Source organism: Stenotrophomonas terrae, from assembly GCF_001431465.1.
Lineage (GTDB): Bacteria > Pseudomonadota > Gammaproteobacteria > Xanthomonadales > Xanthomonadaceae > Stenotrophomonas > Stenotrophomonas terrae.
Window position 1 is genome coordinate 1 of sequence record NZ_LDJJ01000068.1, and the last position, 51,078, is coordinate 51,078.

General features: G+C 64.5%; 50 protein-coding genes and 1 riboswitch. Of the genes, 20 read left to right on the forward strand and 30 right to left on the reverse strand.

The annotated features are described in order from the left end of the window. Window positions 1-215: 215 nt before the first annotated feature. Window positions 216-3,080: an aminomethyl-transferring glycine dehydrogenase gene (gcvP, locus tag ABB27_RS16845; protein WP_057630075.1), complete on the reverse strand. Its 2,865-nt coding sequence runs from the start codon at window positions 3,078-3,080 to the stop codon at window positions 216-218. Between the two features lie 110 nt (window positions 3,081-3,190). After that, window positions 3,191-3,299, reverse strand: a riboswitch (glycine riboswitch). Between the two features lie 336 nt (window positions 3,300-3,635). Here gcvP and ABB27_RS16850 point away from each other — a divergent pair. Together ABB27_RS16850 and ABB27_RS16855 are read left to right on the forward strand one after the other, a co-directional pair. Next, entirely contained in the window at window positions 3,636-4,856 is a 1,221-nt protein-coding gene (locus ABB27_RS16850; RefSeq protein WP_057630077.1) for a multidrug effflux MFS transporter, read from the forward strand. Window positions 4,857-4,930: 74 nt separating this feature from the next. Next, entirely contained in the window at window positions 4,931-5,347 is a 417-nt protein-coding gene (locus ABB27_RS16855; protein ID WP_057630080.1) for a hypothetical protein, read from the forward strand. Window positions 5,348-6,046: 699 nt separating this feature from the next. Here ABB27_RS16855 and ABB27_RS16860 read toward each other — a convergent pair. Continuing rightward, window positions 6,047-6,460: a hypothetical protein gene (locus tag ABB27_RS16860; protein ID WP_057630082.1), complete on the reverse strand. Its 414-nt coding sequence runs from the start codon at window positions 6,458-6,460 to the stop codon at window positions 6,047-6,049. Window positions 6,461-6,714: 254 nt separating this feature from the next. Between ABB27_RS16860 and ABB27_RS16865 the strand changes: the two genes are divergently transcribed. From ABB27_RS16865 to ABB27_RS16880, 4 genes are read left to right on the forward strand one after another with little or no spacing between them, the layout of a single operon-like run. Beyond that, window positions 6,715-7,395 carry a vWA domain-containing protein gene (locus tag ABB27_RS16865; protein WP_057630171.1) on the forward strand — a complete coding sequence of 227 codons (681 nt, stop codon included), beginning with the start codon at window positions 6,715-6,717 and terminating at the stop codon, window positions 7,393-7,395. Window positions 7,396-7,412: 17 nt separating this feature from the next. Continuing rightward, entirely contained in the window at window positions 7,413-8,153 is a 741-nt protein-coding gene (locus ABB27_RS16870) for a PP2C family serine/threonine-protein phosphatase (RefSeq protein WP_244479264.1), read from the forward strand. 4 nt (window positions 8,154-8,157) lie between these two features. Beyond that, window positions 8,158-9,561, forward strand: coding sequence for a hypothetical protein (locus ABB27_RS16875; RefSeq protein ID WP_057630086.1), 1,404 nt, complete (start codon window positions 8,158-8,160; stop codon window positions 9,559-9,561). Beyond that, window positions 9,558-11,480: an energy transducer TonB family protein gene (locus ABB27_RS16880; protein WP_057630088.1), complete on the forward strand. Its 1,923-nt coding sequence runs from the start codon at window positions 9,558-9,560 to the stop codon at window positions 11,478-11,480. The genes ABB27_RS16875 and ABB27_RS16880 overlap by 4 nt, the downstream gene beginning before the upstream one ends. Before the next feature lie 82 nt (window positions 11,481-11,562). Here the strand turns inward: ABB27_RS16880 and ABB27_RS16885 are convergent, their stop codons facing one another. From ABB27_RS16885 to ABB27_RS16910, 6 genes are all read right to left on the reverse strand, one after another. Continuing rightward, complete coding sequence (locus tag ABB27_RS16885; RefSeq protein ID WP_057630090.1) at window positions 11,563-12,165, reverse strand: hypothetical protein; 603 nt, start codon at window positions 12,163-12,165, stop codon at window positions 11,563-11,565. A gap of 217 nt (window positions 12,166-12,382) precedes the next feature. After that, the gene (locus ABB27_RS16890; protein ID WP_057630092.1) at window positions 12,383-14,404 is read right to left on the reverse strand and encodes a M2 family metallopeptidase; all 2,022 of its coding nucleotides are present in this window, start codon (window positions 14,402-14,404) and stop codon (window positions 12,383-12,385) included. A 69-nt stretch (window positions 14,405-14,473) separates the two neighbouring features. Next, window positions 14,474-14,908: an EamA family transporter gene (locus tag ABB27_RS16895; RefSeq protein WP_057630094.1), complete on the reverse strand. Its 435-nt coding sequence runs from the start codon at window positions 14,906-14,908 to the stop codon at window positions 14,474-14,476. Between the two features lie 633 nt (window positions 14,909-15,541). Beyond that, window positions 15,542-17,206 (reverse strand): phosphoethanolamine transferase, encoded by a 1,665-nt coding sequence (locus ABB27_RS16900; RefSeq protein ID WP_057630096.1) that lies wholly within the window; start codon window positions 17,204-17,206, stop codon window positions 15,542-15,544. After that, window positions 17,203-17,976, reverse strand: coding sequence for a phosphatase PAP2 family protein (locus ABB27_RS16905; protein WP_057630097.1), 774 nt, complete (start codon window positions 17,974-17,976; stop codon window positions 17,203-17,205). Before ABB27_RS16905 ends, ABB27_RS16900 begins: the two co-directional genes overlap by 4 nt. Window positions 17,977-18,133: 157 nt before the next feature. Then, window positions 18,134-19,864, reverse strand: coding sequence for an ArnT family glycosyltransferase (locus ABB27_RS16910; protein ID WP_057630099.1), 1,731 nt, complete (start codon window positions 19,862-19,864; stop codon window positions 18,134-18,136). Between the two features lie 167 nt (window positions 19,865-20,031). Here ABB27_RS16910 and ABB27_RS16915 point away from each other — a divergent pair, with 167 nt between their 5' ends. After that, window positions 20,032-20,724 (forward strand): response regulator transcription factor, encoded by a 693-nt coding sequence (locus ABB27_RS16915; RefSeq protein ID WP_057630101.1) that lies wholly within the window; start codon window positions 20,032-20,034, stop codon window positions 20,722-20,724. Continuing rightward, window positions 20,721-22,001, forward strand: coding sequence for a sensor histidine kinase (locus ABB27_RS16920; protein ID WP_057630103.1), 1,281 nt, complete (start codon window positions 20,721-20,723; stop codon window positions 21,999-22,001). The genes ABB27_RS16915 and ABB27_RS16920 overlap by 4 nt, the downstream gene beginning before the upstream one ends. 128 nt (window positions 22,002-22,129) lie before the next feature. Here the strand turns inward: ABB27_RS16920 and ABB27_RS16925 are convergent, their stop codons facing one another. Genes ABB27_RS16925 through ABB27_RS16945 form a run of 5 tightly spaced genes read right to left on the reverse strand, consistent with a single transcriptional unit; the run spans window position 22,130 to window position 25,148 of the window. After that, window positions 22,130-22,618 (reverse strand): hypothetical protein, encoded by a 489-nt coding sequence (locus tag ABB27_RS16925; RefSeq protein ID WP_057630105.1) that lies wholly within the window; start codon window positions 22,616-22,618, stop codon window positions 22,130-22,132. Between the two features lie 41 nt (window positions 22,619-22,659). Then, complete coding sequence (minE, locus tag ABB27_RS16930) at window positions 22,660-22,911, reverse strand: cell division topological specificity factor MinE (RefSeq protein ID WP_057630107.1); 252 nt, start codon at window positions 22,909-22,911, stop codon at window positions 22,660-22,662. A 2-nt stretch (window positions 22,912-22,913) separates the two neighbouring features. Next, entirely contained in the window at window positions 22,914-23,723 is an 810-nt protein-coding gene (gene minD, locus ABB27_RS16935) for a septum site-determining protein MinD (protein ID WP_057630109.1), read from the reverse strand. Window positions 23,724-23,755: 32 nt separating this feature from the next. Further along, window positions 23,756-24,556 carry a septum site-determining protein MinC gene (gene minC, locus ABB27_RS16940; RefSeq protein ID WP_057630111.1) on the reverse strand — a complete coding sequence of 267 codons (801 nt, stop codon included), beginning with the start codon at window positions 24,554-24,556 and terminating at the stop codon, window positions 23,756-23,758. Window position 24,557: 1 nt separating this feature from the next. Further along, window positions 24,558-25,148, reverse strand: coding sequence for a GNAT family N-acetyltransferase (locus ABB27_RS16945; protein ID WP_057630113.1), 591 nt, complete (start codon window positions 25,146-25,148; stop codon window positions 24,558-24,560). A gap of 148 nt (window positions 25,149-25,296) precedes the next feature. On the opposite strand from ABB27_RS16945, the gene ABB27_RS16950 reads away from it, so the two are divergent. The 5 genes from ABB27_RS16950 to ABB27_RS16970 all read left to right on the forward strand — a co-directional run bounded on the left by ABB27_RS16950 (window position 25,297) and on the right by ABB27_RS16970 (window position 29,746). Beyond that, complete coding sequence (locus tag ABB27_RS16950; protein ID WP_057630115.1) at window positions 25,297-26,496, forward strand: sensor histidine kinase; 1,200 nt, start codon at window positions 25,297-25,299, stop codon at window positions 26,494-26,496. Beyond that, entirely contained in the window at window positions 26,496-27,137 is a 642-nt protein-coding gene (locus ABB27_RS16955; protein WP_057630117.1) for a response regulator, read from the forward strand. The genes ABB27_RS16950 and ABB27_RS16955 overlap by 1 nt, the downstream gene beginning before the upstream one ends. 323 nt (window positions 27,138-27,460) lie before the next feature. After that, window positions 27,461-28,597, forward strand: a complete 1,137-nt coding sequence (locus ABB27_RS16960; RefSeq protein ID WP_057630119.1) for a polyketide cyclase — start codon at window positions 27,461-27,463, stop codon at window positions 28,595-28,597. A gap of 99 nt (window positions 28,598-28,696) precedes the next feature. Beyond that, a complete protein-coding gene (locus tag ABB27_RS16965) occupies window positions 28,697-29,068 on the forward strand; it encodes a DUF423 domain-containing protein (protein WP_057630121.1) in 372 nt (123 codons plus the stop codon). 3 nt (window positions 29,069-29,071) lie between these two features. Then, entirely contained in the window at window positions 29,072-29,746 is a 675-nt protein-coding gene (locus ABB27_RS16970) for a DNA-3-methyladenine glycosylase family protein (RefSeq protein WP_057630122.1), read from the forward strand. A gap of 225 nt (window positions 29,747-29,971) precedes the next feature. Here ABB27_RS16970 and ABB27_RS16975 read toward each other — a convergent pair whose 3' ends face one another. Genes ABB27_RS16975 through ABB27_RS17005 form a run of 7 tightly spaced genes read right to left on the reverse strand, consistent with a single transcriptional unit; the run spans window position 29,972 to window position 34,213 of the window. Next, window positions 29,972-30,787 carry a M15 family metallopeptidase gene (locus ABB27_RS16975; protein ID WP_057630124.1) on the reverse strand — a complete coding sequence of 272 codons (816 nt, stop codon included), beginning with the start codon at window positions 30,785-30,787 and terminating at the stop codon, window positions 29,972-29,974. Between the two features lie 9 nt (window positions 30,788-30,796). Beyond that, entirely contained in the window at window positions 30,797-31,372 is a 576-nt protein-coding gene (locus ABB27_RS16980; RefSeq protein WP_057630126.1) for a PH domain-containing protein, read from the reverse strand. Continuing rightward, window positions 31,369-32,670, reverse strand: coding sequence for an alpha/beta hydrolase (locus ABB27_RS16985; RefSeq protein ID WP_057630128.1), 1,302 nt, complete (start codon window positions 32,668-32,670; stop codon window positions 31,369-31,371). The genes ABB27_RS16980 and ABB27_RS16985 overlap by 4 nt, the downstream gene beginning before the upstream one ends. After that, window positions 32,670-32,852 carry a DUF4177 domain-containing protein gene (locus ABB27_RS16990; RefSeq protein WP_057630131.1) on the reverse strand — a complete coding sequence of 61 codons (183 nt, stop codon included), beginning with the start codon at window positions 32,850-32,852 and terminating at the stop codon, window positions 32,670-32,672. The genes ABB27_RS16985 and ABB27_RS16990 overlap by 1 nt, the downstream gene beginning before the upstream one ends. Continuing rightward, the gene (locus tag ABB27_RS16995; protein WP_057630133.1) at window positions 32,849-33,028 is read right to left on the reverse strand and encodes a type II toxin-antitoxin system antitoxin; all 180 of its coding nucleotides are present in this window, start codon (window positions 33,026-33,028) and stop codon (window positions 32,849-32,851) included. Before ABB27_RS16995 ends, ABB27_RS16990 begins: the two co-directional genes overlap by 4 nt. Continuing rightward, window positions 33,025-33,309: a hypothetical protein gene (locus tag ABB27_RS17000; RefSeq protein WP_057630135.1), complete on the reverse strand. Its 285-nt coding sequence runs from the start codon at window positions 33,307-33,309 to the stop codon at window positions 33,025-33,027. Before ABB27_RS17000 ends, ABB27_RS16995 begins: the two co-directional genes overlap by 4 nt. 22 nt (window positions 33,310-33,331) lie before the next feature. Next, window positions 33,332-34,213, reverse strand: coding sequence for an SPFH domain-containing protein (locus tag ABB27_RS17005; RefSeq protein WP_057630137.1), 882 nt, complete (start codon window positions 34,211-34,213; stop codon window positions 33,332-33,334). A gap of 276 nt (window positions 34,214-34,489) precedes the next feature. Between ABB27_RS17005 and purT the strand changes: the two genes are divergently transcribed. Then, window positions 34,490-35,674 (forward strand): formate-dependent phosphoribosylglycinamide formyltransferase, encoded by a 1,185-nt coding sequence (gene purT / locus ABB27_RS17010; protein ID WP_057630139.1) that lies wholly within the window; start codon window positions 34,490-34,492, stop codon window positions 35,672-35,674. 239 nt (window positions 35,675-35,913) lie between these two features. Here purT and ABB27_RS17015 read toward each other — a convergent pair whose 3' ends face one another. From ABB27_RS17015 to ABB27_RS17025, 3 genes are all read right to left on the reverse strand, one after another. Continuing rightward, entirely contained in the window at window positions 35,914-37,080 is a 1,167-nt protein-coding gene (locus ABB27_RS17015; protein WP_244479265.1) for an endonuclease/exonuclease/phosphatase family protein, read from the reverse strand. Window positions 37,081-37,196: 116 nt separating this feature from the next. Beyond that, window positions 37,197-37,577: a hypothetical protein gene (locus tag ABB27_RS20075; protein ID WP_057630143.1), complete on the reverse strand. Its 381-nt coding sequence runs from the start codon at window positions 37,575-37,577 to the stop codon at window positions 37,197-37,199. A gap of 118 nt (window positions 37,578-37,695) precedes the next feature. Continuing rightward, on the reverse strand, window positions 37,696-38,457 hold the full coding sequence (locus ABB27_RS17025) for an arginyltransferase (RefSeq protein WP_057630144.1): 762 nt from the start codon (window positions 38,455-38,457) through the stop codon (window positions 37,696-37,698). Between the two features lie 150 nt (window positions 38,458-38,607). Here ABB27_RS17025 and ABB27_RS17030 point away from each other — a divergent pair, with 150 nt between their 5' ends. Then, on the forward strand, window positions 38,608-39,189 hold the full coding sequence (locus ABB27_RS17030; protein ID WP_057630146.1) for an EF-hand domain-containing protein: 582 nt from the start codon (window positions 38,608-38,610) through the stop codon (window positions 39,187-39,189). Window positions 39,190-39,252: 63 nt separating this feature from the next. Here ABB27_RS17030 and ABB27_RS17035 read toward each other — a convergent pair whose 3' ends face one another. The 4 genes from ABB27_RS17035 to ABB27_RS17050 all read right to left on the reverse strand — a co-directional run bounded on the left by ABB27_RS17035 (window position 39,253) and on the right by ABB27_RS17050 (window position 42,919). Further along, window positions 39,253-40,467, reverse strand: a complete 1,215-nt coding sequence (locus tag ABB27_RS17035; RefSeq protein WP_057630148.1) for an RNA polymerase sigma factor — start codon at window positions 40,465-40,467, stop codon at window positions 39,253-39,255. 61 nt (window positions 40,468-40,528) lie between these two features. After that, on the reverse strand, window positions 40,529-41,071 hold the full coding sequence (locus ABB27_RS17040) for a hypothetical protein (RefSeq protein WP_057630151.1): 543 nt from the start codon (window positions 41,069-41,071) through the stop codon (window positions 40,529-40,531). Between the two features lie 3 nt (window positions 41,072-41,074). Next, a complete protein-coding gene (gene tesB, locus ABB27_RS17045) occupies window positions 41,075-41,986 on the reverse strand; it encodes an acyl-CoA thioesterase II (RefSeq protein WP_057630154.1) in 912 nt (303 codons plus the stop codon). Window positions 41,987-42,139: 153 nt separating this feature from the next. After that, window positions 42,140-42,919: an enoyl-CoA hydratase/isomerase family protein gene (locus ABB27_RS17050; protein ID WP_057630156.1), complete on the reverse strand. Its 780-nt coding sequence runs from the start codon at window positions 42,917-42,919 to the stop codon at window positions 42,140-42,142. 36 nt (window positions 42,920-42,955) lie between these two features. Here ABB27_RS17050 and ABB27_RS17055 point away from each other — a divergent pair, with 36 nt between their 5' ends. Continuing rightward, complete coding sequence (locus tag ABB27_RS17055) at window positions 42,956-43,399, forward strand: copper chaperone PCu(A)C (protein ID WP_057630158.1); 444 nt, start codon at window positions 42,956-42,958, stop codon at window positions 43,397-43,399. A gap of 33 nt (window positions 43,400-43,432) precedes the next feature. On the opposite strand, the gene ABB27_RS17060 is transcribed toward ABB27_RS17055, so the two are convergent. Beyond that, a complete protein-coding gene (locus ABB27_RS17060; protein ID WP_057630160.1) occupies window positions 43,433-44,296 on the reverse strand; it encodes an AraC family transcriptional regulator in 864 nt (287 codons plus the stop codon). A 117-nt stretch (window positions 44,297-44,413) separates the two neighbouring features. On the opposite strand from ABB27_RS17060, the gene ABB27_RS17065 reads away from it, so the two are divergent. After that, window positions 44,414-44,947, forward strand: a complete 534-nt coding sequence (locus ABB27_RS17065) for a carboxymuconolactone decarboxylase family protein (protein WP_057630174.1) — start codon at window positions 44,414-44,416, stop codon at window positions 44,945-44,947. 187 nt (window positions 44,948-45,134) lie between these two features. Here ABB27_RS17065 and ABB27_RS17070 read toward each other — a convergent pair whose 3' ends face one another. Beyond that, window positions 45,135-45,542 carry an acyl-CoA thioesterase gene (locus ABB27_RS17070; protein ID WP_057630162.1) on the reverse strand — a complete coding sequence of 136 codons (408 nt, stop codon included), beginning with the start codon at window positions 45,540-45,542 and terminating at the stop codon, window positions 45,135-45,137. Beyond that, entirely contained in the window at window positions 45,539-48,502 is a 2,964-nt protein-coding gene (gene uvrA, locus ABB27_RS17075) for an excinuclease ABC subunit UvrA (protein WP_057630163.1), read from the reverse strand. Before uvrA ends, ABB27_RS17070 begins: the two co-directional genes overlap by 4 nt. Window positions 48,503-48,801: 299 nt before the next feature. On the opposite strand from uvrA, the gene rplU reads away from it, so the two are divergent. From rplU to obgE, 3 genes are all read left to right on the forward strand, one after another. Continuing rightward, the gene (gene rplU, locus ABB27_RS17080; RefSeq protein ID WP_057630165.1) at window positions 48,802-49,110 is read left to right on the forward strand and encodes a 50S ribosomal protein L21; all 309 of its coding nucleotides are present in this window, start codon (window positions 48,802-48,804) and stop codon (window positions 49,108-49,110) included. A 19-nt stretch (window positions 49,111-49,129) separates the two neighbouring features. After that, complete coding sequence (gene rpmA / locus ABB27_RS17085; protein WP_057630167.1) at window positions 49,130-49,390, forward strand: 50S ribosomal protein L27; 261 nt, start codon at window positions 49,130-49,132, stop codon at window positions 49,388-49,390. 168 nt (window positions 49,391-49,558) lie between these two features. Continuing rightward, complete coding sequence (obgE, locus tag ABB27_RS17090) at window positions 49,559-50,617, forward strand: GTPase ObgE (RefSeq protein ID WP_057630169.1); 1,059 nt, start codon at window positions 49,559-49,561, stop codon at window positions 50,615-50,617. The last annotated feature ends 461 nt before the right edge of the window (window positions 50,618-51,078 follow it).

Genomic DNA, 51,078 nt, shown 5'->3' on the forward strand with positions numbered 1-51,078 from the left:
CCAAAGCAAAAGCAAAAGCAGAAGCAAAAGCAGAAGCAAAAGCAGAAGCAGAAGCAAAAGCAGAAACCGAAGTCGAAGCCGAAGCCCAAAACCTTGTCATCTGTGGTTTTCGCCGCTCCAGAAACATCCGGCGCTCCAGCTCCCCAATCAACACAAAAAAACAGCCGGCTTTCGCCGGCTGTTTTCATTCACGCCATCAGGCAATCAAGCCCCGATCACGCCTCGACATCTTCCTTGTACGCATCCACCGGAATGCAGGCGCACATGATGTTCTTGTCGCCGTACACATTGTCCACGCGTGCAACCGGCGGCCAGTACTTCTGCAGCTTCAGCGAGGGCAGCGGGAAGGCGGCCAGTTCACGCGGGTAGGCATGCGTCCACTCGCTGGCCGACACCGCACCGGCAGTGTGCGGAGCGTGCTTGAGCGGGTTGTCCTCGCGGTCCAGCTTGCCGTCTTCGATGGCCTGGATTTCCTCGCGGATCTGGATCATCGCGTCGATGAAACGGTCCAGCTCGTGCTGCGATTCGCTCTCGGTCGGTTCCACCATCAGCGTGCCGGCGACCGGGAAGCTCAGGGTCGGGGCGTGGAAGCCGAAGTCGATCAGACGCTTGGCCACGTCCTCGGCGCCGATGCCGGAGGTCTTCTCCAGCGGACGCACGTCGAGGATGCACTCATGCGCCACCAGACCATTCCGGCCGGTATACAGGGTGGCGTAATGCGGGGCCAGGCGCTTGGCGATGTAGTTGGCGTTGAGCAGGGCAACCTGGGTGGCCTTGCGCAGGCCGGCCGTGCCCATCATCGCGATGTACATCCAGCTGATCGGCAGGATCGAGGCGCTGCCGAAGCTGGCGGCGCTCACCATGCCGACCGGGCCGTTGTCACCGAGCTTGCCCGGCAGGAACGGGGCAAGGTGCGACTTGACCGCACACGGGCCAACGCCCGGGCCGCCGCCGCCGTGCGGAATGCAGAAGGTCTTGTGCAGGTTCAGGTGCGACACGTCCGAGCCCCACTTGCCGGGCTTGGCCACGCCGACCAGGGCGTTCATGTTGGCACCGTCGGTATACACCTGGCCGCCGTGCTTGTGGATGATCTCGCAGATCTCGACCACTTCTTCCTCGAACACGCCATGCGTGGACGGGTAGGTCATCATGATAGCGGCCAGGCGGTCGCTGTACTTCTCGGCGTTGCGGCGGATGTCCTCGATATCGACATTGCCGTTGCCGTCGGTCTTGGTCACGACCACGGTCATGCCGCACATCTGTGCCGAAGCCGGGTTGGTGCCGTGCGCCGAATCCGGGATCAGGCAGACATCGCGATGGCCCTCGTTGCGTGAGCGGTGATAGGCACGGATCGCCAGCAGGCCGGCGTATTCGCCCTGCGCGCCGGAGTTCGGCTGCAGGCTTACCGCGTCATAGCCGGTGCATTCGACCAGCATCGCTTCCAGGCCGTCGATCAATTCCTTGTAGCCCAGCGCCTGATCAGCCGGTGCCAGCGGATGGATGTTGGCGAATTCCGGCCAGGTCACCGGGATCATCTCGGCGGTGGCGTTGAGCTTCATGGTGCAGCTGCCCAGCGGGATCATGGTGCGATCCATCGCCAGGTCCTTGTCGGCCAGTGAACGCAGGTAGCGCAGCATCTCGTGCTCGCTGTGGTGTGTGTTGAACACCGGGTGCGACAGGAACTCGCTGGTACGGACCAGACCTTGCGGCAGTGCGTCGGCGGTGCTGGCATCCAGTGCGTCAACATCGACGCTGGCGCCGAACAACTGGCCCAGCGCAACCACGTCGGCGCGGGTGGCGGTTTCGTCCAGGCTGATGCCGACCGAGCCGGCATCGATGATGCGCAGGTTGATGCCGGCGGCTTCCGCCTTGGCCTTCAGTGCAGCCGAATCAACGCCGGTGATGTGCAGGGTGTCGAAGAAATCGTTGCCGACCGCAACGCCCTTGCCACGCAGTGCGGCGGCCAGGATGGCGGCCAGACGGTGGGTGCGGCGGGCGATGCGCTGCAGGCCCTGCGGGCCGTGGTAGACGGCGTACATCGAGGCCATCACGGCAAGCAGCACCTGCGCGGTACAGATGTTGGAGGTGGCCTTCTCGCGGCGGATGTGCTGCTCGCGGGTCTGCAGGGTCAGGCGGTAAGCAGCCCGGCCTTCGGCATCGACCGAGACGCCGATCAGGCGGCCCGGCATCGAGCGCTTGTAGGCATCACGGCAGGCCATGAAGGCAGCGTGCGGGCCACCGAAACCGAACGGCACGCCGAAACGCTGGCTGTTGCCGACCACGATGTCCGCACCCCATTCGCCGGGGGCGGCGATCAGGGTCAGTGCCAGCAGGTCGGTAGCCACGGCGACCAGGCCCTGACGGGCGTGCACGGCCTCGACCAGCGCCTTGTAGTCGCCGATCTGGCCCAGGCTGTCCGGGTACTGCAGCAGCACGCCGAAGCTGTCGGCGGTCAGTGCCTCGGCCGGCTTGCCGATCTGCAACTCGATGCCCATCGGCTCGGCGCGGGTGCGCAGCAGCTCCAGCGTCTGCGGGTGCACGCTGTCCTGCACGAAGAACACCTTGGACTTGGACTTGGCCGAACGCTTGGCCAGGGTCATCGCTTCGGCAGCGGCGGTGGCTTCGTCCAACAGCGAGGCGTTGGCGATTTCCATGCCGGTCAGGTCGGCGACCATGGTCTGGAAGTTGATCAGCGCTTCCATCCGGCCCTGCGAGATTTCCGCCTGGTACGGCGTATACGCCGTGTACCACGCCGGGTTTTCGAGGATGTTGCGCAGGATCACGTTCGGCGTGTGGGTGCCGTAATAGCCCTGGCCGATGAAGCTGCGCAGCACCTTGTTCTTGTCGGCGATGGCGCGGATCTTGGCCAGCGCGTCGACTTCGGTCAGCGACTCGGGCAGCGCCAGCGGTGCCGGCGACTTGATCGAGCCCGGCACGATGGCATCGGTAAGCGCTTCCAGCGAATCATGGCCAACGCTGCGCAGCATCTGCGCGATTTCAGCGTCGTTGGGGCCGATGTGGCGGTCGACAAACGCGGAGTTGTGTTCGAGCTCGCGCAGCGAAGAGGTGTTCTGGGTCATGGCTGACGTCCGGAGAAGGCATGCAGGGCAGGGGCGGTGGGCCAGGTCTGCCGCGCAGCCGCCCGGGTGCCGCATACGCGACACCACAGCCGGCAAGCTGGTGGCTTACCTCGCGCCCCTCTGTCCTTTTGCCTGAGAGTTTGGAAGCGACGCGACGAGGATCGTGCGCTTCGTGCACCTTCGGCGCCGGATTGAACCGGTCTCTCCAGAGTTTTGATACGGGTGGTATCGGGCCTGAGCGATTACGGGCGTTTGCGCCTTCGGCAGCGGGGTGAACCGCTTCTCCCACCTTGTTCGTACAGCGGGCCGATTATAGCCCGGTATGGCCCGGGGCAGACCCGCGCGGCGGCTTGGATTACCATCTACGTCCCGGTTTCAAACGCGCGCCTTGCACGCGCACGGCCGGGCAGCCCGGAACCGCTACCTGAAGCGGATGAATGTCCGGACAAATTACCGCATCATGGCCGTGTGGCGCCGCCGGCGCCCAGCCCTGTTCATCTGGTCTCTCACCCCGCACCGGCCCCGCGCTGGTGCCGTTGCTGGTTACTGAACACCATGGAAGCAAGCAAGCAGGTTTCATTGCGCCGTATCGCCTTGTTGGTGGCGGGGCTGTCGATGTTCGGCCCGTTCGCGATCGATGCGGTGTTCCCCGCGTTCCCGCAGATGGGTGCCGATCTGGGCGCCGACAAACTGGCCATGCAGCAGGTGATCAGCGTCTACCTGCTGGCCTACGCGCTGATGAGCCTGGTGCATGGCGCGCTGTCCGACGCGCTGGGTCGCAAGGTGGTGATCATCGGCGGGCTGGTGGTGTTCATTGCCGCCTCGGTCGGCTGCGCACTTTCCACTGACATGGGCACGCTGCTGCTGTTCCGCTTCCTGCAGGGCCTGTCCGCTGGCGTGGGCTACATCATCGGCCGCGCGGTGATCCGCGATCTGTACGACGGCGATGACGCGCAGCGGCTGATGAGCCAGGTGTCGATGATTTTCTCCATTGCCCCGGCCATCGCCCCGATCATCGGCGGCTGGCTGCTGGGCTGGACGCACTGGCAGGGCATCTTCTGGTTCCTGGTCGGGTTCTCGGCACTGTTGCTGCTGATCACCTGCATCTGGCTGCCGGAAACCCATCCGCCGCATGCGCGGCTGAGCCTGCACCCCAAGCGTCTGCTGCAGGACTACGTGAGCATCGGCGTGAATCCGCGCTTCCTGCGGTTGGCCCTGGCCGGCTCGCTGGGCTTCGGCGGGCTGTTCCTGTACATCGCCTCGGCGCCGGCCTTCGTGCTCGATCTGCTGCATATGAACGAGCGCCAGTTCGCCTGGTTGTTCATCCCCACCATCGGCGGCATGGCCTTGGGCGCCTATGCCTCCGGGCGTGCGGCAGGGCGGGTGGATGGCGCCCGCGCGGTGCGTATCGGCTACGGCTTCATGGCGGTGGCGGCGGTCTACAACATCAGCTACAACGCCTTCGCCACTGAAATGACGGTGCCGTGGGCGGTATTGCCGCTGACCCTGACCTCGTTCGGCGTGGCCTTGATCTTCCCGATCCTGACCCTGGCCATCCTCGACATGTACCCGCGCCAGCGTGGCACGGCCTCGTCGATGCAGGCCTTCAGCACCCTGGTCACCAATGCCATCATCGCCGGCGTGCTTTCGCCGCTGCTCAGCCGCAGTGGCCTGACCCTGGCGATTGGCGCGGCCTTGTTCGCCTTTGGCAGCTGGGCAATGTGGAAGTGGGAGCGCATCAGCCTGCGCGCCCAGCGCGCCGAGAACGCGTCCTGACATGAATTTCTCCCCGTATCGGGGACAATAACCGCGCCGCCATCACCGGCGGCCGTTCAAAGAGTGAACAACTGATGTCGATCCAATCCAAAGGCCGCCGCGAGGCGAAGAAGAAGCTGGCCGAGCGCGAGCGCAACCAGGCCGAAGCCAATCCGCCGGCAAAGGCCAAGGTGGAGCCGCATGCCGAATTGCGCGACCAGCATCGCGCCTTGCTGGCCGGTATCGTCCGCCGTGATGGCGAATGGGTGCTGGGCATGGATGGCAAGATTGCCGGTGAGACCACCAGCGCTGCACGCGTGCTGGCCTTGATCATGCAGGCCGCCGAGTGGCACGAGAACAACGAAACCCCGGTACGCCTGATGTATTCGGACGCGCTCAAGGACGCCGCGCATGCCGAAGCCGCCGAGCAGGGGGTCGATTTCGATACCTACCGCCGCAACCTTGCCGGCGAGCTGGGCGCGAAAGGCAAGGCTGCTGCCGGTACGCACTGAGCTTGCGCACAGGTTTGAAACCGACAAGGGCGCCATTGGCGCCCTTGTCGTCTGTAACCGCTGGTGATGGCCCGATGGGCTGCGCCGCCTCTTGTAGAAGCGGCGTAAGCCGCGAAGCACGAACACGTTTGGTTGTGCTGCTTCTGGTCTACCGGTGAGGCCTCTGCCGAGCATGGCTCGGCACTACACGTTGGCGTGCGACGGGTGCAGCCCGGGTAAGCGCAGCGCACCCGGGAGCCGGAACTCCCGCTGGATTTCAACGCTTCCCTGATTTGTCGCACCAATGCGAGATGGCGATTTCGTTCTGTCTTTCCCGGGCAAGTGTGGAGCTGCATGGCCTGTTGTAGGAGCGGCGTAAGCCGCGAAGCACGTGCAGGTTTGGTGTGCTGCTTCTGGCCTACCGGTGAGGCCTCTGCCGAGCATGGCTCGACACTACAGGTTGGCGTGCGGCAGGCGTAGCCCGGGTAAGCGACGCGCACCCGGGAGCCGGAGTTCCTGCTGGATTTCAACGCACCGCTGATTTGTCGCACCAATGCGCGATGGCGATTTCGTTTTGTCTTTCCCGGGCAAGCGCGCAGTTTTCCTTGATGGCCGCGTCCTCTGCTTCGGATGGACCCCGGGCAGGCGCGGAGCTGCATGCCACCAGCATCAGCAATATCGATAGCACGACAGACATGCGGGTGAGTAATCTCATCGACGTCAATGCGCTTTGCTGATGGGAGCCGTCTGGAAATTCCACAAGGGCCGCAGGCCTGCGCGATACAGCCACGCCAGCAAGCCCAGGTAGCACAGGTGAAATGTTCCCCACGGCCAATCGTGGTTGAGGAACAGGTGGAAGATGAAGATGCCAACCACCAGCGGCGCGAGCACGACGATGCCCAGCGGAGCGGTGCGCCGGAACAGCAACAGTAGGCCGCCGGCAAGGCAGGCCGATGCGATCAGCGGATCAACGATGCCGCTGTCGGTCAGCGCGGTGGTAAGCGCCTTGGCGGCAGGCGCTTCCTTGTGGTCCGGCCACGCGGTGCCGAACAATTTATAGGAGAACCAACTGGCGCCGACATAGATGTAGAAAAGCGCAAACAGCCAACGAGCAACCGCGATGATCCAGGTCATGCCAGGTACTCCTGTTGTGCTGCCGGGCCAGCCCGGTCGCGGGTGAGGGGGCCATGGTTCGCAGCGCCCCGTTGTGGCGGATGGTAGCGCAGCCATGGCGACCTGACGCAGGGGCGATAGGCCGGTTTCGGCAGTTGCGAGCGGCTGCGTGGACGTGGCGGGTACGGGCAGGGCCTGGGGGGTCGTCAAAAGCCGCAGACGCAGTTATGGCTATAATCCGGCCACGACGTCCCCTGAGCATGGAGGCACACCTGATGTCTGTTGCAGCTATTCCTGATGTATCGCTGGTTGATAACAGCGAGCAGCGCACGCCCTTGATTCTGGTGCTGGATTGTTCCGGCAGCATGAGCGGGGAACCCATTGCGCAATTGAATGCCGGGCTGAAGCTGCTGGAGCAGGAGCTGAAAGGCGATGTGATCGCCGCCAAGCGCGTTCGCGTGCTGCTGATCGAATACGGCGACATGGACAATGCGGCGATCACCGGTGACTGGTGTGACGCGATGGATTTCAGCGCGCCCGAGCTTTCTGCCAACGGCACCACGCCGACCGGCGCGGCGGTGGAGCTGGCCTTGCAGGAAATCGAAGACGAGAAGGCGCGCTTCCGCCAGGCCGGGGTGGCCTATACGCGGCCTTGGCTGTTCCTGATGTCCGATGGCAACCCCACCGATGCCTGGGAAGCCGTGGCCGAGCGCTGCCGCGATGCCGAGCAGCAGAACAAGGTGGCGGTGTTCCCGATTGGTGTGGGCAACGCCGATATGGCTGTGCTTGGCCAGTTCAGCCGCAATGGCGAGCGCGGCGTGAAGCGCCTGCAGGGCTTGCAGTTCAAGGAACTGTTCATGTGGCTCAGTGCCAGCATGCGGGTGGTGTCCAACTCCACGCCCGGTGGCCAGGTACAGCTGCCGTCGACCGATAGCTGGTCGCACGTGACGGTTTGAACATGGGCTGGCGGGTGATGGCCGCATCGGCCACGGGGCGCTCCCATCTTGATCGCGGGCAGCCATGCCAGGACGCGTTCGCATCGGCTTACGCAGGGCGCGTGCTGGTTGCGGCGGTCTGTGATGGCGCAGGCTCGGCCACGCATAGTGATACGGGCGCGAAGACGGTGTCCACGGCAGTGGTGGCGGCGATTGCCGCGCATCGCCAGCTGGGCGGCAATCCTGCTGCGCTGTCGGTGGATGCGCTGCGCACAATCATCGAGGCGGCGATCATCGATGCCCGCGAGCAACTGGCCAGTATGGCTGCGGGCAAACAGCTGACACTGGCCGATCACGCCTGCACCCTGGTCGGGGTTGTGGCCGACGCCGGCGGCGGCTGGTTCTTCCATGTGGGCGACGGTGTTGCGGCATGCGAGTTTGCGCCGCCGCAGGCGCCGGCGGTATCGCTGCCGGCCAATGGCGAATACGCCAACGAGACCTGGTTCGTCACCGGTGGCAATTGGCGTGAGCAGCTGCGGCTGACCCGCTTTGAGGGGCGCGTGCAGGCCGTGGTGCTGATGTCCGATGGCGTGCAGCCGTTTGCGATGACACGCGATGGCAGTGGCCTGTTCCAGCCCTTCATCGCACCGGTACTGCGCTATCTGGGCGGTGTGGATGCCGCCCATGGCAGCCAGGCCTTGCAGGCGACGCTGTCCGATCCGCGCACCGATCACATCACCGGCGACGACAAGACGTTGCTGGTGGCGCTGCCGGTCTAGGCGCATGGCCGCACAAGCCGGCGACACCATCTACGACGAGCAGCGTACGCCGCTGACGCTGGGCCGGCTGCTCAAGAGCGGTGGTGCGGGCAGCGTGTTCCTGATCAAGGAACGCCCGCTCGAAGTCGCCAAGCTCTATCACTCCGACAAGGGTGGCCAGGTCTACGAGCGCAAGGTACGGGCGATGCTGGAGCTGCGCCCGGACCTGCCCGATGTTGAGGACAAGGGCGTGCGTCAGGTGCAGATTGCCTGGCCCACCGGCCTGCTGCGCGACAAGGCGCGGGGGTTTCTGGGTTTCACCATGCCGGTGTTGGATGTCGCCGCAACCAGTGATCTGGAACACGTACTGCAGGAGCGGCAGGCGCGTGAGGAGGGCTTGCCGACCGCGTTGGGCCCGAAGATGACGCTGGCCGCCAATCTGGCGGTGATGCTGGCTGCGTTGCATGAGCGCCAGCATTACGTGGTAGATCTGAAGCCGCTCAATGTGCGCTTCTATCGCAAGTCCCTGTTCATCGCGATGCTGGATTGCGATGGCTTCAGCATCCAGGGCAAGGGCGAACGTTTTCTGTCCGAGCAAGTCACCACCGACTACCTGGCTGCCGAATTCCAGCAGCGCGGCGTCGCCGCCGGCGAGGAAGAGGCGCAGGACAGGTTTGCATTGGCGGTGATGGTGTTCCAGCTGCTCAACTCGGGCCTGCATCCCTATAGCGGCAGGCCCAATGGCGCGACGCTACCCAGTGATCTGCCGGGGCGGATTGCCGCCCATCTCTATCCTTATGCGCAGGGCAGTGGCGATACGCGGATCCTGCCATCGCCGGTCAGTGGCCATGCGGCATTTCCAGCCGAGCTGCGTGACATGTTCGACCGCGCGTTCGCCAGCCAGGCCCGGCGGCGACCGGCCGCGGCCGAATGGTCGTCGCTGCTGCTGCGCTATGCGCGGCGCAGCAACGGCTTGTTGGTGAAGTGCGTAAGGGACGGCTCGCATCAGCATTTCGATGGCATGCCGTGCGCGGGCTGTGCGCGTGCCGAGTTGCTGGCGAGCAGCGCACGTGCCGCGCAGACCCGGGCAAGGCAGACGACGCCGGCCGGCAGAAAAACGACGCGCACGACACGCCGGACCCGCGCAGCCACGCCCAATGTCGCTGCCGCCTTGACCGCAGCTGCGCCTGCGGCACCGGCGACACAGCCGGTTGGGCTGGGCATGCGGGTGTTCTTTGCGGTGATCGGGCCGGTGCTGTTGGGCTGGGCCACCACCTGGGGAATGACGGCCTATCGTGACTACTTGGCGGACAAGGATCCGGGCTGGTGGTTGACCCTGGGGCTGGGCTTCCAGAGCGGCCTGCTGCTGGCTGCGGTGTTGTTGTTCCTCGTCTGCGTGCCGGTGTTGATTTTGAGCAAGCGGCCATGAAGATCGCCATCGGTATCTTCGTCGCGCTGCTGATGCTGCTGTTCGTGGTGGTGTTTGCCGGCTGGTTGGGTGTTTACATCTATGGCGGAGTCGAATGGATCGGGCATCGGTTCGCCACCGGTGTATTGCCGGATGGCAGGGCAGCGTTCCGCGCTGGCGTGCTGGTGGGCAGCCTGGTTTCGGTAGGTGCGCTGCTGCGTGTGGCAGTCAAGGACCACTCCCACAAGTACGCGGGCGCGGCGCTGGTTGTGGGGGTTGGGTTTGCCTTTCTGCTGTTTGCCACCCGTTTGTCTCCGTATGTCGTAATACCGGAAGAGGGAACGCTGAGCGCCGACGTTGCTGGCGGTTCGCCTGCGGCCAAGCGCACCGAGATTCCCGAATGGTATTCACGCAGCAGCTACGAGCGAGACGCTGCCGGAAAAGTGCATGCGCTTGCCCGGGCTGCGGCGCGTCAGGATCAGCAGCGGGTAGATGCCGGGCTGGACGAACTGCAGCTATGGGCGCGCAGGGGCGTGCGTGTTGGCGGTGACCGCGAGGCGTTTAATGCTGCGCGTGACAGGTTCAATGCCACTTTCGACATGCCGGCGGGCAGGGAAACAAAACAAATGCTGAGCCGGCAGCGCCATGCCGCGCTGAAATCAATGTGGCAGGCCGTCCCTGATGTGGATATCGCCGGGCGGCGGGTGCTGCTGCAGGACATGGCTATGCTTGCGTTTGCGTTGCGGCTGAAGGCCGAGCGCGGTTCCGCTGAGGATGCGGCGTCGGACGACGATGGCTTGCTGGAGGAAAAACTCATTGACCTGATTCGGCTGCAGGAGGCCATCCTCGGCTATGCACCCAAGTCCGCCGAATTCTGGTCCAGCTATGCCGCCACCATCGTGGACGCCGACGAAGAAGTGGCGCTGGGGGCTTTGCTGCTTGCCGACCAGTTGCGGCGCTCGGCTGGATCCGGTAGTTCCGCGATGACGATGTCGATCAGCGATGAGATGTTGTTTCAATCGGATATGCGGATCAGCACCCGCTTGCTGCCCGATGGCTCGCGCCTGCGTTTGGATTTGCTGAAGGCGCGTGCTGCAACGATCATCGGCAACACCGCGTCCGCTTCGGGCGAGAGCAGCGCTGCGGCCGAAGAGGGAAAGACGTCGCCGGAGCAGGTCCTGCCCGCGCCGCAGTTCGTGAGCACCGGCAAGGGCTTGTTGCCGTTGCCGCGGCCGACACCGCCCTCGGTAGTGACGGTGCAGCCTGCCGATGAATTGGTCCGGGTTGATCTGCCGTCTGCGGGGTTCGAACAGCAACAGCGTCCTGTGCGGCTTCCGCCATCTGGCCTCAGCAGTGGTGGCAGCGTACTGGTGGCGGTGGACGTGCTGGCCGATGGCAGCATCAGCTCGGTCCTGATCGAGCGCAGCAGCGGCGACCCCGCGCTGGATGATGCCGTGCGGGGGGGCGCACGCAATTGGAAAGCGCTGAGGCCAATTGCCGGGGATGGCGAGCGGCGGCGCGTGCAGGTGCGATTCGAAGCGCCGCAGCCAGTGGAGGAAATTCCCGACTGGCCGCCCCCGCCCATGGTGCCGGGCAGGGAGCCTGTGGCAGCAGCGGCCAAAGCGCCGGCGCCACGCCCGGTTTCGCCGCGCACCGTGCAGCATCTGCAGGAGCTGGTAGCGCGCCAGGCGCGTTTCAACCCGCCACGCTATCCCACCGCTGCCTGGAACGAAAAAGCGGGCGGTACGGTGATGTTGGCAATCAGGCTGGCCGGATCAGGCGAGGTCCGTGGGGTCAGCGTCGCCAGGAGCAGTGGTAACGCCTTGCTGGATAAGGCCGCCCGCGAAGCGGCCTTGGGCTGGAGTGTGTCGCCCGGGGAAACGGCGGCCGGTGTGGACGAGGTGACGCTGAATATGCCGGTGATGTTCAGGGCGGAGTAGGGCCGCTTGGTTCCTCGCATGCTGCTTTTTCCATTGCCTTGCGTTTGCTCCACGGAGGTGGAACAGCAAGGCGCAGTGGAGATCAGTTGCCGTCAATGATCAGGCTTTTCAGCACTGCATCGGCTTTCGCTTCCAGCCGGTCATCGCGGTGGGCATCGGTGTAGCGATGGTAGTAACGCAATTCATAGCCGATGCCTTTGGACTGCAGTGAGCCGCATGACAAGGCGTACTGTTCGCTCCATTGCCGTTGGCCATCCGCTGAGGGCTGGCGCGCCTCAAGCAGGAGATGGACTTTTGCGCAGCGTGGATCCGCAGGGTATTCGTCCACTTGAAGTGAGCTGATCTTGAAGCGGGGGCTGCTGGCGTAGCCTTGTTCAAGATTGTCTCTGACAGTCCTGATGTAGCCCGAAATGGGCGATATCGGTGCGTCGAGACGGGTCATATAGGCTTCGATCTTGCGGTTGTCCGAAGCCGAATCCGCGTTCCAGCTAAGCGTCGTGCTCGTTCCGGAACCATTCCTTGCCCAACCTTCTTCGGCGGGAGGCGTGAATGCAAGGCCAAACGTGCTGCTCGCATCAGCGATGCCGATATGTATCTGCCCGGTACCGGTGCCATCGACGGCAAGCGCCGAGCTGGGCGGGATCGCAAGGACAGCGAATGCAGCAAGACCTGCTACGAACTTCATTCGTATCTCCCGAAGTTACCGGGTAACGATGCCACGGCATGCGGATGTGTCAAGGCGGGCGAATGGCAGATCGTGGCGTGCTGCGGGGCTGCCAGCTCTGCCTGTTGCGCCATTGTTTTCCTGCTGGAGGCAGTTCGCCTTGAGACAAATGCAGCGCCAGCGGATGAGCAAAGGGCGCCATCGCGGCGCCCTTTGCTTGTTTCATCAGTTGCTGCGTTTACGGTGCCGACGGCTGCGTCGGCGCAGCTGCTGGAGCAGCAGTGGGTGCCGGAGCTGCCGCCTGCCAACCACACATCTGGCCTTCGTTCTGCTGCTTCAGCCATTCCTGCAGCGGGGAGAAGTACTCCAGCATCGGTGCGGCGTCGAGCTTCTCGGTGCCGGTCAGTTCCTTCAGCGTGGCCTGCCACGGCTGGCTGGCGCCCTTGCTCAGCATGGCCCAGAACTTCTGGCCGGCTTCCTTGTTGCCATAGAAGCTGCACTCGTTGAGCGGGCCGGTATAGCCGGATGCGTCGCACAGGCCCTTGTAGAACTGGTACTGCAACACACGCGCCAGGAAGTAGCGCAGGTACGGCGTGTTGCCCGGAACGTGGTACTTGGCACCGGCATCGAAGAACTCCTCGCCGCGGGCAGTGGCCGGGGCCACGCCCTGGTACTGGGCCTTCAGTTCCCACCACTTCTGGTTGTACTGGTCAGGCTTGATCGAGCCATCGAACACGCCCCAGCGCCAGCGGTCGATCATCAGCCCGAACGGCAGGAACGACACGCCCGACATGGCCATGCGCATCTGCGCATTGATGGTGGCTTCGCGGCTTTCCTGCTGCGCATCGACCAGGCCGATCGAGTTGAGGTACTTCGGCGTCATCGCCAGCACGATGGTGTCGCCGATGGCTTCGTGGAAGCCGTCGTTCGCGCCGCCCTGGAACAACGGCGGCAGCGGGTTGTAGGCCAGGTCGTAATATATGTGGCCGAGCTCGTGGTAGATGGTGGTGAAGTTTTCTTCGTTCGGGGTGATGCACATCTTGGTGCGCACGTCCGGGCCCACGTCCTTGCCGTCGCCGCCCATGTTCATGTCCCAGGCGCTGGCATGGCAGACCACGTTGCGGTCCAGCGGCTTGATGAACTGGGTGTTCTGCCAGTAGCTGTCCGGCAGCCTGGGCATGCCCAGCGACACGTAGAAGTCCTGCGCGCGCTCGGTCATCTGCTTGGCGGTGGCCAGTTCGGCTTCACGCTGTGCCTTGAAACGGCTGGCCGGGTCGCTGCCACCGGCCTTGGCCAGGGCGCCACTGAGGTTGGTCTGGTACTGCTTTTCCAGCGCAGCGGTGATGTCCAGGCTGCCCGCGTTCGGGTACGGCGCGGTCATGTCCCACAGGTTGCTCCAGTCCTGCTGCCACATGTTGCCGGTCAGATGCGCGGCGATCATGCCACCGCCCACTTCGGCCTTGTCCTTGCCGTATTCCTTGTCCAGCTTGGCGCGGGTGTAGCAGTGCAGTTGTTCGTAGAGCGGCTTGAGCTGGCCCCACAGGCGATCGGTTTCCGGGCCAACCTCTTCGGCCGGCATGTCGTAGCCGCTGCGCCACATCTGGCCAGCATCGGTGTAACCGAGTTCGCGTGCGCCTTCGTTGACCAGTTCGACGAAGCGCTGGTAGTTGGCACGCGACGGCACGGCGGTGGACTGCCAGCCCTGCCAGGCGTCGAGCTGCTTGTCGTAGTCGCGCGAGGTGGCCAGTACCTTCTCCAGGTCGCCAAGCTGGCGGCAGTTCTGCTTGTCGCCTTCACCCACGCAATAGGTGCCGGCGCCGTAGTCGCCTTCCAGCTTGGTAGCGATGCCGGCCAGCTCGGCCAGCTTCTGCGGGTCACGCGGGGCAGGCATCGAGGTCATCAGCTTGAGCAGGCTGATGGCGCGCTTGGTGTCGGCGCTCATCGGCTGGCCTTCGTACTTGTTGGCCTGTTCGATCCAGCCGTTGAGCACGGTCAGCCAGCGCTCGTTGGCCTTGGCCGCGACGCGTGCCGAATCGTCGTTGATATAGGTGGACGACAGCCACTGCGCCGAGGTCATCTCCGGGTACATGGCCTTGTATTCGGCATTGACCCGGGCAATGAACTGGTCGGCGCTTTCGGCCGGTGCGGCCTGGGTGGTGGCCGGCTTGGCGGCGTCGGTGGCGGCGTCCTTTTTACAGGCAGCCAACGAGAGCACGGCCACGCCGACGGCGGCGGCCAGGACCAAATGACGATTCTTCACAGCAAACCCCGGGTTGTAAGTACCGGCGAAGGCTAGAGGGGCAGCGGCCGGGCCGCAAGTGGACAAAGGTCAGCGCTTGAGCGCCATCAGCAGCACGCCACCGCCAATCATCGTCACCCCCAGCCATTCACGCCAGCCCAGGCGCTCATGCAGGAAGGCCACGGCGAACAGGGCAACCAGCACCACGCTGAGCTTGTCCACCGGCGCCACCTGCGCGGCCGGGCCGCGCTGCAGTGCGCGGAAATAGCACATCCAGGAGGCGCCGGTGGCCAAGGCGGACAGCGCCAGCCAGGCCACGGTGGGGCCGGGCAGTTGCAGCGGGTTGCTCCATTTGCCGGTGGCCGCGACGAACATCGCCAGCACCAGGCTGATGATGACCGTGCGCAGCAGCATCGCCATGTCCGAATCGATGTTCTGCAGGCCGAGCTTGGCGAAGATGGCTGTGAGCGCGGCGAACACGGCCGACAGCAGCGCCCACGGAAGCCATTGCGGGAAGGTGGTCATGACAGCTCCAGGTCGCCGGCGGCCGGCTGTGTAGGAGAGCGGAACAGCCCTGGTTTGTAGGAGCGGCGTAAGCCGCGAAGCTAGTGGAGCACCAGTTTGTGGGAGCGGCGTAAGCCGCGAAGCTGATGGAGCATCAGTGGAACATAAAGCAGGCAACTGCAGAAGCTTCCCCCCATCCGCCCTTCGGGCACCTTCCAGCAGACGGTGTAGGAGCGGCGTAAGCCGCGAAGCTGATGGAGCACCAGTGGAACATAAAGCAGGCAACTGCAGAAGCTTCCCCCCATCCGCCCTTCGGGCACCTTCCAGCAGACGGTGTAGGAGCGGCGTAAGCCGCGAAGCTGATGGAGCACCAGTGGAATTTAAAGCAGGCAACTGCAGAAGCTTCCCCCCATCCGCCCTTCGGGCACCTTCCCCCGCAGGCGGGAGAAGGGAAGGTAAAGCCAAAGCCAACAGCCAACAGCCAACAGCCAACAGCCAAAAACCAAAAGCCAAAAACCAAAAGCCAAAAACCAAAAGCCAAAAACCAAAAGCCAAAAGCCAAAAGCCAAAAGCCAAAAGCCAAAAGCCAAAAGCGATGCCAACCCGACCCAACCCAACCACCGCCTCAGCGCTTCCCTCAACCCTCAAGCCGGCTCAAACATCTCGCCCCGCACATCCAGCAAACACATCCCGCGACCGGTCATACACCGACGTCTGCACCTGCATCAGGCCCAGCACCGAGGGGAACAGGTTGTCCTGCTCGGTACGCTGGCCGGCGCGGTGGCGCAGGCATTGGATGTCCAGTCCGCGGTCGGCCACGAATCCCGGCGAGAACCACATCACCATCGGCACGCGGGTCTGCTCTTCCGGCGCGATCGCATACGGCATGCCGTGCAGATACAAACCCTTCTCGCCCAGTGACTCGCCGTGATCGGATAGGTAGATCATCGCCGTGTCGTAGTCGTCCAGGCCGCGCAAGGCAGCAATGGTGCGGCTCAGGAAATGGTCGGTGTAGCGGATCGCGTTGTCGTAGCTGTTGACGATCTCCTGGCGGTCGCACTTGCCCAGGTCCGGGGTGTCGCAGGTGGGGGCGAACTGGCGGAACTGCGCCGGGTAGCGCTGGAAATAGCTGGGGCCGTGGTTGCCCAGCTGATGCAGCACCACCACCCGGTCGCCCGGCTTGGCACGTACCTGGCTGGCCAGGTTGTCGATCAGTATTTCATCCATGCAGCGGCCATCGGCGCACAGGCCGGGGGTCTTGGCATCGTCCAGGCGCTCTATCTGCAAGCCATCGCATACGCCCTTGCAGCCGGACTGGTTGTCGCGCCACAAGGTGCTGATGCCGGCATGCTCCAGTACATGCAGCAAGGATTGATGGTTGCGGATTTTTTTCTCGTCGTAATCGTGGCGGCCATACGGCGAGAACATGCAGGGCAGCGATACCTCGGTGCTGGAACCGCAGGCATGCATGTCGGGGAAGTTGACCGCACCGGTTTGCGCCAGCTCCGGCGTAGTCTGCCGTGCATAGCCATTCAAACCCCAGTTCTGCGCACGCACGGTTTCGCCCACCACCAGCACCAGCAGTCGTGGCTTGCTGGTGGCCGCACGCGGCAGCACCTTGGCGTCGGTGCCGATCACCTGCTTGGGTTGCTTCTTGATCGGGCTGGAGCTGGCCAGATTCTGCTTCAGCGCGATCAGGTAGTTCACCGGCGTAGCGAGGTAGCGCACTTCACGGTGATTGCGCATCAGCGCCGATATGTCCTGGAAGGAAGCCATCGCTCCGGCGCCGGTCACCAGCACTACGCCGGCAATGAAGGCACCGCGCCACAGCAGGGCTTTGCCCCAGCTGCGCTTGCGCAGGCGCAGGCGCCACAGCAGCAGCGTCGGCAGCAGGCCGTAGCCCAGCAACGGCAGGATCAGCGCCGGGGTCATCAGCTCGCTGCTTTCCTTGCGGTCGGTGGCAAGTACATTGCGCAGCATGTCCGCGTCCAGGTAGACGTTGAAGCTGCTCATGTAGTGCACCGCAAAGGCAGTGGTGATGAACAGCACGGTCAGCACTACCTTGGCATTCCACCGCCATAGCAACACGCTCAACAGCAGCGCATGCACGCCGACCAGCAGCGCGCACAAGGACAGCGCGAACAGCATGCTGCCTGGGTTGGCCGCCATCGCACTGCGCCAGAACAGGCTGTTGCAGGCCAATGCGAAGAACAGGCTGGCGGCGAGGATCAGCATTTCGGTGCTGATTTCAGGGCGGAAAGCGCGCAGGCGGTCCCAACTCAGGCGCAGGCTTTGCGGGCGCGAAAGTGTGGTGCTCATGCGGTTTCTCCAGCGGTGGTGGTGACCGGGCGGGGCGCCCGTGCAGTGGCCAGGGACGGCGCAAACATCCATGCGTACAACAGCACCGCGACCGACCAGCTGATTGCCAGCGACCACAGGTCATGCGACAGGAAATGGGCACCGCGCAACTGTTGGGTGAGGCCAAACACGATGCCGATGGCCAAGGGGATCAGCAGTGCCGGACGACGCCATTGCGGCCGTACCTGCAACATGAAGAAGTAAGCCGCTATCCATGCGTAGGCCGAACCGGAGTGTCCGCCGGGGAAGCAGGAAGCATGGCCAAGCAGTACCGGGCGCTGTTCGAACAAGCCGATGAACGGCCGCAGGCCGCCGTAGCGCTGCAGGTCCCAGGGGCAGTCCATATGGGTCCAGGACTTGAGCAGGGCGATGATGCCGGTGGACAGGGCAACCGACAGCAGCAGATAGCCCAGCGGCCGCCGCAGCGGCTTCCAGCGCGGGTGCAGGCTGCTGCGGATCAGCGCCAGCAGTACCAGCGCCGCCATCAGGAAACTCAGGTTGCGGCCGCCCTTGTGAACAAGGTGGGCACTCCACCAGGCATTCTTGGCGGCCCACTGTTGGCCCTGCAGCTGGAACAGCTGATCGGCCAGCCATTGGTCGCCGCCACCTGCCATCAATGCGGCGCTGGCTGCCAATGCCAGCAGCAGCGGCAGCCACAGCGCCTGCGCGGCGAAGCGCGTGCGGCTGGCTGGCTGAAGCGGGGCGGTGAGCGGAGCGGGCGACTGGGGCATGGAGCATGCAGACCATCAGGAGGATGGCGACATGCTGTTACCGCTGCTGTCGGAGCGCGGTCGGAGTGATGTGGGAATTATGTCGAAGCTTCAGCATCGTCAGCAGCAGCTGCCGATGTGAAGGCGGCAAGCCGTTAGTGGCTTGCCGCAGGAATGTTCAGTCGCCGCTGTTCTCGACTGCTTCATCGCCGCCAACCACCACGCCATGGGTCTTGGCGACACAGTCGGCGTGCAGGGCGGTGCCAGGCAGCAATTGCCAGTTGTTGCGATTGGCGCTGCCGATATCGATGACCTGGCTGCGGTCGGCGCAGGGCGTCATGGCCTTGTCCAGCACGAACAACCAGCGCCGCTGCGGGTCCGCGGTGACCCAGCGCGCTGCATCTTCCCATTGCTCGGCGACAGGCCGTTTGAAGCCGAAATCGGTAGCCTGTGGATGCGTCTGCAGCAGGTTCTGTTCGCGCCAGGCGACCATGCCCAGCTGCGCGTCCGGGCCGATCCGCTCGCGCACCTTGTCCATCAGCAACGAGGCCGAGCTGTAAGGATCCAGTGCCGGCATCGCACCCAGGCCATACATGCTCCACAGCAGCACCGTACTCAATACCACCGCCAGGCCGGCACGACGCAGCCGCAGCACCGCGACCAGCAGCAGCGAGGCGGCACCGAAGCCGATCAGCCACCAGCCTATCTGCGGCAGCACCCAGGGGTCGATCGCGCGCTTGATCGCATTGCGCTGTGCCCAGCCATCACCGTGTAAGGCGCCATAGCCGACCACCAGGGTGGCGATGGCCAGCAGCAGCACGTAGAGCAGCAACAGCCAGCGCACGCTGGTACGCCGCAGCAGGCCCGGCAGCAGGGGCGCCGCCGCCACTGCCAGGGCTGGCAGCATCGGCAGGATGTAGACCTCGCGCTTGCCCGGGCTGGCGCTGAAGAACAGCAGCACCAGCAGCGCCCAGCCCAGCAGCAGGATGTAGCGTGGATCGGCACGGCGGCAGCGGCGCCACCAGGCGGGCAGCAGCCAGGGCACCAGCAGGCTGCCCGGCAGCCACAGCGTTGCCATCACCTGCAGGTAGTACCAGAGCGGCTGGTGATGGTGCCAGGCGTTGGCGTAGCGGGTGCCGGTCTGCTTGAACAGTAGTTCCTTGGCATAGGCCTGCAGGTGCGGCTCGGGGTTCTGCAGCAGGGCAATGACCAGTGGACCCAGCCAGATCGCGGTGCCGGCCAGGAAGGCCGGCAGCAACAGCCACCAGCCCCAGCTGCGTCCGGGGCCAACGGCCTGTGGGTGGCGCCAGCGCCAGGCCAGCCACGGCAACAGCATCAGCAATGGCAGGAAGCCAACGCCCTTGGTCACGGTGCCGGCGCCGGCGGCAAAGGCGGCCAGCGCCAGTGCCCACCAGTTGGGGCCAAGCAGCAGGTGCCGTACCAGTCCCCACAGCGCCAGGGTGGTCATGGCGACCAGCACCATGTCGATCTGCGCGCGCTTGGCCATCAGCCCGAACTGGATGCAGACAAACAGCCCGACCACCGCATAGCGGGCGATCTGGCGGTTCCACAGGCGCCGGCTCATGTCCCAGGTCAGCCACAGGGTGAGCAGCGCGGCCAGCAGCGACGGCACCAGGAACGACAGGTTCCAGTCGCCGATCACCTTGTAGGTGGCTGCCTGGATCCACATGAAGGTGGCCGGCTTTTCCGCATACAACTCACTGCCGCGATGTGGCAGCAACCACTGCCCGGTTTCCACCATATGCCGTGCGGCCAGCACGAAGCGGGGTTCGTCCGGCGGGTTGGGGGAGCGCATGCCAAGGCCCGCCAGCAGGCTGATCACGATCAGCGCGATCAGGATCGCGAACCAGAGATTCGTACGGGAAGCGCGGGGCGGAGTTGGGTGCACAGGCGGCTCGGTGTCGAAGGCTGGCAGGATGATGGCGCAGACGACGTTGGAAACACGTCGAAACCGGCAGCTGGCCGGTTTCGGCGGTGTTCCGACGACAATCCGACGGTAGCGGCGCTAGGATACGTCGGTAATGCCCCGGCCCGGGGTAGCAAGGTCACGCCCGCATGCGGCTGCTGGTCATTGAAGACAATCGCAATCTGATCGCCAACCTGTTCGATTATTTTGAAGCGCGCGGGCACACGCTCGACGTCGCCCCGGACGGCATCACCGGCCTGCACCTGGCCGGCACCCAGAGTTACGACGCCATTCTGCTGGACTGGATGCTGCCGCGTCTGGAGGGCCCGGAGGTACTGCGCAAGCTGCGCGAGGAGTTCCGTTCCGAAGTACCGGTGATCATGCTCACCGCCCGCGACGAACTGCCTGACAAGATCGCCGGTTTCCGGGCCGGCGCCGATGACTACCTGACCAAACCCTTCGCCCTGCCCGAGCTCGAAGTGCGGCTGGAGGCGGTGCTGGCGCGTACCCATGGGCGCAACCCGCGCAAGGTGCTGGAGGTACACGACCTGCAGCTGGACATGTCCACTTTCGAGGCCCAGCGCGCCGGCCAGGTGCTGCACCTGTACCCGGCATGCCGCAAGTTGCTGGAAGTGCTGATGCGCGCCAGCCCGGCCGCGGTCACCCGCGACCAGCTCGAGTACGCGCTATGGGGCGATGAGCCGCCCGATGGCGACATGCTGCGCTCACATATCTACGAGCTGCGACGCGCGGTTGATGGCCCGTTCGATGAGAAGCTGCTGCAGACCTTGCCGCGGGTGGGCTATCGGCTGTCCGCGCCGGCGGCAGGTACCGCGCGATGACACGCCGCACCCTGCGCCGCAAGCTGCTGGGCTGGTTGGCGATCTATGTGGCACTGGTGACGCTGGCGGTATTCAGTGCCGCCAACTATGTGCATGAGCATGCCGAACATGCGGTGTGGCGTTCGTTGTTGAATACCGAGCTGGACAGCATCATCGGCCAGATGCGCAGCGACCCGAACTACCACTGGCAGGATTCGGACACGCTGCGTTTCTACGCGACGCATGTGCCGGCAGGTGTTCCCGAAGGCTTGGCCAAGTTGCACCCCGGCTTGCACGACGGGGCCTTGCTGGAAGGCAAGGACATGGCGGTGATGGTGCGCGATACCTCCGACTTCGGTCGGGTGGTATTGGCACTGGATATTTCCGATTTCGGCGAGCTGGAGCATTTCATCACCCGCTGGGCGCTGCTGGCTGGCGTGGCCTTGCTGCTGGTCACGCTGTTGATGGCCTGGGTGGGCATGACCCGGCTGGTAAGGCCGCTGTCGGTGCTGGCGCAGGACATCGCCAAACTGAGCCCCGAACGTCGCGGGCAGCGCGTTTACGTGGACCGGCGTGGAAGCACCGAATTGGAAGTGATTGCCGGTGCCTTGAATGACTACCTGCAGCGCAATGAACATTTCGTCGAGCGTGAGCGGGCCTTCATCAGCACCGCCAGCCATGAGCTGCGCACGCCGATCGCGGTGATCAGTGGTGCCGCCGAGCTGGCGTTGGAGCAGCCGGGCCTGCCGGAAAGGGCGCGCCAGCAGCTGCTCCGCGTGCGCAGTACCTCCACTGGCATGGAGCAGTTGATCCAGTTGCTGCTGGTGCTTGCGCGCGACCCGGCCAAACTGGCTGCGATGAGTGAACTGGTGGCGCTGGAAGAACTGCTGCCGGAAATCGCCGAGGACCATCGCTATCTGGCCAAGGGCAAGGAACTGGAACTGGAGCTGGTGGAAGCGGCGCCGTGCCGGATACTTGCGCCGCTGGCGGTGGTGCAGGCCGCGATTGGCAATCTGCTGCGCAACGCCATCGAAAACAGTGATCGTGGCGTGGTGCGTATGGGTATCTCCGCCGATGCGGTGCTGAGCATCGAGGACCCTGGCCACGGTATGAGTCCGGAAGAAGTCGCGCAGGTCTATGCGCGCATGAGCAAGGGCGAGCGCAACCCCGGCGCGGGCATCGGCCTGGACCTGATCGCGCGGCTATGTGATCACCTGGGTTGGCGGCTGGATATCCATTCGCAGCCGGAGCGTGGCACCCGCGTCACTTTGGATATGAGCAGTTCCAGGCCGCGCTAGCGGTGCATGGGCGGGGCGGTTGTAGGAGCGGCGTAAGCCGCGAAGCTGGCAATGCGTGATGGCTGACAACAGCTGGACCTGTTGGTCCATCTGCTTCGCGGCTTACGCTGCTCCTGCAGTCGCCCTCGTCAGGCCGGCAGCAGCTCGCGCTCAACCAGCCATTGGCGGGCATCTTCGGCGTCCTGCTCGAACCAGGCACGGGTCGAACCCAGCCGGTAGGTATAGCCCCAGCTGTCCATGTCGGCCATCAGCCGCGCGCTGCCTACGCCCGGCAATTGCCCGGCCAGCACGATCTGCAGGTAACAGGTGGCGTCTTCCTCGGGCACCGAGTCGGTGGCGTCGGTATGCACCTGTGCGCGGCGCTCGGGCGGCAGCACGATCAGGTGGCAGGACTCGTGCAGCATCGAATGCACCGGCGTGTCGTCGCGGACATAGACATCGCAGGCGATGATGCCGGCCTCCGGTTCGCCCCAGTAGCTGCCGGGGATCTTCTCGCCCGCGGCAACATGGTTCAGGCGCAGGCCGTGGCGCGCGAGCAGGGCCTGCGCGTCATTCCACTGGATATCACCCACACAAAGGACGGGGTGGGTCGGGGCGCTGGCAGGGCTTTCGTTCACGGGCACGGTAGCCCCGGCGGCCGCAGCCGCCGGGTTGTTGGTTACTTGTCGTCGGGCAGGGCCACGGAAATATCGAGCACGTCGTTGGCGCCATCCTTGACCAGGTCCACGCGGACCGCATCGGCGTCGATGTTGACGTACTTCTTGATCACTTCCAGCAGCTCACGCTGCAGCAGGGGCAGGTAATCCGGGCCACCGCGGGTGCTGCGCTCCTGCGCGATGATGATCTGCAGGCGGTTCTTCGCCGTTTCGGCGGTCGTCTTCTTCTGTCTCAGGAAGTCGAGCAGTCCCATGCTTATCCTCCAAACAACTTGCTGAAGAAGCCCTTCTTCTCAACCGAGATGAAGCGCATCGGGCGGTCTTCGCCCAGGATGCGGCTCACCGCGTCATCGTAGGCCTGTCCGGCCGGCGATTCGTTGTCCAGGATGACCGGCTCGCCCTTGTTGGAGGCGTTGAGCACGTCGCCCGACTCGGGAATGACGCCGATGGCCTTGAGCCCCAGCACTTCCTCCACGTCGGTGATGCTCAGCATTTCACCGGTTTCAACCCGCGAGGGGCTGTAACGGGTCAGCAGCAGGTAGGCCGGTACCGGCTTGCCGGCTTCGGCGTTGGCGGTCTTGGAGTCGAGCAGGCCGATGATGCGGTCCGAGTCGCGTACCGAGGAGACTTCCGGGTTGACCACGACAACGGCGCGATCGGCGAAGTACATCGCCAGGAACGCGCCCTTCTCGATGCCGGCCGGGGAGTCGCAGATGATGTAGTCGAAGCCGTCGGCGGCCAGGTCCTTGAGGACCTTCTCCACGCCTTCCTTGTTCAGTGCGTCCTTGTCGCGGGTCTGCGAGGCGGCCAGCACGTACAGGTTGTCGAAACGCTTGTCCTTGATCAGGGCCTGCTTGAGCGTGGCTTCGCCGTGGACGACATTGACGAAGTCGTACACCACCCGGCGCTCGCAGCCCATGATCAGGTCGAGGTTGCGCAGGCCGACGTCGAAGTCGATGACGGCAACTTTCTTGCCGCGCCGCGCAATGCCACAGGCCAGGCTGGCGCTGGAGGTGGTCTTGCCCACGCCGCCCTTGCCGGAAGTGACTACGATGATTTCAGCCAAAGGATCTCTCCTGAATATGTTTGGGAGCTGCGTCAATCCAGCGCAGCAATCATGATCTGGTCCTGTTCCAGCCATACCTGCACGGCCTTGCCGCGCAGATTGTCCGGAATATCGTCCAGTACCTTATACCGTCCTGCAATCGCGACTAATTCAGCATGGAAGTCGCGACAGAAAATGCGTGCGCTGGTGTTGCCCTGGGCACCGGCCAATGCGCGGCCACGCAGCGTACCGTAGATATGGATGCTGCCGTCGGCGATGACCTCGGCGCCGGCACCCACTGTTGAGAGTACGGTCAGGTCGCAATTCTCGGCGTAGAGCTGCTGGCCGGAGCGCACTGTGGCCAGTTGCATCCGCCCTGGTTGTGGCGCGGCGGCCTCGGTGGCGGCCTGCGCGGCGGGGGCGGGCACGGCTGCCGAGGCGCGTTTGCTTGCTGTCGCGGTGGCGGCTGGGGCTGCTGCGGGCGCCGGGGCGGCGGCCGGTTCGGCGTCGGCGCGCTCGTACTGGGCGCGGAACTTGGCCAGCAGGGGCAAGCCCAGTTGCTGGGCCAGGGTCTCGGTCTCGCTGGTGCCGTAGGCCAGGGCGACCGGCAGTACGCCGGCGTCGCGCAGGCCGTTGACCAGCTCCTGGGCGGTGGCGCGGTCGGGCAATTGACTCAAACCGCCAAAATCCAGGATCACCGCGGCGCGACCAAACAACTTGGGCGCGCGTGCCACGCGCTCGCGCATTTCCTGGCTCAGCCGCGCTACATCGAGGGTGCGGATACGCAGGTTGGCAATGCCGACCTGCCCGATTTTCAGTTCACCAGCCTGTTCGTAATCCAAATTCACTGCCATCTCAGGTTCCGGTCGGCCGCTGTTGCAGCAGCCGGCGTGTGTTGCCTACCCAGGGAACGTCGGGCAGGTTGTCGCCATAGGTCTCTTTTACCCACTCGTAGCTGCACAGATCCTTGAGCAGCATGCTGGCCCGCACATCGACCGAGGGCATGGTGTTCTGGCCGACCTCACGGAAGCCGAAGCTGCCATGGAACAGCAGGGCAGCATCTGCACCGTGGTCGAGGAACACCTCGCAGGCCATCTGCGGGTAGCGCAGTTCAGCGTAGCTCTGGGCATCGGCATAGAACGCGCGGCCGACACCACCGCCGCGGCGGCGGCTGGCCACCACGATGCGGTCGATATAGAAGAAGCTGGGGTAGCGCTGCTGGAACCAGGCGAAGTTGCAGCTGTCATGCGCACTGTTGCTGCCGTAGCCGACCAGAAAACCGGCCATGTTGCCGTCGCGTTCGGCAACCCGGAAATATTCGGCGGTTTCGTAGAAACGGCGGAGCTTGGCTGCATCCAGCGGAAGAATCGCAAGACCAGCGTTGTTGTTCAGTGCCAGGACGGAATCGAGCTCGTGCTCGCGCACGTCGCGGATAACAATCGACATTGTGACTCCGTGGGGTATCGCGGTCGGCCCAGTGGGCTGTGGCGCGATTATCGCATGGGTCAGCCGAGCCGGGCGAGCCGGACCCATCATCGGTACCCATGACTTACGAGGGAGGGCGCTCAGGTCGCCGGATCCTTACCATGGCCCGATGTTGGGATACCTCAGCCATACCCGTGTGCTCCGCCTGGCCGGCCTGTTTACCTGGGCCCTGGTCAGCTTGCCCCTGGTCTATACCCAGTACGCCCCGGAAGAGGGCGTGCTGCAGCCGGCTGCCGGCGAGGCGGTTTGGCTGTTCGTCGCCTACCTGGCCTTCGGTGGCTGCTATTTCTGGCTGACCCGCGGGCTCAATGCCGCCGGCCATACCAGCTGGTACGACCGCCTGGCGCTGCTGGTGCTGACGGTATCGGCGCTGGCGGTGAGCTACCTGTCGGCCACCGGTCTGGGCAGCATTCTGATGATGGTGGCGGCCGGGGTGATCCCGTGGCTGCTGAGCCGCTGGGTGGGGATCATCTGGCTGGTGCTGAGCCAGTTGGCGGTGTTGCCGGTCTACAACCTGATCCTGGGCCTGCCCTTGTTCGAGGCGCTGCTGCAGTCGCTGCTGTACGGCGGCTTCTCGATGTTCATCTTTGTCACCAGCCTGGTGGCCCGGCAGCAGACCCAGGCACGTGAGGAGCAGCGGCGCTTGAATGCCGAGCTGCGCGCCACCCGTCTGTTGCTGGCCGAAAGTGCCCGGGTCAACGAGCGCACCCGTATTTCACGCGAGCTGCACGATCTGCTCGGCCATCACCTGACCGCGCTGAGCCTGAATCTTGAAGTGGCCGGGCATATCACCGAAGGCCAGGCCCAGGAGCATGTGCGGCAGGCGCATACGCTGGCCAAATTGCTGCTCACCGATGTGCGCGAGGCGGTCAGCCAGCTGCGCGAGAGCGGCGCGATTGACCTGGCGGCGGCCTTGCGGCCGTTGACCGAGCGGGTACCGTCGCTGGATATCCATCTGCAGGTGGATGATCCCTTCAACGTCGAAGATCCCGAGCGCGCGCATGTGCTGCTGCGCTGTACGCAGGAGATCATCACCAATGCGGTGCGCCATGCCGGTGCCCGCAATCTCTGGATCAAGGTCGAGCGCGACGCTGAACAAGTCCTCATCAGCGCGCATGATGACGGTATCGGTGGCGATTTCGAGGAAATAATGCCGGGCAATGGTTTGCGCGGCATGCGTGAACGGCTGGCGCAGTATGGGGGTGTGCTGGATGTTTCGGCGCGACGCGGTGAGGGTTTCCGTCTTCGCGCCAGCCTGCCACTGGTAACCAATATGATGTTGGCCTCAGGGCCGCAAGGAGTGAATTGATGATCCGTGTCTGTCTGGTCGACGACCAAACCCTGGTACGGCAGGGCATCCGCTCGTTGCTGGCGCTGGATGACAGCATCGAAGTGGTGGCCGAAGCCATCGACGGGCGGCAGGCGGTGGAAGTGATACCGCAGGTGCAACCGGACGTGGTGCTGATGGATATGCGCATGCCGGTAATGTCCGGGCTGGAGGCCCTGCAGACGCTGAGTCGCGCCGGCACGCTGCCGCCCTCGATCATCCTGACCACCTTTGATGATGATCAGCTGGTTCTGGCCGGGCTCAAGGCCGGCGCCAAGGGCTACCTGCTCAAGGATGTGACCCTTGAGCAGCTGGTCGGTGCCATCCGTACCGTGGCAAACGGCGGCTCGCTGGTGCAGCCGGCGGTGACCCAGCGCCTGCTGTCCGGGCTGGAGCACATGCGCAACGAGTTCGTCAGCCTGGACCGGCCGGACCCGTTGACCGACCGCGAGACCGAGATCCTGCGGCTGATGGCCAGTGGCTTCTCCAACAAGGAGATCGCCAATTCGCTGGGCGTGGCCGAGGGCACCATCAAGAACCACGTCTCCAATATTCTTTCCAAACTGGGTGTGCGCGACCGTACCCGTGCCGTGCTCAAGGCATTTGAGCTGCAGCTGGTCTGAGCAAGGGGGCGCTGCGGGCGCGTCTGCCCGACGCTGGATGAATGCGGCAGACTGATTGCGAAAAGATGCCGGCAGGGCTGGTGCTGGGCACCTGAGAGGGTGGAAAATAGCCGCCCTGCACACGAAATACGGCCCAAGCTATCGGCTGAAGGCGCGTAGGGTTGGCGGTTGATGCGCTACCCTGCAACCTGGCATGGAGATAGCGCGTTCTGGTAATGGAAACCGGTGCGCCAAATGTGCTGAACAACCTGCGGAAACCCTGATAGGATGGGGGCTTCCCTTCAAATCAACCCGGCCGTGGGATCGGCCCCGGAGACTCCTGAATGACCCGTATTATCGAGTTCCTGATCGCCTTGGGGATCGTGGCTGGCCTGTTTGTCCTCATTGGCGTGTGTCTGCCGGGCGAGCGCCACATTACCGAAAGCATCGAAACCAATCGCAAGATGACCATCGTGTATGACACGGTCAACAGCTTGCGCCGCTTCAAGGATTGGAATCCGCTTGTGCTGCGCGACAAGGCAGTGGAGCTGAAGTTCAGTGGTCCGGACGCCGGCAAGGGCGCACGCATGGAGTTTTCCTCCAAGGACCTGGGCCAGGGTAGCTGGGAGATCACCGATAGCGAGAAGAACAAGCGCGTCGTGATCGCCATTGATGATGCAACGCGCGGTACCGACAAGGTCACCTCGTTCACGCTCGAGCCGACCGGCAAGAACGACCGCAACGTCAAGATCACCCAGGACTACAGCGTCAAGTACGGTTTCGACCTGTTTGGTCGTTACGCCGGCTTGTACGTCAGCCGTCACATCGGTGACGACCTGAAGCTGGGTCTGTCGCGCATGGCCAACATGCTGGCCTCGGTGCCGAACGTTGACTACGCTGCTCCAGAAGCACCGCTGGTCGACCTGAAGGTCATCCAGGTGCCGGCTGAAAACCTGCTGGTGGTCAACGCCGGCAACATCGACCGCAACAACGATGCCATCCAGAAGTCGATCGACGACAACATGGAATGGATCAAGCGCACGATGGATGCCAATGGTCTGGTCGCTGCTGGTCCGGTGCGTATCGTCACCACCGATTTCGGTGCTGAGAAGTACGCCTTCGACGTGGCGCTGCCGGTTCGCAAGGGCACTGCTGCCCCGGCTGCCGACAAGAAGGACGGCGAAGCTGCTGCTCCGGCCGTTGCTGCTGCACCGGTTGCTGCCGGTGACGCTGCCGAACTGACCGTCAAGATCCCCGCGGGCAACCCGGTGACCTACGTGCACGCTCCGGCACACCGCTCGGCATTTGCTTCCTACACCGGCCACATGGCTGGCCTGGACCTGGCCCGTAACGGCCTGCGTGCTTGGGCAACCACCACCGGCAACGAAGTTGTTGATCGTCCGTATGAGTCGTGGAAGGGTGGCGTGGCCAAGGCCTTCACCACTGATGGTTCCTACGACCTCTACTGGGCGGTCAAGTAATCATCGGTTGTTGACGATGATCTGATCGAAGAAACGCGCCGCTTCCAGCGGCGCGTTTTTTTTTGTGGCCAGCGCTGGCTTGATTGACGGGAGAAGGACATGTTGGGAGTGGAACGGCGGACGCGTAAGCCCTCGTTTCTTGCGTTCTGCGGCGGCCTGCTGGCGTCGGCGGCGGTCGGGCTTTCGGCCTATGCCTCGCATGGTGTGAGCGAGGCGCTGGCGCAGTCGCATTTGAATACCGCCGCGCTGTACGCATTCGGCCATGGTGTAGTGCTGGTCTGTCTGGGCGCGGCCTCGTTGAACCAGCTCGGGCGCGGCGCACTGTATGTGCTGCTGGTGGGGACGTTGCTGTTCTCCGGCAGCCTGGTTGGCAATGTGTTGATGCAGTGGCCGACGACCCTGGCGCCGGCCGGTGGCATGACCTTGATGGGCGGGTGGTTGCTGCTGGCACTCAGTGCCCTGCGTCGCTGAGCCATGCCCCGTTACGGCCGCGGTTTCGACATCGATGCTGCCCAGGCGCATCTGCAGCGCGTGGACAAGCGCCTGGCCGGCTGGATGCGCCGGCTGGGGCCGTTGCCGGCCCCTGAGGGCTGGGTACGTCGCTTCGATCCGGTAGATGCATTGGCGCGGGCAATCCTGTTCCAGCAGCTCAGTGGCAAGGCTGCCTCGACCATCGTCGGGCGGGTGGAGGCCGCGATTGGCAGCAAACGCCTGCATGCCGCCAGTCTGGGCCTGATCGATGATGCCGCCCTGCGTGCCTGCGGCGTATCGGGCAACAAGGCACTGGCATTACGCGACCTGACCCGGCGCGAGGCGGCGGGCGAATTGCCCAACCTGCGGCAGATGTCGCTGATGGATCACCACGCCATCGTTGAGGCCTGGGTTCCGGTGCGCGGGATTGGCCGCTGGACCGTGGAAATGATGCTGATGTTTCGGCTGGGGCGTCCCGACATCCTGCCGATAGATGACCTGGGCATCCGCAAGGGCGCCCAGCGTGTGGATGGCGATGAGACCATGCTGACCCCCAAGGCCCTGGCCGAGCGCGGTGAGCGTTGGGGCCCATACCGGACCTGGGCCAGCCTCTATCTGTGGCGCATCGCCGATTTCAGCACCGAACCCAAGCAAAAGACCAACCGCTCGCAGGACTGAGCAGCACCAGCAGGTTGTGGGAGCGGCATAAGCCGCGAAGCTGACAGAGCAGGCAGCCGAAGCCCCTGCGTTTGTAGGAGCGGCGTAAGCCGCGAAGCCGATGGAACTTCAGCGCAGGAGATGATGCCTGCGCGCAAAAACCTGCACTTATGTGTTTTCCGGCGCGGAATCAGCGCGGCTCAAGTGGTGGTTCGCTTATCGCCAGCTTCGCGGCTTACGCCGCTCCTACAACGATGCTTCCGCGCGGCGGTAACACCAATGCCAGGGCTCGTAGACGATGCCGTGCGGGTTGTCGCGCGGGTAGCTCATGTGGAAGCCGAAACGCGCTGCATGCTGTTGCAGCCAGGCAAACCCGGCGGTGTGCTCGAAGGATTCCTCGGCCGGCGGTTCGCCGGGCGTGCTGATGTCCAGCGCATCGCCGCCATGGTGCTCGCTGTAGCCGGGGGCGGCGTTGACGGTGAGGATCTCGTCCACGCTCAGGCCACGCGCGAGCTTGCGTTCAAAAATGCCGAGTTGATAGTCGTGGCTGCGGTAGCCGGAGATCGCATCCAGCGCCACGCCATCGATGGCGGCGGCTTGCTGCATGCGCTGCCAGCCGCGCGCTGCAGCGGTGGTCAGCCAGAGCGGGCGACGGTAGCGATCAAAGCCGGCCAGGTGCAGATGCGCAGGCTCGGCGACCAGCGGCAGGCCGGTCTGGGCGGCATAGGCGTCGGCATCCAGGTCCAGTTGCTGCAGGTGTAGATGCAGTTGCAGCAGCGGCAAGCTGCCGCCCGGCGGCGGTATGCGTGAGGGCTGCGTGCGCAGGGCGTCGAGTGCGGTCAATGCAAAGTCGATACCGGGCTCGTCCGCCAGCCGGTTGACCAGCGGCATCAGCCCGCCGCGCAGCTGTGCAGCCAGGTAGCGGCCATCGCGCTTGCGCCGCAGCACATGGCTTGCGCGGGCAAGGACGCGGGCATCGTCGCTGCTGCGTGCACGCAGCAGGCCGCCCGGCCAGATCTCGATGTCGGGCGTGTTGAGCAGGATATGGGGAGCGTTGCGCATACGCGCAGCTTAGGCCCGCGCGCCGTTGCCGGCCAGTCGCCTGAGTTCATCCAGCAATGCGCGCGGCTGCTCGGGGCTGATCAGTACGCTGTTGCCGTCACGCAAGGGGATGACCAGCACACGGCTGTCATCGGTGATCAGGCAGAAGCCCTTGCCGCCATCCTTCATATGGAAACGGCCGGCGCGGAAACCGGGGAACTGGAAGCCGCTGGACTTCATGCCGGGCTTGAAGTCGGGGTTCTCGGCAAAGTTGACGATGCGCGCACGCTCGATCCACATCGAACTCAGCGGGATGTGCCAGGTATACAGGGTGGCGGCGATGGTCAGCTGCTGCGGGTCCAGGCACAGCTCGCGGCGGCGATAGGCCAGGGTCAAGGCGATGCCGACCAGCGGCAGCACCAACCAGCCGCCCCAGGAGTTGAACGCCGCCTCGAACGGCAGCTTGCCCGCGAACAGCCTGATCAAGGGGTCGATGCTGAGCACCAGCAGCATCGGCGACCACAGCCAGAACAGCAGTGAGCTGGTAGGGGCGGCGACCTTCAATGACGCGTTTGCGGGCGCGCCGGTGCTGCTGCGGCTGCTCATGGCTGTGCCTTGATCCACTGTGCGATGTCGTTGATCAGCGCGGCATCGACATGGCCGGGGCGCGCATATTCCTGCAGCGAACCCTGGCCTTCACCGGCGATGCCGAGGTGATTGAGTGCGGGGTAGTGCCGGAAGCGGTAGCGCTCGCCTTTCAGCCCCTGGTTCCATCGCTGCCAATCGGCGTCGACCACCTGGAAGTCGCGGCCGCCCTGCAGCAGCAAGATGGGCAATTGGCTGTCGCGCGCATCGGCAACCGGGTCGACCTGTTCCAGCTGCTGCCAGAAACGGCCCGGGATCTCCATCAGGCGTGCGTCCGGATTGGTGCGCACCGCAGCGATGGCGGCATCCAGCGCTGCCAGCTGCGCGTGTTCGTCGGCGCTGATCGTACCGTCGAGGTTGGCCATGTAGCGGTTCTGTTCGGCCAGCAGGTCGAGGATGGGGCGTGCCGGTGCAGCCAGCAGTACCAGCCCCGCCAGCGTGCCGTTGGCGGCCTTGGCGATGCGGCCGGCCAGCAGTCCGCCCTGGCTGTGGCCGAGCAGATAGATATGCCGGGGATCGATATCAGCGGCAGCGGCCAGCGCACGCACCGCGGCCACGGCATCGTCCGTGGTTTCGTCATCGATGCTGAAAGTCGTTTTGAAATCCTGCGGACGCGCATGGCTGCGTTTTTCGTAGCGCAGCACGGCGATGCCCTGCGCGGCCAAGCCGCGCGCGATGTCGAGGAAAGGGCGATTGGGGCCGATGCTTTCGTCGCGGTCCTGCGGCCCGGAGCCATGCACCAGCACGATGGCGGGGAAGGGGCCCTTGCCCTTGGGCAAGGTGAGCGTGCCCGGCAGCGCGGCGCTCGCGTTGCCACTGGCAGGTACGCTGAAATCCTTCTCGATATAGCGGGCATCGGCGGCCGGTGCGGGTGCTGGCGGCGCGGCGGCGGGCTGCACCAGGAAGCCGGCAACCTTGTCGTCCTTGTCCAGTGCGATGCGCGCCTGCAGGCTGCCATTGGCGTACTGCAGGGGAATGACGACGATGCGGAAGCCGTCCGCTTCGCTGGTTACCGCGGTGCCGCGCGGGCCTGCCGCGCCCATCTGTGCGGGCAATGACTCCCACACCGCCTTGAGTTTTTCGGCCGGGACTGCAGCTTTCATCTGTGCCGAGAAGTTGGCTTCGGCGGCTGCGTATTGCGCGGCATCAAGTTGATCAAGCAGGCGGCCCGCGAGTGTGGCCGGCGCCTCGCCTGCGTTGGCGGTTGCCGCCGCTGCCAGCAGTGCAAGCCCTGTGATCCATGCACGCGGCGCTTTCATCACTGCTCCTTCTTGAAGATCAGCATTGCCGGTGCGAATTGCCCGTAGTGCACCATGTTGACCAGTTCCCAGCCAAGGTTGCCCTGCTTGGTCAGCTCGGCCTGCAGTTTGTCGCTGGCCGGGCCTCCCTTGAGCATGGACGGAGAAAGTTCGACGGTGAGGTACTGCCAACGCTTGCTCATTGCTCTTCCTTGTCATCAGCTTTGGGTTTGGGCAGGCGCCCGGCCTTGCGCAGGGCGTCTCGGATCACATACTCGATCTGTGCGTTGAGGCTGCGCAGCTCGTCATCGGCCCAGCGCTGGGTCGCGGCCAGAACATCAGCGTTGATGCGCAGCGGATAGGCCTTTTTTTCGCTCACCGGCGGGGTGCTCCGTTGTTGCCGCGACGCAGATGCAGCAGCAGGGAGATACCCAGCGCATTGACCGCGACCACCAGGGCGATGACCACGCCGTAGGCGATGTTGCGGTTGTCACCGGCCAGGTAGACGCCGGTGGCCGCCACGAACATGCACAGCGCTATCAAGGCCCAACGCAGCCCCATGCCACGCGCATGCGCGGTGCCCGGGCGTCCGCTCCATACGGCGAAACACAGGGCGGGGATGCCGGTGGCGGCAATGATCAGGGGGGCGAAGACATTCACTACGATTACCTCACTACGTTGTTCAATACAGCGAACCGGCATTGACGATCGGCTGGGTGCCACGGTCCGAGCACAGGACGGTCAACAGGTTGCTGACCATGTGCGCCTTGCGCTCTTCGTCCAGGGTGACGACGGCGTTCTTCTGCAGTTCCAGCAGCGCCATCTCAACCATGCCGACGGCGCCGGCAACGATCTGGGTGCGTGCAGCGATCACCGCGCTGGCCTGCTGGCGCTGCAACATGGCCTGGGCGATTTCCGGTGCGTAGGCGAGGTGGCTGATGCGTGCGTCGAGCACCTGCACACCGGCGTCGGCCAGGCGTTCGGCCAGTTCGTCCTTCAGGTGCTGGGAGATCTCGGCGGCATGGCTGCGCAGGGCAAACTGGCCTTCGGTGTGCTGGTCGTAGGGATAGCTGGTAGCCATCGCACGCAGCGCCGATTCGGACTGGATGTGCACGAAGCTTTCGTAATCGTCGACGTTGTAGACCGCTTCGGAGGCATCAACCACCTGCCAGACGATGACGGCGGCAATTTCGATGGGCGAGCCATCCAGCTCGTTGACCTTGAGCTTGCCGCTTTCGAAGTTGCGCACGCGCTGGCTGACGGTGCGCTTGCTATAGAAGGGGTTGTTCCAGCGCAGGCCGTTGTCCTTGACCGTACCCACGTACTTACCGAACAGGCTGATCACCGCGGCCTGGTTGGGCTGCACCATGTACAGGCCGGCGCTGAGGAAGATGCCCACGGTGACCAGCACGATGCCGGACAGGACCAGCATCCCGCCGCCGCCGATGCCTTTTTTGGTGACAACAATGGCGGCGATGATGGCGACGGCGCCGACCAGCATCATCACGATGGTGCCGAGCAGAGTGGGAATGCCGGACATCGAACCGAGGGACTTCTCTTTCATGGCACGTCTTCCGTGGTGGTTGAAACGAAAGATATCAAATTGATATCAACATGCAAGCGGTTCTGACAATCGGCTTCCGGCCAGGCCCGGTAGCCCGGGTAAGCGCAGCGCACCCGGGGGTGGGCTCTCGGCGTCAACGGCAAAGGTCATCGCTGTGAATCCCCGGGTGCGCTGCGCTTACCCGGGCTACGGGGTTAGCAGGCCACCACGCCACCCCTTGCCGGGCCGGCTTGCCTAGAATAGGCACCCTCTTTATCGCCCTTCCGGACCTGCCTGATGATCACCCTCGGTACCCCGTTGTCCCCGTCCGCCACCCGTGTCCTGCTGCTTGGTTCGGGTGAACTGGGCAAGGAGGTGGCCATCGAGCTGCAGCGTTTCGGGGTGGAAGTGATTGCCGCCGACCGTTACGCCAATGCCCCGGCCATGCAGGTGGCCCACCGCAGCCATGTGCTGGACATGCTGGACCCGGCCGCGCTGAAGGGGCTCATCGCGCAGGAGCAGCCGCATCTGGTGGTGCCCGAGATCGAGGCCATCCATACCGAAACCCTGGTGCAGCTGGAGGCCGAGCAGGGCCTGCGGGTCATCCCGACCGCGCGCGCCGCGCGTCTGACCATGGACCGCGAAGGCATCCGGCGGCTCGCTGCAGAAACCCTGGGCCTGCCGACCTCGCCATATCGCTTCGTCGATACCGAAGCCGAGTACCGCGACGCCGTTGCCGCGATTGGTCTGCCGTGCGTGGTCAAGCCGGTGATGTCGTCCTCGGGCAAGGGCCAGAGCACGCTGCGCAATGAGGCAGACATCGGCCCGGCATGGGAATACGCGCAGACCGGCGGCCGTGCCGGCGCCGGTCGCTGCATCGTCGAGGGCTTCATCGACTTCGATTACGAGATCACCCTGCTGACCGTGCGCCATGCCGGCGGCACCGCGTTCTGCGATCCGGTCGGCCATCTGCAGAAGGACGGTGATTACCGCGAAAGCTGGCAGCCGCAGGCGATGTCGGCCAAGGCACTGGAAGGTGCGCAGCAGATTGCCCGCGCGATTACCGATGACCTCGGTGGCTGGGGTCTGTTCGGTGTCGAGCTGTTCGTGAAAGGCGACGCAGTGTGGTTCAGTGAAGTCTCACCGCGGCCGCACGATACCGGCCTGGTCACGCTGGTGTCGCAGGAACTGAGCGAGTTCGCATTGCATGCGCGCGCAATCCTCGGCCTGCCGATCCCGAACATCCGCCACAACGGCGCATCGGCGTCGTGCGCGATGCTGGCGCAGGGCAATGGCGTGCCGTTCTTCAGCAACGTGGCCGAAGCATTGATCCATCCGGATTCGGCGCTGCGCCTGTTCGGCAAGCCGATGGTGCAGGGCCAGCGCCGCGTCGGCGTGACCCTTGCCCGCGCCGCCGACGTGGACCAGGCCCGCGCGATCGCGCGTGATGCCGCAGCGGCCATTGGCATCGAACTGCGCTGAGCGCTCTGCTCCCTCCCTTTGCCGAAGGCAAGGGGAGGGTTGGGGAGGGGCGAGCCTCGCGGCTGACGCCGCTCCTACATGCGCGGGTCGCCATTGCTTTGTGGGAGCGGCGTAAGCCGCGAAGCTGGCATTGCTGGAGCAGCAGGAAGCAGCGTGATCTGATGATGTATGAGCTTCGCGGCTGACGCCGCTCCCACAAAAACCAGAAGCAAAAAAACGCCGGCTAAGCCGGCGTTTTCTTATTTCACATCCACCCAGACAAGATGGTGGTCGCTGCCATCGGCGATCTTCGCCTCCGGGCTGTCATTGGCAGGCCAGAACACGCCGCTGCCGATGTAGCTCAGCCCGGTGGAAGGCAGTACGTAGTCCAGCCGCATCGTGCCCGAGCGCGGGCCGAAGTCGCCGGTGGCGTGCTGGGGTGCGCCGCGGCGGACGATGCCTTTTTCCGCATAGGCCAAGCTGGTCTGCTCGGCGCCAACGCTGGTCGGGGTCGGGTAGCGCAGCACGCGCGGGTGCTCCAGCAGTTCGAGGATGGCGTCGTGGCGGCCGTCACCATCGGCCGGATCGTTGTTCAGATCACCGACGATGACGAAGCGTGCATCGGCGGCCAGGCCACCGCAGCTGCCCTTGTCATCGCATAGCCAGGGCTTGTCGCCGCCGTCCAGGTATTCCTTCCACAGCCGCAGTTCGTCGTGGTTGCGCGCGGCGTTGCGCTTTTCCTTGCCATCAAACACCGGCGGGGTGGGATGCGAGGCCAGTACATGCACGGTGCCCAGCGGGGTGCGCACCGGCACGTCCCAATGCGACTTCGAGGACAACCGCAGCTGCGACCACACCGCGTCCGGCCAGAACGATTTGCCGGTGCCGGGATCGACCGGGCGCAGCGCGCCGGGCATGCTGCTCCACTTCAACAACTGGAAGGTGCGCACGGCAGCTTCATCGATGGGGTACCTGGACAGCACCAGCATGCCGTACTGGCCCGGGTGCAGGCCGTAACCCCAGGCATCGTTGCCGCGCTCGCGGCCCTTGCCGCCGACGCTGCCGTTGTTGTCCAGGTCCAGGCCGCTGGGGACGCCGGTATTGACCGGGGCCAGATAGCGGTAGGGGTATTTCAGCGGTTCGCCGCCGCCGGGCTGGGCGACTTCAAGATAGCGTTGCTGGAACAGGTCGGCGGCACGGTGTGCGTCGTCGAAATCGAATTCGTTGAGCAGGACCAGATCCGGGCGCGCCTGTTGCAGCACAGCAGCGATCTTGCGCGCATGCGCGCTGTCGCCCTGCAGCTCGCGGATCAGGCCGCCTTCGTCATCGGAGTACAGCGAGGTGTTGTAGGTGGCCAGCCGGAGTTGCTCCGGCGCGGCGGCGCTGCCGCTGGGTGAGGTGGAACAGGCTGCCAGCAGCAGGGTCATCGGGGCGAGTAGGGTTGAGATGCGCATCCATGGATTTTCTCACGTCGCCATGACGATGAGGCGAAAACACGGACGCCCCGCAAGCGGGGCGTTCGTGGACAGCGCGGTAACGTTGCTTAGAACGTACAGCCCATCGGGGCGAAGCTGGTCTTGGCCTGTTCCAGCGCGGTCTTGCACTGGTTGGCCAGTTCGGTCTTGTCGGTCACGCCGGCCCAGGCGCTACGCGACTGCTCGATGCCCTGCTTCATCATGTCGCGCTGGGCCTCGGGGACCTTGTCGCTGATGCAGGCGTAGACCTTTTCCAGGTACTGGTCGCATTCGGGGACGCCGGTACCGGCCTTGACGGTGTCGCTGGCCGGAGCCGGGGTAACTTCGGCGGCGGCGGTAGCCGGTGCAGCGGCCGGTGCGTCGGTGGCCGGGGTTTCGGCCTTCTTGCAGCCGGCCAGGGCCAGGGCCAGGGTGCCAATTGCAGCCAGAATCAGTAGTTGGGTCTTCACGCATTGCTCCTGTTGAATGGGTACTTCCTTGCGCCACCACGATGCGCGATGACATTCCCATTCTGCATAAATACCGGTTAAATGTGTATCAAGGGGTCACAATTGAGTGGGTTCCCACTCAAGGAAAGCCATCGGCGTTGTCCTGGCCGCCCGGCATCCAGCGCTTGCCGTCAAAATACTCCAGCGGATGGAAGCGCCGCTTGTAGTCCATCTTGCGATGGCCGTTGATCCAGTAGCCCAGGTAGAGATGCGGCAGGCCATTGCGCTGCGCCCAGGCGATCTGCTGCAGGATGGCGTAGGTGCCCAGGCTGCGCTTGGCCTGCTCCGGGTCGAAGAAGGTGTAGACCGCTGACAAGCCCTGCTCGGTGACATCGGTGACTGCAACGGCGAGCAACTGCCCGCGCTTGCCGGCAGCGCCCGGGGTGCGGATCTCCATGAAGCGGCCGTGCGACCAGCTGCCGATCAGGAACTGATCGAATTCGTGCGGGCCGTGGTCGTCCATGCCGCCATGCAGATGGCGGTGCTGCAGGTAGCGCTGGTACAGCGCGAACTGCTCCTCGGTACGTTCGGCGGGCAGGATCCGGTAGTCCAGGTCGGCGTTATGGGCCAGGCAGCGGCGCTGGCTGCGGTCCGGGTTGAAACGCGCCACCGGTATGCGCACCGGTACACAGGCGCGACAGCCTTCGCAGTGCGGGCGGTAGACCAGGTCGCCGGAGCGGCGGAAGCCCCAGGTCAAGGCCATTGGATACAGTGCGCCCAGGCGCCGATCCTGCGGATCCAGCACCAGGTCGCGCGCCTGCCGTTCCGGCCAATAGCCACAGGCGTGCTCGCCGGTCTGGAACAGGCGCAGTTCTTCGTTGTTGTCGCCGTGGGCTGCCATGTGCACAGCATAGCGGCGGTGCGTCGCAAAACCTGCGCCTGTCTGCGCGATGAATATCGCCGGTGTACAGGTCAACCGGTGCGGCGGTTGGCGCGTTGACCGTAGCGAGGACGCAATGCCGCGTCCGCAGTCTCACCACGGAGCCACACCATGACCCAGACCCACCGCAAACCTCTCCTCCTGCTGGCGATGCTGCTGGCCACCTCGGCGACCGGCTTGGCTTTGGCAGCTGCACCGGCCGATCCGAAGCCAGCGCCGACGCGTTTGGACGCCAACAACGATGGCGTGGTTGACCGCCAGGAAGCAGCAGCGCATCCGCGTCTGGCGCAGCGTTTTGACGAACTGGACAAGAACAAGGACGGCAAGCTGCAGCGCGAGGAAATGCCGCAGCGCCACGCCGGACGTCACGGCGGCGGCCGTCATGGCGGCATGCACGGGCAGCGTGATGGTGGCTTCATGCGCGGCATGGACACCGATCACGACGGCCGCATCAGTGCCGCCGAGTACCAGGCCAATTTCACTCGTCTGGACGTCAACAAGGACGGCTACATCGACCAGGCTGATCGCCAGGCCCGCGCCGAACAGCGTCGTGCCGAATGGTTTGCCAAGGCCGATACCAACAAGGACGGCAAGTTGAGCCCGGCCGAACTGGAGGCCGCACGCAACGACGGTCATCGTGATCACCGCGGCCCGCGTGGCCCGATGCCACCGCAGACTCCGGCTGCGAAGTAAATCCGGAGAGGCGCCTATCGACACCCCCCCGCTGGCAACAGCGGGGGTTTTTGTTTGCCTGCTTCAGTGCCGCAGCAGGACGAAAAGCACCAGTGCCACCACGATCAGCGTTGTGAGGGCAATGGCGCTGCGCCCGAACATGCTCTGGTAGACCCAGGTGGGGCCTTTGCGCCCGTGCCGCGCTGCGTCGCGGGCGAGCATGGGCGCCATCAGCGGGGGCAGGATCACAAGATACTGGTAGTTCAGAACGATCATGCCCACGGCCATCGTTGCCAGTCCGCCGGCCACGCCCATGCGCAACGCCACGCCGGCCATGGTGCAGATGCAGAACGCAAATGCGCTGAGGGTGATCAAGCGCATGAAGCGCCGAATGCTGCGTTTTTCCTCCGCCGTCTCGGCATAGCTCAACAGGTAGAGATTGGAGAGATAGGTCGCCCCGGTGCCGAGCACGACAGAGCCCAGCACCACCCAGACCGCGAAGGAATTGGGGAACAGGTTGTTGATCACGGCCCCCAGCGTGCCCGCTGCCGCACCGCTGCTGGCGGTGCTTGCGCCAAGGCCGCCAATGCCCAGCTTGCCGACCCCTGTGCCTGCGACCCTTGCGCTGGTGCCGAGGATCACCGCGCTGGCGGTGCCGGGTGCAGCCAGCATCAGCGCCGAGCTGACGAACGCGGCAAATGCCGCACCGGGTGCACTGCTACGTGCAAATTCGCCAAAGCGCTTGAGCATTTCCTCGCGCACGCTGGCGCGGGCCCGCGACAGCCGCTTGCGCACGGCTGCATCGCTCAGGCCGAGCAGCAGCGCTACCTGCTGCGAACTTTGTCCTTCGCGGTAGTACAGCAGCAGGGCTTCGCGGCTGTCTTCGGGCAGGGTCGAGATGATCTCCTCGGCGACCAGTTCTTCCTCCACCCGTGCCATCGCATCCATGCCATTGGGCGAGGGATCGGCGGCCATGCTGATGGCGATTTCCGCGGCCTCGCCGCTGAGCGGACGGTTGCGGTTGGTGCGCAGCCAATCGCGGGCCAGGTTGCGGGTGATCTGCCGCAGCCAGGGCAGGAAGCTGGCTGCATTGTTGAGCTGGGTGAGTTGCTGCCAGGCCTTGATGAAGGCTTCCTGGGCGATGTCCTCGCTGGCATGCACATCGCGGGTGATGGCCAGGGCGATGGCGGTCACCGTGTTCTGGCAGGCCACCACGATCCGCCCGTAGGACTGCGTGCAGCCCTTGCGGGCGGCGGGCAGCTCGTTCTGCAGCAGGGTCTCCAGCGTTTCGGTGCTCATCGGACAGGCCTTTGCGACGGTACTGCCAAACAGGACGAACGCCGAAGCGCGATGTGACCGGTTATTTTTCCGGTGCTGGCGCCGGTGCCGGTGCCTTCGGCTGGCTGTCGGGCTGCGGCTGGATGCGTACGCGGAACTCGTCTTCGGTCGGTGGCGCAGCGGCGGGCTGGCTTTGCGCCGCGGTATCGGCGGGAGCCGGTACGGGGGCGGGCGCATTGCGATGGCGCAGCATGATCACCAGCGCCACGCCGGCAATCACCACCAGCAGCGCGATGCGGATGCGCCAGGCCCAGTTGCGGCCGGTGCCGGTTTCGGCAGGGGCATCGCGGAAGGCGTATTCGGCGGTGGGGTGGTCACGGCGGGTGGTGTCGAGCAGGCGTTTGTCGCGCAGGATTTCGCGCGCGCGCGGCTGGTCGTTGGCGTGCACCACCCAGACCGCTGGCTGGTTCTCGTTGTTGACCTTGTCGGTATAGCTGAACTGGCCGCGCCGCTTGCTGTGGTACGAGCGGCCATTGGTGACGCGCACCTCGATGCCGGCGTCGCGCAGAATCTGCGCCACGCCTTCGGCGTTCTCGACGCGCTGGCTGCTGAAAATCTTGCGCATGGTTCAGCCCTTGCTCGCTTGGTTGTCGTCGGGGGTCACACGGATCAGCCCTTCCTGCGCGGTGCTGGCGACCAGCACGCCATCGCGGGTATAGAACTGGCCACGTGCCAGCCCGCGCGAATCCTGCGCGCTTGGGCTGTCCAGCGAGTACAGCAGCCAATCATCAACACGGAACGGGCGGTGGAACCAGATGGCGTGGTCCAGCGAGGCCATCTGCACGTGCGGCTGGTAGTAGCTGATGCCGTGCGGAAAAGTTGCCGTGCCCAGAAGGTGGAAATCGGAGGCATAGGCCAACAGCGCCTGATGCAGTTCCGGCGCGTCGCCGATCTTCTCGTTCAAGCGCAGCCACACCTGGTGGTAGGGCGGGCGCTTGGGCGGGTTCAGTTCGTCACGCGGATAGACGTGGCGGAACTCGAACGGACCGCCACGCGACAGCCAGCGCTGCACCTTGACCGGCAGCCGCTCCAGCACATCGGCGGGCAGCGGGCGTTGCGGTTCGATGTCTTCGGGCTGCGGCACTTCCGGCATCTTGTGCTGGTGCTCGGCGCCACTTTCTGCCTGTTGGAACGAGGCCGCGCAGAAGAAGATCACCTTGCCGTGCTGGATCGCGGTGACCCGGCGCACCGAGAAGCTGCCGCCATCGCGGGTGCGGTCCACGTCGTAGACGATGGGGTGGTCGATATTGCCGGCGCGCAGGAAGTAGGCGTGCAGCGAGTGCACGTGACGGCCGTTTTCGACCGTGGCCTGCGCTGCCGCCAGCGCCTGCCCCAGCACCTGCCCACCGAACACGTATTTGGTGCCGATATCACGGCTCTGGCCGCGGAACAGGTTGTCCTCCAGCCGCTCCAGCGACAGCAGGTCAATCAGTTCGGAAACCACGGGTTCGGGGGTGTTGGACAAGGCGGCGGCCTTCATTTCGACAGACCGGGATTATATAGGGGCCAGCAACACGGGATCAGGAACGAGTGATCAGGAACCAGCAGGCAGAAAGGGCAACTGCAACAGCAGTGCCCCCGGCTTTGACAGCTGCTTTTGCGAGTTGCTGGTTCCTGTCCTCTCGTTGCTGGCTTATTTGCCGAGCCGGGCCGCCAAGGCCTGCAAAGCGCCCTGCGCATCGGCCGAGAACCAGGCTTCGACAAAGCGCTCCAGCTGGATGTGCTCGGCTTGCATGGCCTCGTGCAGGTCGGCACGGGCAATGGCGCGGGTCTGCAGCATCGGCTGCGGCGGCAGCTTGAGCTGGGCCTGCAGCCAGCCGATGGCGCGTTGGACCACCAGCGGGGCGCCGTCGGCCAGTTCATCGACCAGGCCGATCTCCAGTGCACGTTCGGCACTGACCAGCTGGCCGCCGCTCAGCAATACGCCAGCGCGGTGCGGGCCGACCACGCGACGCATCAGCCGCTGGATGCCTTCCGGTGCCACCAGGCCCACCTGTACCTCGTTCAGGCCGATCACATAGGGCTTGGCGGGGTCGGTGCTGCGCGCCATCACCCGGTAATCGCAGCACAGCGCCAGTACACAGCCGCCGGCCGGCGAATGGCCAGTCAGTGCAGCCACCACCGGCACGCGGCTCTCGGCCAGGGCGCGCGCGGCGCCGAAGAAGGCCTGCCAGCTGTCCATCAGCTTGCGCTTGTCATCGCCATGCGACAGCAGGTGCGGTACGTCCATGCCGCCGGTGAAAATGCGCTCGCTGCCGGACAGCACGATGCCGTGCACGTCGTCGCTCATGGCCAGGGTGACGGCGGCAATCAGGGCGCGGCACAGCTCGGTGTCCAGCGCGTTGACCGGCGGCCGGGCGAGGCGTAGTTCGCGGATGGGGCCATGGTTGATCACTTCGATGAGCGTGGTCATGCTGCGGTTTCTCGTACGGCAAGGAGTCGTGGCCCGATGATAACCAAACCATTCGTGTGCGTACTGTTGGCCCTGTGGGCATTCGAGGCATCGGCCGCGGCGCCTGCCTGCGTGAAGCTGGAGCAGGGCTGGGTGCGGCTGACACCGGGGCCGATGCGGATGGCGGCGGGCTATGCGCGGATCCGCAACGATTGTGCCGGCGAGGTGGTGGTGATCGGCGCCGGCAGCAAGGCGTTCGGCGAGGTGTCCTTGCACGAAACCACGATGGTGCAGGGGGTGAGCCGGATGCGCGAAATCGAACGCCTGCCGATCGCGGCGGGCACAACGGTCGAGCTCAAGCCCGGTGGCATGCATTTGATGCTGATGCAGCCGGAGGTGCCGCTTGCCGAAGGCGCGCAGTTGCCGCTGCGGCTCAGCCTGGAAGATGGAACCAGGATCGACGGACTGCTGCAGCTACGGCGCGAGGCGCCTGCGCGCTAGCGCGTTGCCTTTAGCAGGTCTGCCGCCGGGTTGTCAGTCACTGCGCTGTTTCAACCATTCGCGCGGCGCCATGCCGGTTTTCGCGGCGAACACGCGCGACAGCGCCGACGCATTGGCATAGCCCAGCTCGTCGGCCAGCGCCTTGATCGGCCGGCCCTGGCGCAGCCGGCGCTGGGCCAGGGCGATACGCCAATCGGTCAGGTAGTCGAGCGGGGTCTGCCCGACCACATCGCGAAAGCTGTTGGCAAAAGCGGTGCGTGACATCCCGGCCTGTTCGGCGAGGCTGTTCAGCGACCAGATTTCGCCCGGACGGTCGTGCATGGCCGCCAGCGCGCGTGCCAGGCGCGGATCCGACAAGCCGGTGATGAAGCCGGCCGGAATGCCTGCTTCCTGTGGGTGATCCAGCAACCAGCGCAGCAGCTGGATGACCAGCACCTCGAACAAGCGGTCGGTGAGCAGACGCTGGCCGCAACGGACATGGTCGGTTTCGTTGAACAGCAGTTCCAGTGTCATCGCCAGCCCGGGGATGCGGGCTAGTGGCAGCGCGATCAGCGACGGCAGGCCGCGTACCAGCGGATGGGCGCTGCCGCCATCGAAGTCGAGGCGGGCGCAGGTGAAGTCGGCGCCGTCGCGTGGCGGGTTGTGGAAGCGATGGCTGAGCGGGCGTGGATAGAACAGCAGAGTCGGCTCGTTGAAGTGCATCGAGGCCGGGACATCACGGCTGCCCGGATGGCTGACTTCAAGCTGCCCGCGCCGAAGCACATGCAGATGGGCATGGCCTTCATCCGCATCGAAGCTGGTTAGTCCGCACAGCGGGCCGGAGTGGAACAGCTGCGCCTGGAAGCGGAAGTTCTCCAGCACGCCGGCCAGGCGATCCACGGGCGGAAGTGTGCTCATCTGTATCAATTGGTTTGTTTGGTGGACTGATCGTATCAAATGGTTCTGATTGGTTGGCAATACTTTGCTCACGGGCGCAGTGCCCGGCAGCCCATTCCAATCGATCAGGAGATCGCCATGTCACGTATCAACCTGCAGACCCAGACCGTTCCGGCCGCCAGCCAGCCACTGTTGGCGCAGATCCACCAGGCCTTTGGCGCAACGCCGAACATGTTCAAGGCAGTAGCCAATTCGCCGGCGGCATTGCAGAGCATGTGGACAGCGTTTGGCGCCTTGGGCAAGGGCACGCTTGGCAGCAAGCTGGGCGAGCAGATCGCCGTCGCCATTGCCAACCGCAACCGCTGCGAATACTGCCTGGCCGCGCATACCGTGCTGGGCCAGCAGGCCGGCGCTACCGCAACCGAAATGGCATCGGCACAGGCAGGCCAGTCCGATGACGCGCGTACCGCGGCCGCACTGCGTTTCGCGTTGAAGGTGGTGGAGCAGCGTGCGCAGCTGGATGATGCCGATGTAGCGGCGCTGCGCAGCGCAGGGTTCGGCGACGAGCAGATCGTCGAGATTCTCGCGCATGTCGCGTTGAATCTGTTCACCAACTACATCAACGTGGCGTTGGATGTGCCGGTGGATTTTCCGAAGGTAGCGTTGAAGTAAGACTGCGCGGATGCAGGCAGGTAGACGCCATGCCCGCAACTGCAGATTTAGCCCCTCTCCCGCCGGGAGAGGGGTTGAGGAGAGGGTGCGAGCGAAGCACCGCACTGCTCGCAACGCCAGTGCTGAACCGACCCTCATCCGCCCCTTCGGGGCACCTTCTCCCGGAGGGAGAAGGGTCAGGTGCGTCTCAGCTCGAAGCCCCGCGCACAGCCTCCGGCAACGGCGCGCTCTTGCCGGTCTGGGTGTCCATCCACACCACCACCACATTGCCGTCCGAATACAGCTTGCTGTCATCGTTCTGGTCAACGATGCGGTGACCGATGGTCACGCTGCTGTTGCCCAGGCGTTCGACGAACAACTCCACCACGATGTCGTTCGGCCACACGATCGGCAGCCGGTAGTTGATGTTGGTATTGGCCACCACAGGGGCGATGCGATCATTCATCGACACGCCTTCCACCCCTAGCATCCAGCGCACGCGCGCTTCCTCCAGGTAGGACACGTACTTGGCATTGTTGACGTGGCCCATCGAGTCCATGTCGCGCCAGCGCACGCTGATCGGTACGCGGGCCAGTTGCTTGTGCTCGTTGCTCATTTCGAAGCCTTCTTCTTTGCGGGGGCTGCAGCCTTCTTGGCGGCCGCCTTCTTGACCGGCTTTTCCTTGCGCGGCGGGCGCGCATCGGGCTTGTTGGCAACCGCGGCCGGTTGTTCGGGGCGCGCGCTGGTGGAAGGCAGCATCTTGGCCAGGAACTGACCGGTGTAGGAATCCGGATGCGCCGCCACGTCTTCCGGCGTGCCGGTGACCAGCACGGTGCCGCCACGATGGCCACCTTCCGGACCCAGATCGACGATCCAGTCAGCGGTCTTGATCACGTCCAGGTTGTGCTCGATCACCACCACCGTATTGCCCTCGTCGCGCAGCTTGTGCAGCACGCCGAGCAGGGCTTCGATGTCGTGGAAGTGCAGGCCGGTGGTCGGCTCGTCGAGGATGTACAAGGTGCGGCCGGTATCACGGCGCGACAATTCCTTGGACAGTTTGACGCGCTGCGCCTCACCGCCGGACAACGTGGTCGCGCTCTGACCCAGCTTGATGTAACTCAAACCCACGTCCATCAGCGTTTCCAGCTTGCGTGCGATCGACGGCACCGGCTCGAACAGGCGCAGCGCATCTTCGACCGTCATCTGCAGCACGTCGTTGATGTTGTAGCCCTTGTACAGGATCTCCAGCGTCTCGCGGTTGTAGCGCTTGCCGTGGCAGACATCGCACGGCACATACACGTCCGGCAGGAAGTGCATCTCCACCTTGATCAGACCATCGCCCTGGCAGGCTTCGCAGCGGCCGCCGCGCACGTTGAAGCTGAAACGGCCTGGCGAATAACCGCGCGCACGCGCTTCGGGCACCTGTGCGTACAGCTCACGCAGCGGCGTGAACAGGCCGGTATAGGTTGCCGGGTTGGAACGCGGGGTGCGGCCAATCGGCGATTGGTCGATGTCCACCACCTTGTCGAACAGGTCCAACCCCTCCACGCTCTTGTACTTGGCGATGGGGTGCGAAGAACCGTTGATCTCGTTGGCGGCCAGCGAGAACAGGGTGTCGTTGATCAGCGTCGACTTGCCCGAGCCGGACACACCGGTCACGCAGGTCAGCAGGCCCGACGGAATGTCCAGGTCCACGTTCTTCAGGTTGTTGCCGCTGGCGCCGCGCAGGCGCAGCGTCATCTTTGGATTGGGCTTGTGCCGACGTGCCGGAATCTCGATGCGGCGCTTGCCCGACAGGTACTGACCGGTCAGCGAACGCGGCGCGTCCAGCAGATCCTGCAGCTGGCCCTGGCCGACGATTTCGCCGCCGTGCACGCCAGCGCCCGGGCCGATGTCGACCACGTAGTCGGCCAGCCGGATTGCGTCTTCGTCATGCTCAACCACGATCACCGTATTGCCGAGGTCGCGCAGGCGGGTGAGGGTGCCGAGCAGGCGTTCGTTGTCGCGCTGGTGCAGGCCGATGGACGGCTCGTCGAGCACGTACATCACGCCGACCAGGCCGGCACCGATCTGCGAGGCCAGGCGGATGCGCTGTGCTTCGCCGCCGGACAAGGTGTCGGCCTTGCGTTCCAGGGTGAGGTAATCCAGGCCGACGTCGACCAGGAAGCCCAGTCGCTCGCCGATTTCCTTGACGATTTTTGTGGCGATCTCACCGCGCCAACCAGGCAGGCTCAGCTCGCTGAAGAAACGCTTGGCCTCGTCGATCGGCAACACCGCGATTTCCGGCAGCGGGCGGTCGGCCACGAATACATTGCGCGCAGCCTTGTTCAGGCGTGCACCCTTGCACTCCGGGCACGGCCGCGAGCTGATGTACTTGGCCAACTCCTCACGCACGGCCGGCGATTCGGTCTCGCGGTAGCGGCGTTCGAGGTTGGGGATGATGCCTTCGAAGCGGTGCTTGCGCTGGTTGCGGCCACCGGCTTCGGTGAAATAGGTGAAGGTGATCTGGTCTTCGCCGCTGCCGTACAGCACGGCCTGCTTGACGTTGTCCGGCAGCGATTGCCAGGTGGCATCCACGTCGAACTTGTAGTGCTTGGCCAGCGAGGCGATCAGCTGGAAATAATAGGCGTTGCGGCGGTCCCAGCCGCGCACCGCGCCGGCGGCCAGCGACAGCTCCGGATGCACGACCACGCGGTTCGGGTCGAAGAACTCGGCCACGCCCAAACCGTCGCAGCCCGGGCAGGCGCCGACCGGCGAGTTGAACGAGAACAGGCGCGGTTCCAGTTCCGGCAGCGCGTAGTCGCAGACCGGGCAGCTGTACTTGGAGGAGAACAGCTGCGGCGTGGTGTCGGCGGCTTCCAGCGCCATCACCGTGGCCATGCCGTCGCCCAGCTTGAGCGCGGTTTCAAAGCTTTCGGCCAGGCGTTGCTTGATGTCCTCGCGTGGGCGGAAACGGTCGATCACCGCCTCGATGGTGTGCTTCTGGCGCAGGGTCAGCGCCGGCACTTCATCGATTTCGTACAGTTCACCATCCACGCGGACACGCACGAAACCCTGCGCGCGCAGCTGGTCGAAGACCTGGGCGTGTTCGCCCTTGCGCTCGCGGATGACCGGCGCCAGCAGCATGTAACGCTGCTCCGGATCCAGGGTCAGCACCTGGTCGACCATCTGGCTGACGGTCTGCGCTTCCAGCGGGTAGCCGTGGTCCGGGCAGCGCGGGCTGCCGACACGGGCGTAGAGCAGGCGCAGGTAGTCGTAGATCTCGGTGATGGTGCCCACGGTCGAACGCGGATTGTGCGAGGTCGACTTCTGCTCGATGGAGATCGCCGGCGACAGGCCTTCGATGTGATCCAGGTCGGGCTTTTCCATCACGCTCAGGAACTGCCGCGCATACGCCGACAGCGACTCGACATAGCGGCGCTGGCCTTCGGCATAGATGGTGTCGAACGCCAACGAGGACTTGCCCGAGCCGGACAGGCCGGTGATCACGATCAATTTGTCGCGGGGCAGGTCGAGGTCGATGTTCTTGAGGTTGTGCGTCCGCGCACCGCGGATGCGGATGAAATCCATCGCCATGGGAAATCCGATTTGGACCACTGCCGGCTTGGGGGCCGGTAGCAGGGGGTGTGGGGGCGTCGCTGACGGCAGTCAATCAGCCTAGCGACCTTGTCATTTGGGGGCAATTGCCAGTTTTGCCAGTGCTGTTTCCCGCCCATGTGGCCGATCCCGGGCGCGGGCCTGAACTGGCGTTCAGCCCCGGCGTATCAGGGCAGGGGGTGGGTTGACCCGAGCTTGGTCTGGCCGGTAAAATCCCGCTTCTGTCCGCCCTCGACGGCGGGCAAGGCGACCACAATAACTACAGAGGAAGTCTGGTCATGTATGCAGTTCTGGTAACAGGCGGTAAGCAGTACCGCGTCGTTCAGGGTGAAACCCTGCGCGTGGAAAAACTCGAAGTCGAAGCCGGCAGCGAGATCAAGTTTGACACCGTCCTGATGCTCGGCGATGCCGATGGCATCAAGCTGGGTGACGCGCTGAAGGGCGCTTCGGTGACCGCCAAGGTTGTGGCCCATGGCCGCGCCGACAAGGTCCGGATCATCAAGTTCCGTCGCCGTAAGCACCACATGAAGCGTCAGGGTCACCGTCAGTACTACACCGAAATCGAAATCACCGGCATCGCCGGCTAATTGCTAAGGAGCATCCGTCATGGCACATAAAAAGGGCGTAGGTTCCTCGCGCAACGGTCGCGATTCCAACCCGAAATACCTCGGCGTCAAGATCTTCGGTGGCCAGGCCATCGAAGCAGGCAACATCATCGTGCGTCAGCGCGGCACCCAGTTCCACCCGGGTACCGGCGTCGGCCTGGGCCGTGACCACACGCTGTTCGCGCTGGTCAATGGCAAGGTTGAGTTCACGGTGAAGGGCGCCAACAAGCGTCGTACCGTCAGCGTTGTCACGGAAGCTTAATTCCGTACGCGCAAGCCGCCCATACTCCGGTGTGGGCTGCTGACGAGAGCCCCGCTTCGGCGGGGTTTTTCGTTGGAACCCCGACATTCCGGGGTGCAGGGCCGATAATGGGCAGTACCTGCTTTTGCTATTCCCCAATCCCCATTTCCTAATCCCGGCGTTAAATTCATGAAACTTGTAGACGAAGCGGAGATCGAAGTCATCGCTGGCAACGGCGGCAATGGCTGTATCGGCTTTCGCCGCGAGAAGTTCATTCCGCTCGGTGGTCCGGATGGTGGCGACGGCGGCAATGGCGGCAGTGTCTGGATCCGAGCCGACGAAAATCTGAACACCCTGGTCGACTTCCGCCATGACCGCATTTTCAAGGCGCAGCGTGGCGAGAATGGCATGGGCCGCCAGGCCTATGGCAAGGGCGGCGAAGACCTGATCATCACCGTGCCGGTTGGCACCGTGGTGATGAACGTCGATACCGATGAAGTCATTGGCGACATGACCACGCATGGCGACCGCCTGCTGGTGGCCAAGGGCGGCAAGGGCGGCCTGGGCAACATGCACTTCAAGAGCTCCACCAACCGTGCGCCGCGCCAGGCGCTTCCGGGTGAAGAGGGCGAGGAGCGCCTGCTCAAGCTGGAGTTGAAGCTGCTGGCCGACGTTGGCCTGCTGGGCTTTCCCAACGCGGGCAAGAGCACCTTGATCCGTGCGGTGTCGGCAGCAACGCCGAAGGTCGCTGATTACCCGTTCACCACTTTGTACCCGAACCTGGGTGTGGTGAAGGTCGAGAATTACCGTAGCTTCGTGATCGCCGATATTCCGGGCCTGATCGAGGGTGCGGCCGATGGTGCTGGCCTGGGAGCGCAGTTCCTGCGTCATCTGCAGCGCACCCGCCTGTTGTTGCACCTCGTTGATATCTCGCCGATGGAAGGTGGTGTCGAGGGCATTTCGCCGGTTGAGCAGGTGCGTGCGATCGAGCGCGAGCTGGGCAAGCACGATCCGGAGCTGCTGAAGAAGCCGCGTTGGCTGGTGCTGAACAAGGCCGACCTGATGTTCGAGGATGAAGCCAAGCTGGCGGCTGAGCAGATCATCAAGCAACTGGGCTGGACTGGCCCGTGGTATCTGGTGTCGGCACTGGGCCGTGAGGGCACCTGGCCGATCATGAAGGACATCATGGCGTTCTTCGATCAGCAGAAGATCCTGGAAGCCGAAGAGCGTGTAACGCGCGGCGAGTAAGGTGTTTTACGGCTGACCCGCTGTTGCATGAGGAAAACCCGGCCAAGGCCGGGTTTTCTGCTTTTTGGGTGTTTTGTTTTGGGCTTCAGCTCGGTCGTCAGGCTGGTTGGCTTCGGCCCGGCCGGGCTTGGCCCGGCTTGGCTTGGCTTGGCTTGGTTTCGCTTCGGTTTTGGCTCTGGCTCTGGCTGGGCTCCGGCTTCGGCTTCGGCTTGGCTTTGGCTTTGCTTTGGCTTTGCTTTGGTTTGGTTTGGTTTTGGTTTTGGTTTGGGCTTGAAGCCCCTCTCCCGCCTGCGGGAGAGGGGTTGGGGTGAGGGCAAGCTTTTGCTTTAAAGGCCAAAGCGCCCTCATCCGCCCTTCGGGCACCTTCTCCCGCAAGCGGGAGAAGGGAGGTGTTTCGCTTCCTCGGCATCGGCCCAAAAGCCATGACAAAGCCAGAGCTCCAAGCCAGAGCTCAAAGCCAG

What these genes read in the sequence shown, in the direction of transcription:
- ABB27_RS17025 (WP_057630144.1), bottom strand. Translation starts at nt 38,457, where the DNA reads ATGGCAGCCCACGGCGACAACAACGAAGAACTGCGCCTGTTCCAGACC.
- ABB27_RS16980 (WP_057630126.1), bottom strand. Translation starts at nt 31,372, where the DNA reads ATGAGCAGCCGCAGCAGCACCGGCGCGCCCGCAAACGCGTCATTGAAG.
- ABB27_RS17040 (WP_057630151.1), bottom strand. Translation starts at nt 41,071, where the DNA reads ATGCGCAAGATTTTCAGCAGCCAGCGCGTCGAGAACGCCGAAGGCGTG.
- ABB27_RS16915 (WP_057630101.1), top strand. Translation starts at nt 20,032, where the DNA reads ATGCGGCTGCTGGTCATTGAAGACAATCGCAATCTGATCGCCAACCTG.
- ABB27_RS17050 (WP_057630156.1), bottom strand. Translation starts at nt 42,919, where the DNA reads ATGACCACGCTCATCGAAGTGATCAACCATGGCCCCATCCGCGAACTA.
- obgE (WP_057630169.1), top strand. Translation starts at nt 49,559, where the DNA reads ATGAAACTTGTAGACGAAGCGGAGATCGAAGTCATCGCTGGCAACGGC.
- ABB27_RS16970 (WP_057630122.1), top strand. Translation starts at nt 29,072, where the DNA reads ATGCCCCGTTACGGCCGCGGTTTCGACATCGATGCTGCCCAGGCGCAT.
- minC (WP_057630111.1), bottom strand. Translation starts at nt 24,556, where the DNA reads ATGGCAGTGAATTTGGATTACGAACAGGCTGGTGAACTGAAAATCGGG.
- ABB27_RS17070 (WP_057630162.1), bottom strand. Translation starts at nt 45,542, where the DNA reads ATGAGCAACGAGCACAAGCAACTGGCCCGCGTACCGATCAGCGTGCGC.
- rpmA (WP_057630167.1), top strand. Translation starts at nt 49,130, where the DNA reads ATGGCACATAAAAAGGGCGTAGGTTCCTCGCGCAACGGTCGCGATTCC.
- ABB27_RS16880 (WP_057630088.1), top strand. Translation starts at nt 9,558, where the DNA reads ATGAAGATCGCCATCGGTATCTTCGTCGCGCTGCTGATGCTGCTGTTC.
- ABB27_RS17005 (WP_057630137.1), bottom strand. Translation starts at nt 34,213, where the DNA reads ATGAAAGAGAAGTCCCTCGGTTCGATGTCCGGCATTCCCACTCTGCTC.
- gcvP (WP_057630075.1), bottom strand. Translation starts at nt 3,080, where the DNA reads ATGACCCAGAACACCTCTTCGCTGCGCGAGCTCGAACACAACTCCGCG.
- tesB (WP_057630154.1), bottom strand. Translation starts at nt 41,986, where the DNA reads ATGAAGGCCGCCGCCTTGTCCAACACCCCCGAACCCGTGGTTTCCGAA.
- rplU (WP_057630165.1), top strand. Translation starts at nt 48,802, where the DNA reads ATGTATGCAGTTCTGGTAACAGGCGGTAAGCAGTACCGCGTCGTTCAG.
- ABB27_RS16895 (WP_057630094.1), bottom strand. Translation starts at nt 14,908, where the DNA reads ATGACCACCTTCCCGCAATGGCTTCCGTGGGCGCTGCTGTCGGCCGTG.
- minE (WP_057630107.1), bottom strand. Translation starts at nt 22,911, where the DNA reads ATGGGACTGCTCGACTTCCTGAGACAGAAGAAGACGACCGCCGAAACG.
- purT (WP_057630139.1), top strand. Translation starts at nt 34,490, where the DNA reads ATGATCACCCTCGGTACCCCGTTGTCCCCGTCCGCCACCCGTGTCCTG.
- ABB27_RS16955 (WP_057630117.1), top strand. Translation starts at nt 26,496, where the DNA reads ATGATCCGTGTCTGTCTGGTCGACGACCAAACCCTGGTACGGCAGGGC.
- ABB27_RS16990 (WP_057630131.1), bottom strand. Translation starts at nt 32,852, where the DNA reads ATGAGCAAGCGTTGGCAGTACCTCACCGTCGAACTTTCTCCGTCCATG.
- ABB27_RS16985 (WP_057630128.1), bottom strand. Translation starts at nt 32,670, where the DNA reads ATGAAAGCGCCGCGTGCATGGATCACAGGGCTTGCACTGCTGGCAGCG.
- ABB27_RS16920 (WP_057630103.1), top strand. Translation starts at nt 20,721, where the DNA reads ATGACACGCCGCACCCTGCGCCGCAAGCTGCTGGGCTGGTTGGCGATC.
- ABB27_RS16885 (WP_057630090.1), bottom strand. Translation starts at nt 12,165, where the DNA reads ATGAAGTTCGTAGCAGGTCTTGCTGCATTCGCTGTCCTTGCGATCCCG.
- ABB27_RS16865 (WP_057630171.1), top strand. Translation starts at nt 6,715, where the DNA reads ATGTCTGTTGCAGCTATTCCTGATGTATCGCTGGTTGATAACAGCGAG.
- ABB27_RS16950 (WP_057630115.1), top strand. Translation starts at nt 25,297, where the DNA reads ATGTTGGGATACCTCAGCCATACCCGTGTGCTCCGCCTGGCCGGCCTG.
- ABB27_RS16905 (WP_057630097.1), bottom strand. Translation starts at nt 17,976, where the DNA reads ATGCCCCAGTCGCCCGCTCCGCTCACCGCCCCGCTTCAGCCAGCCAGC.
- ABB27_RS17035 (WP_057630148.1), bottom strand. Translation starts at nt 40,467, where the DNA reads ATGAGCACCGAAACGCTGGAGACCCTGCTGCAGAACGAGCTGCCCGCC.
- ABB27_RS17055 (WP_057630158.1), top strand. Translation starts at nt 42,956, where the DNA reads ATGATAACCAAACCATTCGTGTGCGTACTGTTGGCCCTGTGGGCATTC.
- ABB27_RS17030 (WP_057630146.1), top strand. Translation starts at nt 38,608, where the DNA reads ATGACCCAGACCCACCGCAAACCTCTCCTCCTGCTGGCGATGCTGCTG.
- ABB27_RS17065 (WP_057630174.1), top strand. Translation starts at nt 44,414, where the DNA reads ATGTCACGTATCAACCTGCAGACCCAGACCGTTCCGGCCGCCAGCCAG.
- ABB27_RS16965 (WP_057630121.1), top strand. Translation starts at nt 28,697, where the DNA reads ATGTTGGGAGTGGAACGGCGGACGCGTAAGCCCTCGTTTCTTGCGTTC.
- ABB27_RS16945 (WP_057630113.1), bottom strand. Translation starts at nt 25,148, where the DNA reads ATGTCGATTGTTATCCGCGACGTGCGCGAGCACGAGCTCGATTCCGTC.
- ABB27_RS16870 (WP_244479264.1), top strand. Translation starts at nt 7,413, where the DNA reads ATGGCCGCATCGGCCACGGGGCGCTCCCATCTTGATCGCGGGCAGCCA.
- ABB27_RS16860 (WP_057630082.1), bottom strand. Translation starts at nt 6,460, where the DNA reads ATGACCTGGATCATCGCGGTTGCTCGTTGGCTGTTTGCGCTTTTCTAC.
- uvrA (WP_057630163.1), bottom strand. Translation starts at nt 48,502, where the DNA reads ATGGCGATGGATTTCATCCGCATCCGCGGTGCGCGGACGCACAACCTC.
- ABB27_RS17015 (WP_244479265.1), bottom strand. Translation starts at nt 37,080, where the DNA reads ATGACCCTGCTGCTGGCAGCCTGTTCCACCTCACCCAGCGGCAGCGCC.
- ABB27_RS16875 (WP_057630086.1), top strand. Translation starts at nt 8,158, where the DNA reads ATGGCCGCACAAGCCGGCGACACCATCTACGACGAGCAGCGTACGCCG.
- ABB27_RS16975 (WP_057630124.1), bottom strand. Translation starts at nt 30,787, where the DNA reads ATGCGCAACGCTCCCCATATCCTGCTCAACACGCCCGACATCGAGATC.
- ABB27_RS16960 (WP_057630119.1), top strand. Translation starts at nt 27,461, where the DNA reads ATGACCCGTATTATCGAGTTCCTGATCGCCTTGGGGATCGTGGCTGGC.
- ABB27_RS16900 (WP_057630096.1), bottom strand. Translation starts at nt 17,206, where the DNA reads ATGAGCACCACACTTTCGCGCCCGCAAAGCCTGCGCCTGAGTTGGGAC.
- ABB27_RS16850 (WP_057630077.1), top strand. Translation starts at nt 3,636, where the DNA reads ATGGAAGCAAGCAAGCAGGTTTCATTGCGCCGTATCGCCTTGTTGGTG.
- ABB27_RS17060 (WP_057630160.1), bottom strand. Translation starts at nt 44,296, where the DNA reads ATGAGCACACTTCCGCCCGTGGATCGCCTGGCCGGCGTGCTGGAGAAC.
- ABB27_RS16855 (WP_057630080.1), top strand. Translation starts at nt 4,931, where the DNA reads ATGTCGATCCAATCCAAAGGCCGCCGCGAGGCGAAGAAGAAGCTGGCC.